A 57671-nucleotide genomic window follows, 5' to 3' on the forward strand; every position below is an offset into this window, starting at 1 on the left:
ACCCCCTCTCCCCCCCCTCCCCCCCCCCCCCCCACCCCCCCCCCCCCCCCCCCCCCCCCCCCCCCCCCCCCCCCCCCCCCCCCCCCCCCCCCCCCCCCTGTACAAATCCCACCACCCGAGAGGGCTTGAGACGTGATCACACCTTCGAGCGCACAGCACTCTGCCGAAGGACAGCCGAAGCCGCAATGGACCCTGCCCGCCTTCCTCTTCGGCGCGGTTTGCGTTCTGCTCCGTCTCACCGACGTATGGTCATGGTGGGCCTTGCTGTGGACGCCGCTGCTGCTCCTTGCCATAGGCATGACGGTGAGCCAGTGGCGGCTTCCAGCGCGCAATCGGTGGCAGATGGGCATCCTGGAATGGCTGTCGCTCATCGTTGCCCACGTCGGCCTTGTCACCTCCCTGTGTGCCATTTGGCTCCTTGGGTAGCGGATTCTGCATGACGGCCTGGACCAGGAGGTCGTCCCGAAAAGGAAATCGACCGGAACCAGGCCCAGATCATCGAGCTGCTCACCCAGCTCGTGGGACAGCGCCCCGACGCCGGCTGATGTCGCAGACCTGGTGCCCGGGCCCGGACACGACGGTGGCCCCGACCAGGCACTTCTGGCCGGGGCCGTGGTGCGTCAGGGGTCAGTTCCCTGAGAGCAGGTGTTCCTGCCGGGCCCGGACGAGCCGATGCCGCCGGGCGTGGACGGCTTCGGCCCCGTCGATCCATTGCGCGCAGGAGGGGCCGGGCAGCGGCAGGCCGGCCATGTAGTGGGCGATGTCGGCGTAGTCGCCGGCTCGGGCGAGTTCGCGCAGGCGGCCGATGACGGCACGGACCTTGTCCTGCTCGCCGAGGACGGCGTGGTGGAAGGCGAGGGCCAGTTCCAGGACGGCTTCAGCGGCCGTGATGCCGGCGTCGCGGGTCGCCCTCAGGTAGTCGAGCGGCTTGGAGGCCGCGCGGAGTGCCGGCGTCGCGGACGAGCGCGGCGATCTGCACGGTGAGGCTGGTGGCGCGCAGGTCCAGGCTGGTGAGGAGCTGCTCGGCGAGGTGGATCTCGTCGTCCGCGACGGCGGGGTCGGTGAAGGCCGTCACGAGCGCGCGCTGGGCCTGGCTGGTGGCGCGTTCACCGGCGACGCTGTGCTGCTCGGCCTGGTCGCGGGCGGTGGCGTAGGCGGCGGCCGCGCGGTCCATGTCTCCGTGCGGCCAGAGGATGTCGCCTTCGACGCGGTGCTGGCGGCCGTCCCAGCCGAGGGTGAGGGCGGTGTCGTAGGCGGTGGGGAAGTCTCCGGCGAGGCGGGCGAGGTGGGCCAGGCCCCGGCGGGCTGCGGGGGCGAGGCGGCCGCCGCCGTCGGCGACGAGCTGCATCCCGTGGCGGGAGGCGGCGGAGTCGGGAGACAGAGGCAGCGGGGGAGACAGGGGCAACGGGGGAGACAGAGGCAGAGACAGGGCCAACGGCGGAACCGGAGGCACGCTCCAGAACGCTCTCGGAAGCCGGAAAGCGCTCCGCCAGCCCCTCCAGCAGTCGGGCGTACGCCCCGCGCTTCGGCGCGCGCGGCTCACTGCGGCCGGACTCCCAGCCGCTGACCGTCTCGCGCCCGGGTCTGCAGCACGGCGGCGATCTGGTCCTGGCTCAACCCGGCGGCCTCGCGGAGCCGCCTGCGCTCCGCCGGCGGCGGCAGGCGGTCCTGGCCGGCCTGTTCGAGCAGCGCATCAACGGCGCTGAACAGCTCGTTCTCCGTGGTCACAGGGGCTCACCTCCACCGGCACCCTACACACGGCACCCGCGAACCGCACACCGAACCACACGTCGACCGCACACGAACCGCACATCACGGCGACCAGAGCCGACGGGCCCACGGCCCACGGGTCACGGGCCGGGGCGGGCGGACAGCAGGCCCGGCGCCCCGTTATGTTTTCCGCGGTCCTGCAATGGGGCCGCTGGCCTCCGGGCCCGGCATGACTGTTGCCCCCTGTCGAACGGATGACCTGGGGGGTGGTGTCACCGGGTCCGAGGGGTGCCGTCGGAGACGCTGATGAGAGGTCCGACCACCGCGTGGCCGGGCGCAATGCCCGGCCGCTTGCGGGCGGCAGGTCTGCATAACGTGGACGCGCGAGAACGGCCCCGACGCCCAGGCCAGCACGGGTATCGAGCGAGTGGGGGCACGGTGATCGACACCAGCGGCGTAGGCGTCTTCCTCGGCCTGGACGTCGGCAAGAGCACACACCACGGCCACGGGCTGACCCCGGCCGGGAAGAAGGTCTTCGACAAACCGCTGCCCAACAGCGAACTCAAGCTGCGGGCCGTCTTCGACAAGCTGCGAGACAAGTTCGGCACCGTCCTGGTGGTCGTGGACCAGCCCGCCTCCATCGGTGCCCTGCCGCTGACCGTCGCCCGCGACGCAGGCTGCCAGGTCGCCTACCTGCCCGGACTCGCGATGCGGCGGATCGCCGACCTCTACCCCGGTGAGGCGAAAACCGACGCGAAGGACGCGGCGGTGATCGCGGACGCCGCCCGCAGCATGCCCCACACCCTGCGTTCCCTGGAGTTGACCGACGAGATCACCGCCGAGCTCACTGTCCTCGTCGGTTTCGACCAGGACCTCGCCGCCGAGGCCACCCGCACCTCCAACCGGATACGCGGCCTGCTCACCCAGTTCCACCCCAGCCTGGAGCGCGTCCTGGGCCCCCGCCTCGACCACCAGGCCGTCACCTGGCTGCTGGAACGCTACGGATCCCCGGCCGCGCTGCGGAAAGCCGGCCGCCGCAGACTCGTCGAACTGATCCGCCCCAAGGCCCCGCGCATGGCCACCCGGCTCATCGACGACGTCTTCGACGCGCTCGACGAACAGACCGTCGTCGTCCCGGGCACCGGCACCCTGGACGTGGTCGTCCCCTCCCTGGCCCGCTCGCTCGCGGCCGTCCACGAACAACGCCGGGCCTTGGAAGCCCGGATCAACGAGCTGCTGGTGGCCCACCCTCTTTCCCAGGTCCTGACGTCACTGCCCGGCGTCGGCGTCAGGACCGCCGCAGTCCTCCTGGTCACCGTCGGCGACGGCACCAGCTTCCCCACCGCCGCCCACCTCGCCTCCTACGCCGGCCTCGCTCCGGCCACGAAACAGTCGGGCACCTCGATCCACGGCGAACACGCGCCCAGAGGCGGAAACCGGCAGCTCAAACGCGCGATGTTCCTCTCCGCGTTCGCCGCCCTGCACGACCACGCCTCCCGCACCTACTACGACAAATGCCGGGCCCGCGGCAAAACCCACACCCAGGCCCTACTCCGCCTCGCCCGCCACCGCATCAGCGTCCTGTTCGCCATGCTCCGCGACGGCACCTTCTACGAATCACGAGACCCCGAAGCCGCCGCATGACCAGCTCGGGCTTGACGAAAGACATAGAGGCACCCCCCGCACCCGCCTAAGGCGCCGGCGGTGCGTACACGCCGCCGCCCAGGCGGGCGTGGTCCGGCCACTGCGCCTCGTGCCACCGGCGGTGCTCACGGAAGGTCATCCGTGGCGCCGCCACCACCAGCCGCTCGTCCACGTACCGGCGCAGCTCCTGCACCCGCCCGGCCAGCTCCTCGTCGCTGTCCGCCCTCACCAGCAGCAGACCCAGGCTCTGCCCGTGGAACTGGAACGACTCCGGAAGCACACTGCCGAAGGGATGCTCGTACCGTGCGTACTCGACCCCGGGCAGCCCTTCCAGTTCGCCGGCCGGCGGGTAGCCGAGGATCATCCCGGGGCGCCCCACCAGGTGGGTGTGGCCGACCGCCCCCGGCCGAACCTTCACGTTGAGTTCCGGCCGCCTGCCGAGAGCGCAAAGCACCCCGCACTCGGACAGGTCGACGTTGAACTTGTACAGCACCTGCTCCTCGGTGAGGCCTCCGCCGCGCCGCGCCGCGCACTCACCGAAACTCAGCGTCCCCGTGACCGGGTTGTGGAAGAGCTCCATGTGGAAGACGCCCGAGGTCATGCCGAGGGCCTCCAGGGCGCCGCGCACCACCGGAGCCGCCAGGTCGTACGCCCAGCCCTCGGCGTCCGGGTCCATGGCCCGCACCCACAGCGGGCGCTGCTCGCGCATGGCCTCCAGGCAGGGTTCGCCGTACTTGCCCAGCGCGAAGAAGAGCACCTCGCCGTCGAACACCACGCCGTCGGCGATCCACTCCTCTCCTTCCATGTACTCCTCCAGCAGGAAGGTGCGTCGGTCCAGCTGCCCGGCCCGGAACCCGCGGCTGAGCTCCGCCAGCCCCGGGTAGTCGGAGACGGTCGCCGTGTATCCGGTGCCGCCGTAGGAGAGGGGCTTGAGCACGGACCGCGCGAACGGGGTGTCGGCGAGGTGGCCGACGTCGTGGATGTCGTCGATGACGATCGTGGCCGCCGTCGACAGGCCGGCCTCCCGGACCCGGTCCTTCTGCAGGGCCTTGTCCCGAAAGTGCAGGGCGACCACCGGGTCGATGCCGGAACAGCCGAGCTGCCGGGCCAGCAGGCCGGCCGTGACGAGGGCGAACTCCTCACCGCAGTGGACGGCGCTGAACCGGTGCCCGCCCAGGCCCGCCCGGTACAGCGCACCGAGCACGGACTCGGCGTTGCCCGTGTCGTCCGCGCGCAGGATGCGCACCCCCTCCTCGGGCACCGTCGGACCGAAGTCCCAGGGCTCCGGGGCGCACACGGCCACGGTCTGCGCCGCGTGCCGCTGGCAGGCCCGCAGGACGTACCGGTCGACGCCGAGGTTGAGTATCGAGGTGTCTTGACGTTCGGACATGGGGTGGTTCTCCAGACTGTGCTGTGCCGGTTGCGGTGCGGGGGGCAGTACGGGGGGGAGTGGCGCCGTCCGGGCTCACGCGGGGGCCGCGGGACGGCAGACCGGGGTGCGGTGGCTCCCGCGGCGGTGGCGGAACTCGGCGTGCCGGACGCCGTCATGGAACGTGAAGGCGGGGAACAGCTCCAGGAGTGCCGGATCGCAGAAGCAGTCGATGACCAGGTGGACCCGCGGGGTGCCGCCTTCGTCGTACCGGTGGTGGGGACGGCCGAAGTCCGCGTACCGCAGCTCACCGGGCTGCCGGCGCTGCTGGGATTCCTCCTTCACTGCGCGGTGTGATGTGCCGGTGCGGCCTCGGGGTCTGAGGCCGAGGCCGGCGGGGGAGCCGTGCCCGGGTCCGGCGCGAGAACGGCGGCGAGCGCGCTCGCGGTCGGCGTGCGGTACAGCTCCTGCAGCGGCATCGGCGGCAGGCCCTGCTCCCGTACGGCGGCCGCCGCCCGCACCGCCTGCAGCGAGTTGCCGCCCAGCTCGAAGAAGTTGTCGTGCGGTCCGACGGGCACCCCCAGCACCCGCTCCCAGATCCGGGCGAGCGCAGTGGCGAGGTCCGCCGGCGGCTCCTGCTGCGCCGGCTCCCCGTGCGGGTGCAGCCGTACGGGCGCTGCGGCGGAGGCGGGAGGCAGGGCGCGCAGGTCGAGCTTGCCGTTGACGGTGAGGGGCAGGGCGGGCAGCACGGTGACCGCGGCCGGCAGCATGAACTCCGGCAGCGTCCGGGCCGCCCGGCGGCGGACGGCCACCGGATCCGGGTCCGCGCCCTCCGCAGCCACCACGTACGCGTCGATGCGCACCTCGGCGGCGTCGCCGCCGGGCCGATCGCCGGCGAGGACCACGGCGGCCGCGCCGACGGCGGGGTCGTCGAGCAGGACGGCGCGGATCTCGTCCAGCTCGATGCGGAAGCCCCGCACCTTCACCTGGCTGTCGATCCGGCCCAGATGCTCGAGGGTGCCGTCCGGCCGCAGCCGTCCGAGGTCGCCGCTGCGGTACATGCGGCCGCCGTGGAAGGGGTCCGGCACGAAGCGCTGCCCGGTCAGTTGGGGCCGGTTCCAGTAGCCGAGCGCCACACCGGCGCCGGCCACGTGGATCTCGCCGGGCGCCCCGTACGGCAGCGGCCGACCGCGCCCGTCGAGCACGTACACCCGCCAGCCGGGCAGGGGGCGGCCGACCGAGCGGGACCCGTCGAGCGCGTCCGCGCGCCGTACCTCGTGCGCGGTGACGTGGACGGTGGTCTCGGTGATGCCGAACATGTTGACCAGGCGGCACCGGGCCTCGGGGTAGCGGTCGAACCAGCGGGGGAGCGGGGCGGTGTCGAGCGGCTCACCGCCGAAGACGACCAGCCGCACAACCAGTTCGGCATGCTGCTGTCGGCGGTCGGCCTCGGCCAGCTGTCCGAAAGCGGAGGGGGTCTGGCTCAGCACCGTGACCCCTTCCCGCACCAGGAGCGCGTGGAAGTCGTCGGGGGTGCGGGAGACCCAGTAGGGCACGACGACCAGCCGGGCGCCCGTGAGCAGGGCGCCCCAGATCTCCCAGATGGAGAAGTCGAAAGCGCTCGAGTGGAAGAGAGTCCAGACGTCGTCCGGACCCAGCCGGAAATCGGCCCGCGTCGCGTCCAGCAGGGCGGCCACATTGCGGTGGGGTACGGCGACGCCCTTGGGCAGGCCGGTGGAGCCGGAGGTGTAGATGATGTAGGCGGCCGAGTCCGCTCCGCGGGCCGGCGCCGAAGGCGCGGGCCGCTCCGTCCCGGCCCCCGCCAGAACGGCGGGCGGCACGAGCGGCACGTCCTCGGCCCCCGTGATCTCGGAGAGTTCGCTGACGACCAGCCGAAGGCCCGCATCGTGCGCCGTGTGCGCGAGCCGGGCGGCGGGATAGGCCGGATCCAGGGGGACGTACACCGCGTCGGCCAGCAGGACCGCGAGCAGGGTGACGACGAGCTCGGCGGAGCGTTCGAGGCAGACGCCGACGTGGTCGCCGGGGCCGACGCCGTGCGCGGCCAGGCCGGACGCGAGCTGCTCGGCCCGCGCGAGCAGCCCGCCGTACGTGAGGCTCTGGTCCTCGTAGGTCACCGCGACCGCATCGGGCGTGGCCGCGGCGCGTTCCCTGAACAGGGTGTCGATGCGGGCCGGACGCTGCGGTGGGAGCGGCGTCCTGCTGTGCGCCCCGGTCAGCGCAGCGTGCTCTTCGGGATCCACCGGGTGGATGTCCTGGGGGAGCGTGCCGGGCGCGGCCGCGGCGACGGCCGCGTACGCCCGAGCCACGTGCCCGGCGAAGCGCCGGGCGGACTCCCCGTCGACCTCGGCGAGGCGGTGGTGGGTCTCCAGCCACAGGGCGCCGTCGGCGCTGCGGCGGGGCAGCAGGGTGACCGGGAAGGGCGCGCCGTGGCAGGGGACCTGCCCCTCGGCCGCCTCGGGCAGCAGCCCGACCAGGACCCGGCCCCCTGCGGCTGCGGTGAGGGCGGCGTAGCCGTCGGCGTCGCAGCGCCGAGCCGGGTCGCGCAGCTGGCGCCGCACGGAGCCGACGAGGGACGGCACGTCCGCCGGGCCGGTGAGGACGGGGGCGATCAGCGTGGAGAAGTCGTGGGCGCCCAGGGCCCGCGGCAGCCGCCCGGGATCGGGTGCGACCGCTGCCACGACGGGCCGCTCCTGGCCCTGGTAACGGCCGGTCACCAGGGCGGTGGCCACGGCGAGGACGGCCGAGACGGTGGAGGAGTCGGCCGGCCGATCCGCGGCCGGGGCGTCCGCGATCGGCGTCAGCAGGACGGCGGTGCCGGTCGCGCCCCTTCCCCCGTCCCGTGCCTCGGCGCGGGCTTCGGGGTCGGGCATGGCCCATCCGGGACGCTGGGCGAAATCAGCGGAACTCCATGTCTCCCAGGTGTCGGAGCCAGGGCCGACGGGGGGCGGAAGGAACGCTTCCGTTCGCTGGGGCGGACGGGGGCCGGCACCCTTTCCGGTTCCGGCATCCCGGCCGCCGTCGGCGGCTGCGACCAGGGTGTCGGCGATGAGGCGCAGCGAGCGCGGGTCCAGTTCCGAGCGGTGAGCGGACAGGACGAGGTCGCTGCGGCCGTCGGCGTGGCGCAGCAGCACCGCGCGCGGCTGGGTGGCGCCGGGGTCGACGGGTCGGGCCAGCTCGGCCTGCAGGAGGCGGCGGGCCGCGGGTGCGCCCGCGGCATGGGGCACGTCCTCCCGCCAGAGCCCGGCGGGGAGCATTTTGGCCAGTTCGTTCGCATCAGTGTCGCTGGGAAGCGTCACGTGCAATGAGTGGCTGTGGGCGGAGAGGTACTCCCCGTCCAGCAGCAGTTGGGAGCTTCGATGAGCAGGCACGACCGAACTCCAAAGATGATCAAGGCCGGGGCTGGTTGATTATCAGGAGGCCTTCCGGCCGGCGTCAAGCGTTCATATTCGGTCAATTTAAATGTGGCTGGAATGCTCCCCAAAAGGAACCTTAGCTTCCGCCCACTTAGGGTCAATCCGGCGTCCAATCCGGGCAAACCGCCCGGTATGTCTGGTTGTGATCCAGGCCACATTGATCTTTTCGCCGACCTGGGCGCAGGATGAAAGTGCACTTCAGCGGCGTACAGCCGGAAGGTCTGCAGCCCTGGAGTCGGGGTGGAGCATGTATCGGAAGCTGCGAACAGAATGGGAAAAAGATGTCCCTCAATCCCTTTGAAGCTGAGGCTTCGGGGACGTTCCAGGTGCTGGTAAACGACCAGAATCAGCATTCTTTGTGGCCGTCTTGGATTGCCGTTCCGGCCGGATGGAAATCCGTTTCGGAGGGGTCGAGAGAAGACTGCCTCGCCTACATCGAGGCCCACTGGATCGATATGCGGCCGACTGGTCTCGTCCAATCCCAGAACGGCTGACTCCAAGCCGCACCGACGGCCCGGCCGTATTCCAGTTCTTCAGTGCAAACCACCGGCAGGGGGTCGGTTCACCGTGTCCGAAGGCTCATATCTGCCTTCTGTCCCGCTCGATGACTACATCCGCACCATCGCGGCGGATCACCCGCAGCTCCACGGCCTGCTCGATGTCGAGCGGGCCCGCTCGGCGGACACCCTGTCCGTCCTGCTGCCCCTCACCAACGAGTTCGACTCCGACGAGACCGGCCGCGGAGACTCCTACCGACGGGCCCAGCAGGACATGTACGTCCGCTGGACCGGCGCACACCGGCTCCTCACCCTGGCGACCCCCGAGCATGCGGTCGGCGACGTGCTCGTCCTCGACGTGCTCGGCGGAGACGGGACCATCGCCCGGGCCGTTGCGGGCCGCGCCGACAGCAACGTCGCCAAACTGAACATCATCACCGGTGACATCTCGGGCGAGATGGTGGCCCAGGCACTGGCGCACGGCCTGCCCGCCGTCCGCCAGGCCGCGCAGGCACTGCTGCTGAAGGACGGTTGCGTCGACGCGGCCCTCCTGGCCTACGGCACCCACCACATCGCCCCCGAAGACCGCCCCCGCGCCGCCGCCGAGGCCGTCCGGGTCGTCCGTCCCGGCGGCCGGGTCGTGCTGCACGACTTCGACGAGACCAGCCCCATGGCCCGGTTCTTCAACGAGGCCGTCCACCCCCATTCGCCGACCGGCCACGATTACCGCCACTTCACGCGGCCCGAGTTGACCGAGCACTTCACCGGTCTGCCGGTATCGGTCCGGGTGGTGGACGTCTACGACCCACTGGTCGTGCGGGGTGCCACAGCCGAGGACGCACGCGACCGCATGTGTGACTACATCGCGGACATGTACGGAATCCGGACCCTTTTCTCTGCCCAGCGGACTTTCGCCGAGGTCTGGAATCTGCTCACCGACTTCTTCGACCACACGTCCTATCTCGAAGGGCTTTCCTCGCCCCTCGAGTGCCCGGTGCGCCCGGTGATCCGTGAAGCCGACGGCGGATTCGAGGCAGAGGTGCCGCGGATCGCGATCGCGGCCGTCGCAGAAAAGGCGGTCTGACATGGCGTCGACCCTGGTACCCGACCTGCTGGCGACGGCCGACGGTCCGTACGCCGACAGCCCGGCCGTACTCGGCTCCGACGGCGAGCTGTCCTACCGCGAACTGTGGGAGCGCGTCACCGCGGTGGCGGTCCAGCTGCACACGGCCGGGATCCGCACCGGCGATCACGTGGCACTGCACCTGCCCCGGTCGGCCGCCTACGTCAGCGCGCTCATCGCGACGATGGCCATCGGCGCCGTCGCGATCCCCGTCGACCCCGAGTTCCCCGCGGAGCGGCGCCTGCAGGTCGTCTCCGCAGCCCGCCCCCGCGTGATCCTGCACGACGGCTCCGGCGCCCCCGAGCTGCGCGGGACCGCCGGCGCCGACACTGCTCTGTGGCTGGTTCCCGACGCCCGGCCCGTCCCGGTGGCCGAGCTCGAAGCGCTGCGCGCCCGCACCGCCGAGGCCGCCGAGCTGACCGCGATGATCCTGTTCACGTCCGGCTCGACCGGCCGGCCCAAGGGCGTCCGTCTGCACCACGCGGGCCTGGTCAACCGGCTCCAGTGGGGACACCGCCGCTACGGCTTCGACCCGACCGACCGGGTCCTGCACAAGGCGTCCTCCGCCTTCGACGCCGCGATCCACGAGATCTTCTCCCCGCTCATCTCCGGGGGCACCCTCGTCATCGCCCCGCCCGGGCTCCAGTTCGACAGCCTGGGCCTGGTGCGGCTCATCCAGGAGACGGAAGTCACCACAGCCCACTTCGTTCCCTCCGTCCTGCGCTACGTCATCGACGAGGAGGAGCTCGCCTGGTGCACCTCCCTGCGCCGGGTGTTCTGCGGCGGCGAAGCCCTGGACATGACCCTGGTGCGGCGGTTCCGCGCCCTGCTGCCCGCCTCCCTCTACAACCAGTACGGCCCCACCGAGACCTCGGTGAACGCCACCTACTGGGACTGCGACGAACCGTTCGACGGAGACATCGCCCCCATCGGTCGGCCCATCGACGGCGTCGACTGCCACGTCCTCGACGAGGCGATGCAGCCCGTGCCCGCCGGCGGGACCGGCGAACTGTGGATCGGCGGGGTCGCCGTCGGCGGCGGCTACCTCGACGACGAGCCCCTCACCGCCGAGCGGTTTCGGCCCGACCCGTTCACCGGAACGGGCCGCCTCTACCGCACCGGCGACCTCGTCCGCCTCCTCGACACCGGCAGCCTGGAGTTCCGGGGCCGCATGGACGACCAGGTCAAGGTGCGCGGAGTCCGCGTCGAACCCGGCGAGGTCGACAGCGTCCTGCGCAGCCACCCGATGGTCCAGGACGCCTCCGTGATCGCCGCCCCCGACGAGGCCGACGGCGTGCGGCTCGTCGCGTACATCGCGGCCAAGCGCGCCCACGCACCCGTCGTCGACGGCCTCCAGCGGATCCAGCTGCCCCACGGCATCGCAGTGGCCACCGGCTCCCCGGACGAGGCGCTCTTCCTCCACCGGCAGATCTTCGAGCAGGACGAGTACGCGCGCTTCGGGGTGCGCCTCGGCAAGGACGACGTGGTCGTCGACGTCGGAGCGAACATCGGGCTGTTCGGCCTGTGGGCGCACCGCCAGGCCCCGGGGATCCGCCTGGTCGCGGTCGAGCCCAACCCGGACACCCTTCCCTACCTGCGCGTCAACCTCGAACTGGGCGGCGTGGCCGCGGACGTCGTCCCCGTGGCCGTCACGGACCGCGTCGGAGCCGAGACCCTGACCTCTTTCCCCCGGCTCAGCTACCTGTCCGGGCTTGGGAAGGACCGCCAGGACGAGGCGGTGGAGCTGGTCCAGTCCCACTACCGTCAGTCGGGCGGCGAGGGAGCCGGCACCGAGGAGGAGATCGCCGGCCTGCTCCACGACGCCGAGGACCGGCTCCGGGCCACCCTCCACGAGGTGGAGACGACGGACCTGTCCACCCTGCTGGACCGGATGGACATCGACCGGGTCGACCTCCTCAAGATCAACACCGAGGGTGCCGAGCTCAGCGTCCTGCGCGGCATCCGCCCCGACCACTGGAAGAGCATCCGCCAGGTCTGCCTCGAGGTCGAGCGCAGCAGCGTCGTCGGCACGGAGATCCGCAGCATCCTCGAAGGCGCGGGCTTCACCGTGTACTGCGTCGACGACTGGAGCGTCGGCACCGAGGCCGACGTCACCTACATGTACGCCACCCGCGACACCGCCCCGGCCGGTGAGCCGGAGACCGCCCCGGACGCCGAGCCCGCCGAGCACGCCGAGCACGCGAGGACCCTGCTGACTGCCCGCGAACTGCGCCGGCACGCCGGCGAGCGGCTGCCCGCCGCCATGCAGCCCAGCCAGTTCGTCTTCGTGGAGGAACTGCCGCGGCTGCCCAACGGCAAGCTGGCCCGCCGCGAGCTGCCTCCGCCGCCGACCACGGCGGGAACGGCCGCCGGCACCGCGGACGGCGACCGCGCCGACACCACCGTCGAACAGCTGCGCGAGATCTGGCGGCAGGTCCTCGCCGTCGACGAGGTCATGGACGACGACGACTTCGTCAGCCTCGGAGGCCACTCGCTGCTGGCCCTGCGCGTGAGCGCCCGGGCCCGCAGGCTCACCGGCACCGAGCTCTCGCCCGGCTCCTGCCTGCGCGCGCCGAGCTTCGCGGCCTGGTTCGCCGCGATCCCGCAGCCCGACGCGGCCGCCGGAAGGGGATAGCCGGCCATGGACCCCCTCCTGCCCCTCTCCGACATGCAGCAGTCCATGCTCGTCCACGAGGCGCTCGGCGACCGGCCCATGTACGCCATGCCGCTCTGCTTCCGCATCACGGGGGAGCTCGACACCGCACGGCTGGAGCAGGCTCTGCACCACGTCGTCCGGCGCCACCCGGTGCTGTGCGCCACGTACGACGGCGCCCACGCCGTGCCGCTCCCGCCGACCGCACCGCTGCCGGCGCTGCGCACCGCGACGGACGGCGGCGGCCGCCCCGGAGACGCACACCCGCCGGCAGGGCTCACCGACCTCTGGGAGGTCCCCTTCGACCTGTGCGAGGAACCTCCCGTGCGGGCGGGTGTCATCTCCTGCTCCGCCACCGAGCACTGGTTCGCGCTGGCCGTGCACCACGTCGCGGGAGACAGCTGGTCGCTGTCCCTCATGGCGCGGGAAATCGGCCTCGCCTACGCCGCGCTCACCCGGGGCGGCCCGGCCGAGCCCGCCGGCGCGGCCCCGGACTTCTTTGCCGACGCCGCGGCCGAACAGGCCCGCGACCACAACCGCGACGACGCCTGGTGGCGCAGCCGGCTCGCCGGAGTACAGCCGCAGCCCTACCCGCGCCGCACCCCGCCCGGCGAAGCGGAACGCGGAGCGTTCCTGGCGCTCCCCCTGGGTCTCGGCGCCGCCGAGACCCAGGGGATCCGCGCACTCGCCCGCTCCGCCCGGGTTTCCCCGGCCGTGGTGCTGTTCACCGCGGTGAGCGCCGCCGTGGCCGCCGGCGGGCCGCCGTACGACACCACGGTCGGCATGCCCGCCGCCCGCCGCGACACCGAGGACCTCCAGGCCACCATGGGCCCCCTCCTCAACACCCTCCCGGTGCGCACCGCGTGGACCGACCGGCTGACCCCCGAGGACGTGGTGCTCCGCCACGCCGACGCGATCGAGGAGAGCCTGGCGCACAAGGAGCTGCCGTACTCGCGGATCCTGCGCGCAGCCGGACTCCAGCGGCTCCCCGGCGGCGACCCGCTCTTCCTCCACCTCGTCAACATCGACACCGAGGTCCCGCGGCTGCCGCTGCCGGGCCTGCGGACCTCGCCGGTGCCCATCCCGCCGCGTTGGGCCAACTTCCCGGCGCTGTGGGAGTTCGGCTGGGGGAGCGTCGGCAACATCCACGGCACCCTGCGGGCCTCTGCCGACGCCTTCACCGAGGCGGACGCCCAGCAGCTCCGGCAAGCCTTCCACGACACCCTGCGCCGGCTCCTGGACGTCGACCGCACCTGATCCAAGACAGCACCACCACACGCTTTTCGCACTGTTCGCGACGAAGGGGATTCCTGTGTCTTCCTCAGCCTCCACGGGCTCCGCGCCCCGCACCCCGCGGGAAGAGATCCTGTGCGGCCTGTTCGCCGAGGTCCTGGGCGTACCGAGGATCGGCGTCGACGGAAACTTCTTCGAGGAGGGCGGCGACTCGCTCATGGCGATGCGGCTGATCAGCCGCATCCGGGCCGTCTTCGGAGTCCGCATCCACATCCGCAAGCTGTTCGAGAGCCCCACCGCCGCGGGCCTGGCCCGCACCCTGGAACAGGCCGACCAGCCCGCCGCCGCAGCCACGCCCGCCACGCCCCTGCAAGAGGTGGCCGTCCCCGACCGGATCCCGCTGTCGCCCGCCCAGCGGCGGCTGTGGCTCATCACCCAGGTCGAAGGCCCCAACCCGCGCTACAACATGCCGCTCGGCGTCTGCCTGCACGGCACGGTCGACCCCGCAGCCCTGGAGGCGGCCCTCGCCGACGTGGTGTCCCGCCACGAACCCCTGCGCACCGTCTTCCCCGAGGACGACGGCGTCCCGTACCAGCACGTGCTGGACCCGGCCGACGCCCGGCCGGCCCTCACCACGGCCACCGTCCGCCGCGAGGGCCTGGACCGGGCCCTGTCCGAGGCGGCCGTCAGCGTCTCCTTCGACATCACCAGCGACGCCCCGCTGCGCGCCTGGCTCTTCACCGCCGAGGAGTCCGGCGGCACCGAGCACGTACTGCTGATCCTCATGCACCACATCGCCGGCGACGGATGGTCCCTGCGCCCCCTGCTGCGCGACCTCGCCCAGGCCTACGAGGCCCGCCTGGCCGGGACAGAACCCCGCTTCGCGCCCCTCGCCGTGCGCTACGCCCAGTACAGCGTGCAGCAGCACGACGCCGCCGAAGCCACCGGCGGAACCGGCGCGGACGCCACCCCCGACACCCAGCTGGAGTTCTGGCGCCGGACCCTCGCCGGCGCCCCCGAGCAGCTGCCGCTGCCCTTCGACCGGCCGCGCCCCGCCACCCGCTCGTTCCGCGGCGCAGGCGTCGACTTCGCCATCGACGCCGACCTGCACGCCCGGCTCACCGGCCTGGCCCGCGCAACCGGCAGCACCCTCTTCATGGTGCTCCAGGCCGCCCTGGCCACCGTACTGACCCGGTACGGCGCCGGCGAGGACATCCCCATCGGCACCCCCGTCGCGGGCCGCGCCGAAGAGAGCCTCGACGACGTCGTCGGCTTCTTCGTCAACACCCTGGTGCTGCGCACCGACACCTCCGGGGACCCGGCCTTCACCGAACTGCTCGACCGGGTGCGGGCCGGCGCCCTCGCCGCGTACGCCCACCAGGACGTGCTCTTCGACCGGGTGGTCGAAGCGCTCAACCCCGAACGCTCGCTCGCCTGGAGCCCCCTGTTCCAGGTGTCCCTCGCCTTCAACGGCAGCGCCGTCGCCGCCGGCGACCTGCCCTCCCTGCCCGGCGCCCGCATCCACGAGGTCCCCACCTCGGTCTCCAAGTTCGAGCTGGGCTTCAACATCCGGGAACTGGAAGCGGCCGAAGGCGAACCGCAGGGCCTCGCCGGCTTCGCCGAGTACGCCACCGACCTGTTCGACCGGTCCACCGTGGAGCGGCTCGTCGCCTCGCTGCTGCGGGTCCTGGAACAGCTGCCCGACAGCTTTGGCCTGCGCCTGAGCGAACTCGAACTGCTGCCCGCCGGCACCTCGGACTCCCTGCCCGAACGCGCCGTGGGCGCCCCTGCCGCCCCGGCCGCACCCTCCGTGCCGGAGCTGTTCGCCCGCCAGGCCGCAGCGACCCCGGACGCGGTCGCCCTGGTCTGCGGCCGGCGCGAGGTCACCTACCGCGAGCTCGACGCGCGCGCCGACGCCCTGGCCGCCCGCCTCGTCGGCCAGGACGGGATCGCCGCGGAAGCCCCCGTGGCGATCCTGATGGACCGCTCCGTCGAACTCGTCGTCGCCGAACTGGCCGTGCTCAAGGCCGGCGGAGCCTACGTGCCCCTCGACCGCCGCTACCCGCCCTCGCGGATCGAGGCGATCACCACCGCGACCGGTGCCCGGGTCCTGCTGACCGACCGCGACGACGCCGCCGGGCTCGGCCTCGGCCCCGGCGTCCGCGTGGTCCGCGCCGACGCCGCCGACGGACCGGTCCCCGTCCCGGACGGGCCCCTCCCCGCGGTGACCGCGCACGCCGACCGGCTCGCGTACATCATGTTCACCTCCGGCTCCACCGGTACGCCCAAGGGCGTCATGGCCACCCACGCCGGCATCACCGCGCTCGCCGCCGACAGCGCCTTCGCCGCAGCGGCCCACCGGAGGGTCCTGCTCCACTCCTCGCCGGCCTTCGACGCCGCCACCTACGAGCTGTGGGTCCCGCTGCTGAACGGCGGCTGCTGCGTCCTCGCACCCCCCGGAGACCTCGACACCGAAACGCTCGCCGCCGCCATCACCCACCACCGGGTCGAAGCCGCCTGGCTGACCGCCGCCCTCTTCCACCACATGGTCGAAGCGGCCCCCGACGCCCTCGGCTCGCTCACCGAGATCTGGGCGGGCGGCGAGGCGGTCTCCGCCACCGCCGTGCGTCGCCTCCGCGACGCCCACCCCGGCGTGCGGGCCGTCAACGGCTACGGCCCGACCGAGACCACGACCTTCGCGACCTGGTTCGCGGTACCCGCCGACAGCCCCGTGCCCGAGCCCCTGCCCATCGGCGGCCCGCTCGACGGCATGCGCGCCATGGTCCTGGACTCCCGCCTCAAGCCGGTGCCCCACGGCGCAACCGGCGAACTGTACCTGGCGGGCCCCGGCCTGGCCCGCGGCTACCTCAACATGCCCGCCGCCACCGCCGAGCGGTTCGTCGCCGACCCCTACGGCCCGCCCGGCAGCCGCATGTACCGCACCGGCGACCTCGCCCGCTGGAACACGGCGGGAGCACTCGAATTCGCGGGACGCGCCGACGACCAGGTCAAGATCCGCGGCCTGCGCATCGAACCCGGCGAGGTCCGGGCCGTACTGGCCGAGCACCCCTCGGTCGCCGAAGCCGCCGCCGTCATCCGCGAGGACCGCCCCGGGGACAAGCGCCTCGTCGCCTACGTCGTCCCCGCGGACCCCGGCCGGGGCATCGACACCGCCGCCCTCACCGACCTCGCCCGGCGCACCCTGCCGGACTACATGGTGCCCTCGTCCGTCATCGCGCTGGACTCCCTCCCCCTGACCGTCAACGGCAAACTCGACCGCAAGGCCCTGCCCGCACCGCACGCCGCCGCCGCCTCCGCCGGCACACCCCGCACCGCCCGCGAGGAAATCCTGTGCGCGCTGTTCGCCGAGGTCCTGGGGCTGCCCCGGGTCGGTGTCGACGACGACTTCTTCGCCCTCGGCGGCCACTCCATGCTCGCCATGCGACTGGTATCGCGGGCCCGCACGGCCCTCGGAGTCCGCATCGGCATCGGCGACCTCTTCCAGGCGCCCACCGCCTCCGCGCTGGCCGCGGTCCTCGCCGCGGACGACGGCACCGCCGCCCCCGCCGGCCCCCCCACGGCCGCCACCGACCGGCCGGAGCGCATCCCCCTGTCCTACGCACAGCAGCGGCTGTGGTTCCTCGGCCAGGTCGACGGACCCAGCCCCACCTACAACATCCCCCTCGCGCTGCGCCTGACCGGCCGCGTCGACGCCACCGCACTGCGGGCCGCACTCGGCGACGTACTCGCCCGCCACGAGGCCCTGCGCACCCTCTTCCCCGCACCCGACGGCGAGCCCTACCAGCTGATCCTGCCCGCCGCCCAGGCCGAGCCCTCCCTGACCGAACTGCGGGTGCCCGCAGCCGCGCTCGACGAGGAAATCGCCAGGGCCGCCCGCCACAGCTTCGACGTGACCGCCGAGATCCCGCTGCGAGCCTGGCTGTTCGAGGCCGCCGACACCCCTGCGCAGGACGGCACGGGCGAGTACGTGCTGCTCGTCCTGCTCCACCACATCGCCGGCGACGGCCTGTCGATGCGCCCGCTCCTGCGCGACCTCACCGACGCCTACGAGGCCCGGCTGGCCGGCGCCGCCCCCGCGTTCACCCCGCTGCCCGTCCAGTACGCCGACTACGCCCTGTGGCAGCGGCGCACCCAGGAGGGGCCGGGCCGTGAGGCCCACGAGCGCTCGCTCGCCCACTGGCGCCGGACCCTGGACGGGCTGCCCCAGCAGATCGAGCTGCCGCTGGACCGCCCCCGCCCGGCGGTCGCCGGACACCTGGGTGCCACCGTCGAGCTCACCCTGCCCGCAGACCTCCACCAGCAGGTCCTGGACCTAACCCGAACCACCGGATCCACCCTCTTCATGGTCCTCCAGGCCGCCGTCGCCGCCGTCCTGACCCGCTCGGGCGCCGGCGAGGACATCCCGCTCGGCACCGTCGTCGCCGGACGAGCCGAGGAGAGCCTCGACGACGTCGTCGGGTTCTTCGTCAACACCCTCGTCCTGCGCACCGACACCTCCGGCAACCCCGGCTTCGCCGACCTGCTGGCGCGCGTCCGCGAAGCCGACCTGGCCGCCTACGCGCACCAGGACGTCTCCTTCGACCGCCTGGTGGAGGAACTCAACCCCGAGCGCTCGCTGGCCTGGCACCCGCTGTTCCAGGTACTGGTGGCCCTCGACGACGGCTTCATCGGCCAAGACCTCCGCTTCCCCGGCGCCCGCGTGCGGATGCCGCCCCTGGGCACCGACACCGCCAAGTTCGACCTCTCCGTGGACTTCGAGGACCGGCGCGACGGCACCGGCCGCCCCGCCGGGCTGCGCACCGTACTCGAATACGCCACCGAACTGTTCGACCACGCCACGGTCGTCGCCCTCGGACAGCGCCTGGTCCGCCTGCTCGAGGCAGCCGTCGCCGACCCGCACCGCCCGATCGGCGAACTGGACCTGCTGTCCGCCCAGGAACGGCAGCGCCTGCTGACCGACTGGAACGGGCCCGCCGTCGCCGAAAGCCCCATCGACCTGCCCGCCCGCATCCGGACCCTGGCCGCCGAGCGGCCGGACGCGCCCGCCGTCTCCGATGCGCACGGCAGCAGCAGCTACGCCGAATTGGCCCGCGACGCCGCCGCCGTGACATCGGCCCTGATCGCCGCGGGCGCCGGACCGGACGAGCTCACCGCGGTCCTGTCCGAGCGCAGCCCCTGGTTCGTCACCGCAGTGGTCGGCGCCCTGGGCACCGCAGGCGGCTACATGCCGCTCGACCCGGGAACGCCCGTCCCCCGCGCCGCCCAGATGCTCGCCGACGCCGAGGTGCGCTACCTGCTCGCCGCACCCGCCCTCGCCGACCGCGCCCGGGACATCGCAGCCGCGTGCACCGGAGCCCCGGTCACCGTGGTCCTGCCCGACACGGAGGCGGCGCCGGCTGCCGCGCCCGCCGCCCCGGCCCCGTCCCCCGAGGCCATCGCCTACTCGGTGTTCACCTCCGGCTCCACCGGCCGCCCCAAGGGCGTACTGGTCCCGCACCGCGGCCTGTCCAACCACCTGTGCGCGGTCATCGACCTCTACGGACTCGACGAAACCGACACCATCGCCTTCAACGCCCCGCTGACCTTCGACGTCTCCATCTGGCAGACGCTCACCCTGCTCCTCGCCGGCGGCCGCGTGCACGTCTTCGACGAGGAGACCGCCCGCGACCCCCAGGCCATGGTGGAAGCGGTGGCGGCCCACCGCGTGACCGTCATCCAGATCGTGCCCGCCGTCCTGCGAGCCCTCCTCGACCTGTGGGACGCCGACGACCGCAGCGCCGAGCACTGCGCCGGCCTGCGCTGGATGCTCGTCCACGGCGAGGAACTCCCGCCGGACCTCGTCACCCGCTGGTACAAGCGGTTCCCCGACATCCCCCTCGCCAACGTCTACGGCCCCGCCGAGTGCTCCGACGACGTGTCCATCTCGGTCATCCGGCCCGAATCCCTGCCCTCCGGCGGCCGCGCCCCCATCGGCAGGCTCCTGTGGAACACACGGGCGTACGTACTGGACGCACGGCTGCAGACCGTCCCCATCGGCGTCCCCGGCGAGCTGTACGTCGCCGGAGCGGGCCTCGCCCGCGGCTACGCCCAGCGGCCCGCTCTGACGGCGGAACGCTTCGTCGCGGATCCCTACGGGGCGCCGGGCACGCGCATGTACCGCACCGGCGACCTGGCCCGCTGGAACGCCGCCGGAGAACTGGAGTTCCTCGGCCGCGTCGACCACCAGACGAAGATCCGCGGCTTCCGCGTGGAACCGGGCGAGGTCCAGGCCGTGATCGAGGCCCACGACACTGTGGGACAGGCCGCCGTCCTCGTACGCGAGGACAGGCCCGGCGACAAGCGGCTCGTGGCCTACGTCGTACCCGACGGCCCGGCCGCCGGCGCCGACCCGACGGCCCTGCGCGCCCACGTGGCCGCTGCGCTCCCCGAGTACATGGTCCCCTCCTCCTTTGTCGTCCTGGACGAGATGCCGCTCACCGTCAACGGCAAGCTCGACCGCAAGGCCCTGCCCGCCCCGCTGGCCGCCACCACCGCGGCCGACGCGCCGCGCGCCCCCCGCGAAGAGGCCCTGTGCGCCCTGTTCGCCGAGGTGCTGGGGCTGCCCGAGGTCGGGGTCGACGACGACTTCTTCGCCCTCGGCGGCCACTCCATGCTCGCCATGCGGCTGGTCTCCCGGGTCCGCGCAGAACTCGGCACCCGCCTCGCCGTGAGCGACCTGTTCCGCCACCCCACCCCGGCCCGGCTCCTCCACGCCCAAGGCGGCGAGGCGTCCGACTACGAGGTACTGCTGCCGCTGCACACCCCGGCCCCCGCCACGAGCGACGGCCAACGCCCGCTGTTCTGCGTGCACCCCGCGACCGGACTGGCATGGAGCTACGCGCCGCTCGCCCGGGAACTGCCCGGCGAACTGCCCGTGTACGGCATCCAGGCACCCGGGCTCACCGCCGGCGCGCCCCTGCCGGAGGACTTCGCCGCGCTCATCGACCTGATCGCCCGGCAGATCCGCACCGTGCAGCCCGAAGGCCCCTACCGGCTGCTCGGCTGGTCGCTGGGCGGCAACATCGCCCAGGCCCTCGCCGCCCGCTTCCGGGCAGCCGGCGAGACGGTCGAACTGCTCGCACTCGTCGACTCCTACCCGGGGCAGACCTGGCCCTACCCGGACTACGCCGACGAGGCCCAGTGGGACGAATACGCCCTGCTGGCCACCCTCGCCGGGGAACCCCTGGACCCGGCCGGCCACAGCGCCGACTTCGGCAGCTGGCTCGCAGCCCTGCGCGCCGACGCCGTACGCCGCCTGCCGATGCCCCGCGAGCAGTTCGACCGCATGGTCGACGCCGGCGTCAGCAGCAGCAGGCTCGCAGCCGCCTGGCACCCCGAGACCTTCGACGGGACGGCCGTGTTCTTCACCGCCACCGAAGGCCGCGACGCCGACGGCCCCACCCCCGAGGCATGGCTGCCGTACGTCTCCTCGCTGGCCGTCACCCCTCTGGCGTGCGCCCACGAGGAGGCCATGGCCGAGCAGCCCCGCGCGGTCATCGCCCGCACCCTCACCGAGATTCTCAAGGCCGCCGCCCCCGCACCCAGGGACGCCGCAGCGGACACGCAAGGAGCCCAGTGACACCCATGCACACCGACAACCCGACCACGCCACTGCCCGCCCACTGGCTGTCCCCCCAAGACCCCGGATACGACGAGGCCCGCCGCATCTGGAACGGCATGCACGACCGCCGCCCGGCCCTGATCGCCCGCTGCCGCGACACCGCCGAGGTCTCCCTCGCCCTGCGGCACGCAGCTGCCGCCGGCCTGGAGGTCACCGTCCGCGGCGGCGGCCACAACGTGGCGGGGACCTCCCTCGCGGACGGCGCCCTGCTCATCGACCTCTCCCCGCTCGCGGACGTGGCCGTCGACCCCGAGGCCCGGATCGCACGCGCCGGCGGCGGCGCACTGCTGCGCGACGTGGACGCGGCCACCACGCCGCACGCACTGGCCTGCCCCGCGGGCGTCGTCTCGCACACCGGCCTGGGCGGGCTCGCCCTCGGCGGAGGCTACGGCTGGCTCGCCCGCAAATGGGGGCTGACCTGCGACCACATCATCGCCGCCGAAGTCGTCCTCGCCGACGGGTCCGTGGTCGAGACCGACGAGGACCACCACCCCGAACTGCTGTGGGCCCTGCGCGGCGGCGGCGGGAACTTCGGCATCGTCACCCGCTTCACCCTCCGGTTGCGGCCGGTCGGCCCCGTCCACCACCACGTCGGCGTGTACCCGCTGGAACAGGCACCCGCCGCACTCGCCGCCTACCGCACCTTCGCCGAGCAGCAGGACACCGACCTGCACGCCGTCGGCTGCCTGAAGTTCGCCGGCGACCAGGAGTGGATCCCGGCCGCCCTGCGCGGCGAGCGCGCCCTGTTCCTGACCGCGGCCTGGTTCGGCGACCCGGAGCAGGGCCCGGCGAACACCGCCCCCCTGTTCGAGAAGGTGCGGCCCGCAGCCGAACTCACCCGCCTGCTCTCCTACGCGGAGCTCCAGGCCCTCGGCGACCACGGCGAGCCGCACGGCAACCGGTACTTCACCAAGTCCTGCTACCTCGGCGAGCTCTCCCAGCAGGAGGCGGACGCGTTCGTGGCCATCGCCCGCGACATGCCCTCCTGGCTGTCCTCCGTCGACTTCGAGTACCTGCGCGGAGCCATCACGGACGTGCCCGACGAGGACTCCGCCTTCCCCAGCCGACACGCCCCCTACATCTGCACGGTCTCCTCCCAGTGGACCGACCCGGACCAGGACGCCGAGAACACCGGCTGGCCCCGGCGCAGCATCGAGCGGCTCGCCCCCCTCAGCACCGGCGGCGCCTACGTCAACTACCTCCAGGACGAGCGCGAAGGCCGGGTCCGCGAGATCTACGGCGCCGCCCGCCACGAGCGCCTCGCCGCAGTCAAGAAGACCTACGACCCCGGCAACGTCCTGCACCGCAACCAGAACATCCCGCCCCTCGCGGACGAACAGCGCAACCGCAGCAAGGAGTCCTGAACCATGTCGATCCTGCAGCCGCCGTCCCTCTACGGCAGCAACGAGCCGGACGCCTTCCTGCAGGCGCTGCGCTCCCCCTGGTACGCCCTGGTCGCGGACCTGTTCCACACGGTCCGCACCGCCACCGACCACTACGCGCACGGCCGGGGCCTGCGCAACCTCCCGTTCCCCCTCACCACCCGGACGGTGACCTGCCCGACCGCGCTCGGCAGCGACTCCGAGCCCGTCCCGGTCTCCGTCCTCGGCGTCGACACCTACCTGCCGGACTCCATGCAGTTCGCGCTCGAATACGGCTGCCGGCTCGCACCCGGCGGCTGCTACGACATCCAGCCGTCCTACCGCGGGGAAACCCCCGACGAAACCCACCTCAACCAGTACACCCACAGCGAGGCCGAGATCCCCGGCGGCCTCGAAGAGCTCATCGACTACGTCGACGGCTACGTCAAGGCCCTGGCCGGCGCAGTCCTCGACCAGCACGGCGACCGGCTGGCCACCGCCCGCGGAGACATCTCCCACCTGGAGCGCATGGCCGGCCACAGCGCCCCGTTCGAACGGCTCACCTTCGCCGAAGCCGTAAGGATCGTCGGCGACACCGACGGATGCGTCCAGGACGCCGGCTCCTGGCGCAGCCTCACCCGCAAGGGCGAACGGCTGCTGATGGAGCGCGTCAGCGAGTTCGTGTGGGTGCACCACTTCGACTCCCTTGCCGTGCCCTTCTACCAGGCTTTCGGCGACGACAACGGACAGACCGCGCGCAACGCCGACCTGTTCTTCGGGCTCGGCGAGATCGTCGGCGGCGGAGAGCGCCACGCGGACGCCGAACTCCTGCGCAAATCCATGGCCATGCACGACGTCAAGGAACAGGAATACGCCTGGTACGTGCGCATGCGCGAGGAGCTCCCCATGCGCACCGCCGGCTTCGGCATGGGCCTGGAGCGCTTCCTGATGTGGGTCCTCGGCCACGGCGACATCCGCGACATCCCCCTGATCGACCGGATCAACGAGACCCCCGCCTTCCCGGCCGCAGTCACCCGCCCCTAAGGACGCCGGACACGCCCTCATGAACACGACATCGCGCGGCTCGGTGCTGCGCCAACGGGACTACCGACTGCTGTGGTCCGGCGAAACGGCCAGGACCCTCGGAAACAGCGTCACCTCCGTGACCCTGCCCTTGATCGCCGTGACCGTACTGGACACGGGCGCCACCGCGGTCGGCGTCCTGGCAGCCGCGGTCTGGCTGCCCTGGCTCCTCGTCGGCCTGCCCGCCGGAGCCTGGGTGGACCGGATGCGCCGGCGCCCCGTGATGATCGTCTGCAACCTGGTGTCCGCGGCGCTCTGCGCCAGCGTCCCGCTCGCCGCCTGGCTGGACGCCCTGACCTTCACCCACCTGCTGGTCGTGGCGCTGGCCGGGGGCACCAGCGCCGTCTTCTTCAACACCGCCAACCACGCCTACCTGCCGACCGTCCTGGCCGAACACGACCTGCTGGAAGGCAATTCCAAACTCCAGGCCAGTGAGTCGGCGACCAACGTCGCCGGCCCCGGCCTCGCCGGCCTCATCACCCAACTCCTCGGCGCCGTCGCCGGCCTCCTCCTCGACGCCGTCACCTTCCTCATCTCCACCCTCTGCCTCACCTCCATCCGCGCCAAGGAACAACCCCCCGCCGCCGACACCCAGGCCGAACCCCTCGGCACCCGCATACGCGAAGGCCTGCGGTTCGTCCTCGGCGACCGCTACCTGCGCCCCATGGTCGCCTACGGCGCCCTGGTCAACCTGGCCCTGCTCGGCTACCAGGCGGTCCAAGTCGTCTTCCTCGTGCGCACCGTCGGCGTCAACTCCGCCACCGTCGGCCTGCTGCTGAGCTCCGGCAGCATCGGCGGCATCGCCGGGGCAATGCTCGCCGAAGCCGTCGGACGGCGCTTCGGCACGGGCCGCGGCATGCTCCTGATGCAGCTCCTCACCAGCCCCTTCGCCCTGCTGATGCCCCTGACCTCCGAAGGGGCCGGCCTGATCTTCTACGCCGCCGGGGCGTTCGTGCTCGGCGCCGGCATCACCGCCTGCAACGTCGTCCTCGGCAGCTTCCGCCAGACCTACTGCCCGCCGCGCCTCCTGGGACGGGTCGTCGCCACCACCATGGTCCTCAACCACAGCACCATCCCCATCGGCTCGCTGCTCGGCGGCTTCCTCGGCGACGCCCTCGGGCCGCGCGCCGCCATGTGGATCATGACCGGGCTCCTGGCGCCCTGCTGGCTCATCCTCGCCTTCGGGCCGATGAGGCGGCAGCGCGACCTCCCCACCAGCTACCGGCCCGCCGCCACCCCGGAAAAGGACAGAACGTGACGACCGCCCACGACACCGCCACCCCCTCCACGGTCCGCTACTACGAGGAGCTCGGCTGCTGGGTGGTATGGGGCCGGCAGGCTGCGCAGGCCGCCCTAGAGGACCCCCGCCTCTCCTCCGAAACCCTCGAGGCGGCCAACCTCAGCTACCTCCCCGCCGACATGCACGAGGAGTGCTCCCACCTCATCGAGACGATGCGCCGGTGGTTCGTCCTCCTCGACGGCAGCCGGCACACCACCGCCCGCCGCGCCGTCCAGCCGCTGTTCTCCCCCCGCCGCATCCGCAAGCTGGAGGAGACCATCGAGGTCATCGTCGAGGAAGAACTCGACGCCTACGCCGCATCGGCGAGCCTCGACGTCATACCCGAACTGGCCGACCGGATCTCGGCCCGCACCATCGGCCTGCTGCTGGGCCTGCCCGGCGGCGACCACACCACCCTGCACCGCTGGGCCAAGGCGCTCACCGACTTCCTCGGCACCTCCTACCGGCGCGACTGCGCCGTCAGCGCCCAGGCCGCCCTCAGCGAGATGGGCGAGTTCATCAAGAACACCCCCGACGAGGACAGCATCTGGAGCCGCGCCAGCGGCGGCGAATGGGACCGCCTCGCCACCTCCTCCATGGTGATGTTCGGCGGCCTGGAGACCACGGTCGGCCTGATCGGCTTCGCCCTCTGGTACATGCTCGGCAACGGCCTCGCCCCGCGGATCGCCGCGGCCGACACCGACGAAGCCGCCAAGGACGTGGTGGAACGCGCCCTGGAGATCTACGCCCCGCTCGGCCACGTCGCCCGCATCGCCAACGCCGACACCGAACTGGGCGGCCACACCATCCCCGAGGGCGACCTCGTCCTCGTCTCCCTCACCGGCCGGGACCTCTTCGACACCCCGCAGCTGCCCACCACCCCGACCCCCCACCCCGAAGGCGCGGACCGCTCCGACCACGTCGCGTTCGGCTTCGGCATGCACTACTGCGTCGGCGCCCCGCTCGCCCGCATCACCGTCACCCAGCTGCTCACCAGGTTCGCCCGGCGGTTCCCCGACGCAGCCGTGAAGGAGATCAGCTGGCGCAAGAACCGCACCTTCCGCGGCTTCGACCGCCTGGTGCTCGACCTCGACGCCGCCCACCACTGACCGGCAGACCCCTACCAGAGGTACCCCATGCAACCCATCGAGCCCACCGTCCTGGTCTGCCTGCCCTTCGCCGGAGCAGGCGCATCCTTCTTCCGCAAGTGGCAGCCCCTCACCCCCGACGGCCTGCGCATCGCGGCCGTCCAGCTGCCCGGCCGCGAGGAGCGCTTCCTCGACGAGGCCCACACCGACGCCTCCGCCGCCATGGACGAGGCCTGGGCCTGGCTGGAGCCCCAGTTCGACGGCGAGGAGCGGATCGCTGTCTTCGGACACAGCCTCGGCGCGGTCCTCGCCTACGAACTGGCGCACCGCATCACCGACCGCGGCGGCCTCCCCGTCCAGCGGCTGCTGGTCAGCGGATCGGCCGGACCGTGGAAGCCCCGGGCCCGCCGGGCCACCGGCCTGAGCGACGAGGAATTCCTCGCCCGGATCCAGGACTTCGCCGGCTACACCCACGACGCCATGCAGGACGAGGAGATGCTCGAACTGCTGGTCCCCCTGCTCCGTGCCGACGTGGAGATGCACGAGAACTACCGCCCCTCCTACCCGGGACCCCTCCCCGCACCCATCACGGCCCTGCGCGGCACCCACGACGACCTGGTCAGCGCGGACGAAGCCGCCCAGTGGGCGCAGGCCACCACCGCCGGCTTCGACCGCGCGGAACTCCCCGGCGGCCACATGTACCTCACCGACAGTGCGGAGGACCTCCTCGGGATCATCGCCGACGCCCTCCGGGAGGGTTCGGTGGCGACGCGATGACCGGCCGCCTGACCGGCAAGACCGCCCTCGTCACCGGCGCGGCCCGCGGTCTGGGCCGGGCCACCGCCCACGCCTTCGCCCGGGAGGGTGCCGACCTCGTCCTGCTGGACGTGGCCCGCGACCTGCCGGGCGTCCCGTACCCCCTGGGATCGGCCAGCCAACTGCACCACACGGCCGACCTGTGCCGCGACCTGGGAGCGGCCGTCCTGGTGCTCGAGGCGGACGTACGGCATACCGCGGAGGTCGAAACCGCCGTCGCAAAGACCCTCGACCGCTACGGCCGCCTCGACGTCCTGGTCAACAACGCCGGCATAGCCGCCCCCTCCGGCCGCCCGGTCCACGAGATCGAAGAGCCGGAATGGCAGCTCATGCTGGACGTGGACCTCACCGGCGCGTGGCGCCTGATCCGCGCAGCAGGCGCCCACATGGTCCGCCGGAAGTCCGGCAGCATCATCAACATCGCCTCCACCGCCGGCCTGGTCGGCTACCGCCACTTCGCCGGATACGTCGCCGCCAAACACGGCCTGGTGGGGCTGACCAAGGCAGCCGCCCTCGACTACGCCCCCCACAAGGTCCGCGTCAACGCAGTCTGCCCGGGCTCCGTCCGCGACGACGACCAGGCGGAAGGACGCATGCTCGCCGAGATCGCCCGCTCCTTGGACGTCCCGGTCGCCGAACACGAGGAAATCTTCGTGCGCTCCCAGCCCATGAACACCCTCATGCAGCCCGAGGACGTCGCCGCGGCAGCCCTCTATCTGGCCACGGACGACTCCCGCCGCGTCACGGGCTCCGTCCTGACGGTGGACGGCGGCTTCACCGCCCACTGACAAAGGAAGCGACACACCCGAACCTCGCGTCCCCCGACCAGCTGCGTCTTCCGCACCGCGGTGGCCTCCGCGCCCCGACTCGACGTAGAGGTACCGCCCTGCCCCGAATAGCCCCCGCTGTTCGACCGGGCCCAGCACCCGGGCGGCGCAGACCGCTGCCGAGCCGCGGCCGCGGGCCCGGACCGCGGCTGCGGGACCTGGTGGGGTACCTCCCGACGAGGCGCCCCCCCGACGGAGTCGAGGAGTCTCTCTCCCCCTGCTGCGCAACGACGGCCCCGTCCGCCGTACTCGCCCCCGCTCGCCCGTCCGGCGGATGTAACCCCTGGCGCGGGGCGCCACAGCCCGGAGGGGATACGGATGTTCTCGACACCGGCACCCCCCGTTATGTTTTTCGCGGTCCTGCAATGGGGCCGCTGGCCTCCGGGCCCGGTATGACTGTGTCCCCTCTGTCGAACGGATGACCTGGGGGGTGGTGTCGCCGGGTCCGTGGGGTGCCGTCGGAGACGCTGATGAGAGACCCGACCACCGCCCGATCCGGCGCAATGCCGGGCAGCCTGCGGGCGGCAGGTCTGCATAACGTGGATGCGCGAGTACGGTGCCATTGCCGAGGCCGGCACGGTCAACACCTCCGGAAGGGCGCGATGTTAGACACCGAAGGCATAGGCGTCTTCCTCGGGATGGACGTCGGCAAGACCGCCCCCCATGGTCACGCATCTTCCCCGACACCGACTGCAGGACCGCACTCCCCGGCCCCGGAGAAAGGGGCGTGCCGCTGAGTCCCGAGCAGAGCGCGGCGGTTCTGCGCGAGCGCTGTCTGGACTTCCTCTTCGGATTCCCGCACCTCCCCATTGCCTTGGACGGGGTGATCTGGCAGTCGAACGGGGAGCTGCCCGTCGACGCGGACTACCTGGCGGGCGTCGACCGGGACATGGACCGTGCCGGACTGCGCCCCTTGGGCTGGTCGCTCGCTGGTCGCCGGCCTCACCCGCACAGGCAGTTGCCCGAGGCCGACCAGCTGAAGGACTCCAGCTTCGTCCAGCGGTACCAGCCCATTGCGGGGCGCCTGCGTTCGACGCTGGACGCTCGCCCCGTCGGAAGGAACTGACCTGCGAGGGCTGGCCCTTCCCGCGACCCGTGGGTCAGCCCTCTGCCGTTCCTCGCCCTCTTGACCGGCTCTCCGCGCCTGCGGGACGGTCGTTGTGCGCAACCATCCGCAACCAGCTCGACAGGGGAGACCATCATGGAGTTACGGTTCGTCGGGATGGACCCGAACACCGGAGGTGAGGGATCACCGACGGTCTGGGTCGAGGAGGAGTCCGCGGACCTGGTCCTGCAGGGCGAGGAGGCCGACGAGCTCCTCACCGCCCTGGTCGGTGGAACGGAGTGGGTGGCCGGCCACAAGAAGGGGATCCCCGCGCACGAGCGGGTGATCCGCATTCCGGGCCGGATGGTTCCGATCCTGAGGGAGGCGTGCGATGCCGCTGAACGCGCTAGCGCTGCGCGACGCGACGTTCGCTGAGCTCCTGGCCGCCACCGAGCGCACGGCCGTCCATCTGGAGATGCGCGACAGCTACGCCGTCGGCGACGAAGCCGACGACTTCGCCACCTTCCTGCGCACCGGTGTCCCGAACCTGGACCCGGGCCGCTCGTTCTGGCCGCAGTGGATGCCGCTGGTGCGGGAGGCGGTGGGCCGCGGGGTGGTGATGCGCCGGGCGCGGATCGTTTCCGAGCCGGTCACCGACTACATCCGCTACGAGCACGCCATCACCGAGCTCAACCTGCAGGCCGGCGAGCAGGTCCGCTGGCTGCCCCGCCGCGAGGCGAGCACCATCGCGCTGCCCGGAAACGACTTCTGGCTCCTGGACGACACGGTGGTGCAGTTCCACCACTTCACCGGCACCGGCGACTGGGCCAAGGACGGCCGCGAACGCACCATTGATCCGGCAGCTGCCGCGCTGTGCCGCACCGCGTTCGAGACCGTGTGGGAGCGCGCCATCCCGCACGTCAAGTACACCCCCTGACTCTTTCACCCCAGGACAGCCCTGTCTCATGCCCGTCTCCCCGTCGTCCAGCGTCCAGGCCGCCCGCGAAGCGCTCGCGGTGCGCCTGGGACACCTCATGCGGGACGCCGGGATCAACGGGCGTGAGCTGTCCCGCCGATGCGGCTGGGACAAGGCCAAGACCTCCCGCATCCTCGGCGCCAAGGCCGCGCCCTCCGACGCCGACATCCGGGCCTGGTGCACCGCCTGCAACGCCGAGGACCAGGCGGCGGACCTGGTGGCCACCGCCCGTGCGGTGGATTCGATGTACATGGAGTGGCGCCGCCAGCACCGCGCCGGGATGCGCCGCGCCCAGGAAGACGTCCTCGCCCGCAACGCCGCCGCCCGCACCTGCCGCGCGTACGTCTCCAACGTCATCCCCGGGTTCTTCCAGACCGCCGACTACGCCGAAGCCCTGATGCGCTCCATCACCGACTTCCAGGGCACCCCCGACGACATCCCCGAGGCCGTCGCCGCACGCCTTGCCCGCTCCCGCTTCCTCTACGAGGGCGACCACCGCTTCGTCGTCCTGATCGAGGAGTGGGTGCTGCGCACCCGGATCGGCACGCCCGCCACGATGGCCGGCCAGCTGCAGCACCTGCTCACCGTGATGCCACTGCCGTCGGTCTCCCTGGGCATCATCCCGCTCGGCGTCCCGCGCAGGGTGTGGCCGCTGGAGGCGTTCTACCTCTACGACGACCGGCACACCGTGGTGGAAACCCTCACCGCCGGCATCAACGTCCGCCAGCCCCGCGAACTCGCCGACTACGCCAAAGCCTTCAAGGGCCTGGCGCAGATGGCCGTCCATGGCGACGCCGCCCGCGCGCTCATCCGGGCCGCCGCCGACGCCCTGGAGTGAATCCGCGCAACTATCCGCAACCTTCTTGAGGCCCGGCCCGCGCCGTCCGTAGCGTCGAAGCACCGACGGGCCACAACCGGAAGGGCGGTGCCTCATGCGCGCACGCACGAACAGCACCACCGCTCCCAAGCCCCGGTACGGCGTTCCGTCCCCTGCGCTGCTCGCCCGCGCCGACCGCGGCTACACCCGCTTCCTCGCCCAGCAGCGCGAGAACCAAGAGCATGACGGCAGCCAGGCCCTGCCCGCCCCCGCCGCACACCCCGCGACCGCCCCAGCGAGGCTTTGATGAGCAGCAGACACCTGGCCCTGCACGACCCCGAAGGGCTCCTCGAAGGTGAACTCCCCCTCGACCGCAGCACCCACGAGCGCTTGGCCAAGGCCGTCCTCGGCTGGACCAGCGAGACCGGGCTACAGCCGGCGGACCTCCACCAGATCGCGCTGCAGCTGACCGGCGCCGCCCGCGCGGTCGCCGCCGACGTCCGCCGCGCCGCCGACCAGCTGCCCGCCGACCACACCGCCCGCGCCCTCGCCGACGTCGTCCTGGACGAAGCCGACCGGCGCCTGTCCGCTGCCCCGGACGGCACGCTGCTGTGTGCGCAGGGCCGTGCCCGTCTCATCCGCGCCCTCTACGAGCGCCTGGACCGCCTCACCGAAGCCGCCGTATCCGCGCCCGCCAGGGCCCTGTGAACCCGCCGCGCACCCGGACGAGACCTGGGGATCCTCGGGTGCGCGGCGTCGAACTGCACGACGGCCGGCCCGGCCGGGCCGGGCGAGCACCACTCGACACCGAGAGGGGCACCATCGTGACCACCGCAACCATCGAGCTGCGCCGCTTCCTGACCATCACCGGCCAGCGCTTCAAGGACGGCCAGTCCGCGCCCGAGATGTTCTCCCCGGCCGTGGACGCCGCCTGGCACGACATGCTCGGCACCCCCGCCTACGACGTCCTGTGCCAGGAGACCGCTGGCCAGCCGATTCGCCACGTCGCGAACAACGGCCGCGGCCCGATCGCCTGGGTCGCCGCCTACGAGGCCGCGTACGGGCCGCTGCCGGACATCTGGTTCACCGACGCCCACGGCACCGTCGACCAGGGCGCCGTCGCCCGCTACCGCGAGACCGGCACCGTGGTCGCCGAGTGGGACTGCGGCCCCGCCGGCGGCGACGGCGACGACGTCGTGCCCGACCAGCCGGAGACCGCCCGCCGGTGACCGGCCACACCACGCCAGCGCCCCGGCCCACGACCGGGGCGCTGCGCCTTGTCGAAGCCAGCACCCCCGCCCCGACCCTCATCGACATCAGCGCGTACGTGCGGCAGATGACCGCCCACTGCCCGTACCTGGCTCCGTCCCTCCAGCAGGGCCTGACGACCTGGACGGTGTATCGGGCCCATGGCGAGCCGGCTGCGGTCGAGGCAGAGCTGTTCCACGCTGGTGTCCAGGCCGCGGAGTGGCTGCGCCCTCTGCTGAGCCGGCCGCACGGCGGCCTGCGGTGCGAGAACATCGTCCTCCTGGGCGAGGTCCCCGGGGCCCGGCATCGTGACCTGCTGGCCTGGCCGCACTGGGTTCTGAAGAACCTCTACGGCCCCGTCGGGATCATGTTCGGCAAGTTCCACGCGGGCGAGGAGGAAACCACCCGGGCCGGCGACCGGATCCCGGCTGCCCCTGTCTCGTTCCTCCCGGTGAGGGCCGCTGTACGCCGCCGCGACCCCCGCTTCCTGGCCGCGACCCCGGACCTGGCGGCCGCGCTCGCCGGAGCCGAGGACGACGGCCGCGACCTCCTCGAGCACGTCCCCGACCAGTGGAAGGAGATCAAGACATGGGCCACACGCTTCCTCCCCCCGGCCAAGCCCTCACCCGCCTCACCGAGCACCTCGGCGAACCCCTCACCGCAAGCCTCCTGAGTGACCGGCGCGGCTCCCGGGCCTGGAAGATCCAGGGGACTCGGGGAGCTGTGGCCGTGAAGGCGAACAGTCCCGACGAGGCGACCGCCCGGGACAAGGCCGCCGAGATGGCCCAGGAGGACGAGCACCTCCTCCGCCTCACCGCGGCCGGGGCGATCCGGCCCGGCTACCGCGTCGACGCCGGCCCTTGGAACGGTGGCCGGTGGCTCGCGGTCCGCTGGGTCGACGGCGTCCCGCTGTGGCGGGCGCTCGCCCTGGCCCGCGGCCCCGAAGGCGACCGGCCCTCGGTCAGGCCCTGGCTCCAGCAGATCGCCCGTACCTGGGCCGAGCACCTGGCCGGCATGCACGCCGCCGGATGGGCACATGCCGACGTCCAGCCCACCAACACCCTCATCACTCCAGGCGGCCGCGCCGAGGTCATCGACTACGCCCTCGCCTGCGGCCCCGAACCCGATGGGCGCCTGCCGTACCGCGGGGCCCTGACCCACACCACCGCCCCCGAGATCGCCGCCGCCGTCCTCGCGACCCCGCCGGACGCACACGTTCAGGCGGAACCGGCCGCTGACGTGTGGAGCCTGGGCGCCTCCTTGTTCTGGTGCTGGACCGGCCACCGCCCCGTCCCCTACAACGACAGCCTCGACCGCCTCGACAAGCTGGCCGTCATCGCCACCGGCCGCACCACCCCGCTGGCCGACGTACACCCCTGGCTCTTCCCTGACTTCGAAGCCATTATCACCGCCTGCCTGGCCCCCAACCCCGCCGACCGCCCTACCGCCAAGGAATTGATCGCAGCATGGTGACCCTGCGCGCCCTGACCCTCGACGACGCCCCCGCCCTCACCCGCATCCACAGGCGGCGCATCCGTCCGCTACACCACCGGCAGGACCCTCCCACTCGACCAGGCCCAGGAGAAGATCCTCATCGCCCTTGCCCGGGCGGCCGAGACGCCGAGGGCGCAGTGGAGCTGGGGCATCCTCGCCGCCGACGAGATGATCGGCCTCATCGCCCTGCGACGACGCTCGCCCGTCATGGGAACCATCAGCTACATCCTGCGCGAGGACACCTGAGGCCGCGGCTACGCCACCGACGCCGCCCAGCAGGTCGTCGTCTTCGCCTTCACCACCGCCGGCCTGGACCGGGTGGAAGCCATGCACCACCCCGACAACCCGGCCTCCGGCCGCGTCCTGGCCAAGGCCGGCTTCACCCGCACAGGCACCACCGACCAACCTGCCGCCGACGGCACGGCCGTGCCATACGAGACGTACGCTGCCCGGCCCATCGGCCCGGCCCGCAGGTGAGCACGGTCCAGCCCACACGATGAGCGGATGCCGGAGAGTGCGACCATCGTCGGATGCGAGGCATCGATGAGCTGGTCAATGTGGACGATCCGGCGTGGCCGGAGCTGCAGGGGGTTCTCAGGGCGAGCTCCGTGCCGGTTCAAGTGCTGCCCGGAGATATCAACGAGGGCCGCCGATGCCTTCTGCAGATGCAGGTCACCGGGCGATCGCTGCTGGGTGCACTGGCGCTGCACACCGGCGGATTGCTCGTGGACAACGGGTGGCTGAGAATGTACGGCGGAGGTTTTTGTTCGGCCGCGGATGCGCGGCTCCCGAGTCTGGGGCAGGTCAACCGCTTCCCCAAGGAATTCGATCCTGGTTGGCAGCCCGCGACCGGTCTTGTCGTCGGCCACGACATTGTCGGAGGCGTCTTCGCGTTGAATGGTGGCGATCCCGCGGCCGCGGGGCGTCCTGGGGATCCTGGCCAGATGACGTACTTCGCTCCCGACACTCTGGAGTGGGAGGCGATGGAGATGGGCCACTCCGGGTGGGTCTCCTGGCTGCTCTCGGGCAGGCTGGAGACGTTCTATGACGGAATGCGCTGGCCCGGCTGGCGTGAGGAGGCCGCGGCCCTGGCTTTCGAGCAGGGTCTTTCGGTGTATCCGTTCCTGTGGTCCGAGGAAGCTCACGCCGATCTCGCGGCCACGAGCCGGCGACCTGTGCCGATGCGCGAGGTGCTCGGAGTCGCAGCGGACTTCGCCCGGCAGATGGGGCCGTCCGAGCCTGGCTTCTTGGGCGACGTGTGACTCCTGGTGTGTCAGCGAGGTCCAGGGCCGGGGGACGGACGAGCTTCAACGGACGCGATGGGCCGGCGAACACCCCACGGCTTGACGGCTAACCTACACCCGCAGCTCCCTGGAAGGGGGCCTCGCCTGCACCCTGTCGAAAGATCACGGCCCCGGGCAGCACTGTCTCTGTCGACGGCGCTCCCACGGAAACGACAGCGGCGCACCACACCTCCGCCGCCCGCGCAGCCGGTGTCACCCCGTCATACGCCACCACCTGGCTCAGCGCCCTTGTCGACACGGAACCCGAGCGCCCGTGTCGCGGCCACGGAGATGCCCAGCAGCCGCTCGTAGTCCGGGGCAGGTACGGAGAATCCGTTCCCGGCGGCGAAGGAAACGAACTCCCGCGGTAGCTCGACAGTGTAGGAGTCGACGTACCGGGCCAGATCGACGCGCCATACGAACCGGCCGTCGGACAGCAGCGAGGACCCGCCGGGTACCGTGAACGATCCTTCGAGGACATCCCGCGTCGCTTCCATGACGTCGAAGATGGGATGCCCCGATTCGAGGTACCTCGTGACCTCCGTCTTCGGATACCCGGCGCTGCTCCTCACGTGGTCCCGGAGGGACTCGCTGAAAACGTCCCGGGGTTCGGGCTGCATTTCGCGGTAGAAGCCAATCAATTCCATCGGGGTCACCCTTCAAGCATCGGGAGGAACACCCTCCAGTAGCCGCCGTTGTCCACCACAGGGGTCTGTCCCGGCTCCAGCAGCGGGCTGGTTCCAGCCCTGTCTGTGGGCGCCCGCACCGTGGTTCCCGGTTCGTTGGCAATTCTCTGTGCTGTCCAGGCGGTGTCGGATCCTGAGTGGCACACCATGAGCCGCAGAGGCCCCCCTTGTAGGGGGGTTGTTCCTGACGGCGTCCACGATCTGACCGGCGTTGACGTTGCCGCCGGGCATCTCCAGCCATCCGTCCCTACTACCGTGGGCCACGACATCGTGCTCGCCGGCATTCAGTACGTTCTGGAAGTTGCGCGTGCTCGCCCCGTCGGACCCGATCAGTGTCGCCGTGGGGCCGTGAGTGACCGGGTGCCCAGCCGGGATCGCGTTGTCCTCCATGTAGTCCATGGGGTTCCGGGCGTCCGTGCACGAGAACAGCCCCATCGGGTCCGCCAGCCTGTGCGGATTGCTGACGTACGCCGCAGGATTCGGCGCTGGTGACAGCCCCAGCGGGTCCAAGGACGCATAACGGCCCGATTCGGGGTTGTAGTAGCGGAAGCGGTTGTAGTGAAGGCCTGTCTCCGGGTCGAAGTGCTGTCCGGGGAAGCGGATCGGCGTGTAGGCGGTGCTCGAAGCCGCCCACGTCGTCGTGCCCCACACCGTGCTGCGCGTGTACCAGGCCAGCCGGCCCGCCTCGTCGACGCGCTCCCTCGGCCGTCCCTGGTAGAGGATCGCGTTCACGATCTCCCGCATGTCGTAGGCGCTCTGGTGGCTGCTGACCGAGCGGTGCCGGTTCGTCCACGCGGTGATCACCGGCTCGATCAACGACCACCGCTCGTCCGATAAGTCACTCGGATACGGCTTGCGTTCACCCACCCGGTCGCATCACCAGATCAACAACCGCGGACCGGCAGATTCCGCCCCGCCGCCACACCATCAGGCGATAGCAGATCCACTCAAAGACTCACGAACCGCCCACTAAGAATCAGCCGCCTGATTGTCTTCCCTGGGCACGCCGTGTCGTCCTCCGGCACGGCGGACGGCTCGGCCCTGCAGCAGGGCGGAGCTGTCCGGGTCAGTGGATCGGCTGGCGGGTTTCTGCCCGTACCTTCAGGGTGGTTTCCGCGATGCGGGTGAGGTCGACGGAGTCGGGGGCTTGCTGGGAGATTTCGGCGGTGGCCACCCCGATGGAGGCGGCGGTGTTCTCGTCGGCCCAGGCGCACATCGGCAGGATGGTCTCGGCTCCGCCCTGGCGTGTGGTCAGCACCTGGCAGGACAGTGTGGTGTCGGAGCCGGGAGGCGTGACGTCCCTGGCGGGAACCGCCACTTTTGCGCTCTCGCTCTTTGCCGCGCCGGCCATCATCTTCTTTCGCGACGCTGCGGGGTCCTTGAGCTGGCCGTAGATTCCGGAGATGACGAGGACGCCGGGCTGTGTCGGTGAGTCTGCCGTATACCGGGCCGCGACGGCCTGGGGGTTGCGGGTCTTGGGGTCGTAGGTGCCGTCGATCACCTGCTTGCCCGCCGTCTGAGACAGATCCTCGTCCAGCTGGTACTGGCCGTTCAGCAGGGTGCCGGGAATAGTGATCTTGTGCTTGGCCTCCGGGAACCCGGCCCCACTTGCGTGATTTGCGGCCTGGGAAGCGTGCTTCAGCACGAATAGACCCGCCAGGACCGCCACGGCCGTGGACAGGCCTATCCATACGGGCTTGCCGGACCGGCGGGCTTGCGGCTGCATCCCGATCGGAGGCTGCCCCCAGGCTGCCTGTGCGGGGTAGGGCTGCTGCTGTGTGTAGGGCAGGGGAGGCTGACCGTAGGACTGCTGACCGTACGGATGGGGCTGCTGCGGGGGGCCGTACGGGCCGGAGGAAAAAGGAGGAGGTGACGTGCTCATGCAGCGAACGCTACGTCAGTTCTGGACCAGAATTGAGCCGACAGCGACGAATGGCTCGACTCCCGAGCGTGTTGTTTAACGTCGGCGCGAGATGAGCCGGGCGAGTGCTTCTGTGGGCCAGCAGAGCCATGCAAGAAGCGGGCTCGTGACCACGAACCAGTGGACACTGATTCGGCCCTGCTCTTTGTCCAGGGTCGCTGGGGCCTCCTCTCGGTAGACGTAGCGGAGGTATCGGCGGCGGACCGGTCCTCCGGCTATGAGCAGCACGGGTGAGGCGAGGAGGACGGCCACCGGGACCAGGACTCTCGCGGCGGTGAGCTTCGCCTTCTCCTCGTATCGCATGAGCTCAGCCTGTCGTCTAACCTCGATTCCCTGAAGGGGTGGGTATGGATCAGGCGGTCTTCGAGTCCATCAGGTACTCAGCTGGGTGTCAGGACTGCGGTGCAGAGTTGGAGTGTCGGGGCGTCCAAGCCCTGGTCCACGGCTCCTTGCGCTGGGACACGGAGTCCAGGTGTTCAGCCTGCGGGTTTGCGATGGCTGACTGCGGCGGTGATCTGCCTTCCGAACTACGAGGTCGGCTGCTCTCCGAGCGGGGACCAGCCCGCCTTCAGGTGGATCCATCAGCGGGGAACGCTGCGATCATGCGGGTTCTGCGGGCAGAACTTGGCATGGGCCTGGCGGAAGTCAAGACCCTACTGAGGGAGGTCTTGGCGGGAGCCCACTCAGGCACCATGCCCGAGATGGAGTTCCTGGCCCGCAAGCTGCGGGAGTCTGGCGTCGATGCTGTTGCCGCTCGGCCGTAGAAGCCCTGACCTGGCTAGTCAGCCGGTTCTCCGCGGTTTGGCCGACCTTGTGATGTGCTGGGCGGGTGTATGCCTCGTGGGTGGCAAGGACGCGTCCGATAGCGGGTGGCGGGCCGTCGGTTCTTCGAGCCGAGTGGGCGGCCCCGATCGAGGAGGCTCGGGCGGTGATGGACATCGTGGCCACGTACGCCACAGCCAAGGAGGCGGCAGCCGCCGAGGGCTGGTCGGAGTCTTGGATCAGCCACCGCAAGAACCTGCTCAAGATCCACCCGGATCTGCGTCAGGCTGTGCGGGCCAAGGCCCGGGGAGCTGACGGGCTCGCTATCCGGGACGCACGCCATCTGGGGTCGGTCAAGGGCATCGAAGGCATGACCCTCGCTGAGCAGCGCGAGGCACTGGCGGACCTGCTCCGCGACGACCAGGCCAAGGCCGTAACCCGAAAGGCACAGCCCACGCCGCCGAAGGCCGCGGCACCCACCCGGAGAGGGCCGGCCGAAGCCGGAGAATTTTCCGCGGAAAATTCCAGTGGCCCGTCTCTTCCCGGAACAGCGTCCCGAGTCGGCTGCGCCGACGTGGATCATGCCCCCCGATGCGGTCGCCGAGTTCTCTGCCACATTCGTCGCGGAGGCTGCCGCTACCGGCACCACTCCGGAAACCGTGATGCTGGCTGCCCTGGATGCGATCCGTCCCGCCCGGAAGCCGCGGAGACGGGGAGGTAATCGAGCGGCCGCGAGAAAGCCGTGGGCCCCCGGTCAGTGACCGGGGGCCCAAAGTCGTTTGGTCGGCTGTACGCCGCCCCGGCCGTCTAGGGTCTGTCCGGCGGATCATGTGACTTCTCGCGCTCCGGCTCGTTGACATGTCCATGGGGCGGGGAGATCTCACAAACGAGGAATGGGCCCGACTGAAGCCGCATCTACCCAAGACCGGGCAGCGAGGTGGGCGTTGGGCCAGTCACCGCAAGATCGTCAACGGGATCCTGTATCGGAACCGGACTGGGGTGCCGTGGCGGGATCTGCCTGCGCGGTTCGGCAAGTGGAAGACCGTGTACGAGCGGCACAGACGCTGGTCGGCGGACGGCACCTAGGACAAGATCTATGCGGCCGTCCTGGCCGACGCGGACGCCGAGGGTCGCATCGACTGGTCGATGGTGAGCGTGGACTCCACTACCTGCCGGGCCCACCAGCACGCCGCCGGAGCACGCAAGAAACCACCGCGGATGCCGGGAAAAGACGCACGCCCCGGCAGCACCGCCCCGACGAGGGACTCGGACGCTCCCGGGGCGGCCTCACTTGCAAGATTCACCTCGCCGGGGAAGGTGGGCGCCGCCCTCTGGCCTTGCTGATCACTCCGGCCAGTGGGGCGACGCCCCGCAACTCATTCCGGTGATGGAACGCATCCGGGTCGGCCGGCCCGGCGGCGGACGCCCCCGCACCCGACCGGATCAGCTCGGCGGCGACAAGGCCTATTCCTCCCGGCGTAACCGCCGCTACCTGCGCAGACGGCAGATCAAGCACACCATCCCCGAGCCGAAGAACCAGCGGGCCAACCGTCAACGCCGCGGCAGCAAGGGCGGACGACCCACCGGCTTCGACAAGACGATCTACAAGCGCAGAAACGAAGTCGAGCGGACGATCAACGCCCTCAAGAACTCCGGGGCCGTGGCCACGAGGTTCGACAAACGTGGCTATGTCTTCCAGGGCACCGTGACCGTCGCAGCAATCCGGCTCTGGCTCCGGGGGTAGATCCATTATCCCGATGCGGGGAGGCGCCTGTCACCGTTCTCCGGAATGATCTTTACACCCGATTTGCACCTCTAGGCTTGCGGGCGGATACAAAGCACCGATCTGACCTGGGAGTTGAGAGTGGCGCACGACGTTGCCGCGCTGGCGGTGGAACTCACGGACATGGCTACGGCAGATCACCAGTCCGCAGCCCGCGCGAACAGCGATGACCCCGACGAGCAGCTGGCGTGGCGGCGGCTGACCGCCCGGCACGGTGACCGGCTCAGCGAGATCATGGACAAGTACGGCTGGCCAACGGCAGAGCTGGTCGGCGAGGAGGCCGCACGCGCGGCATGGCTGATCGCTCAGCACGCCGACCGACAGCTCGACGTTCAGCGTCGTGCCCTCCAGCTGATGCAGCAGGCGGTGTCGGCCGGGTCGACCAGCCCGCGTGAGCTGGCCTTCCTGCGCGACCGCACGCTGGTCAATGAGGGCCGCAAGCAGGTCTACGGCACTCAGATCGTCGGCGTGAAGGACGGGGCGCCGGTTCCGTGGCCCTGTGAAGAACCCGAGCGCATGGACGAACTCCGTGCGGAAGTCGGCATCGAGCCCTTCGACGACTACGTCGCCAAGTTCTCCATGGCCTGACGCCCCGTTCCCAGTCGCGTCGGGTGGATCACTACCCGGGCTCACGTGCCGCGGGCAATGATCCGCCGGACAGGCCCTAGGAACCCGCTGTCGGTCCGGCGGACTGGACGGCGGCGGAGCCGCCTGGTACGCGAGGCGGCGGCTGCGTTGTCCCGCTCCGGCCGTGCCGTGGGTGCGGGCGATGTGGCCGCGCTCGGCGACCTCCTGGTGGCCGCGGCCGCGCACGCCCCGGCAGCCGTTCGCAACCGGATCGCGGCGGCGGCGGACGCCTTCGAGCAAGCCGGCCCGGCGCCGGGCGAGCGGTCGTTGCAGGGCAGGGCGCGCGCGGGATGGCGGGCGCGCGTTGGAGCGGGCCCCGCGCACCGCTCGGGGCGGCGGCGCGATGGTGGTCCTGACCCTCCTCGTGGCGCTGGTGGAGGCGGTGGAGGCCTCCCGCCTGTGGCACGAGGCACAGCAGCATCGCCCGCAGGCGAAGGCCGCAGCCGAGGCCGCACTGCTGCTGCGCGAGGCCGCCGCCGCGGCCGGCGCACCCCCGAAGCTGCCAGGTCCGGCGCGTACCGCGAGGACGTCACCAGCGGCGGACCGTGGCCCGACCCCGCCCGGCGCCGTTACCGGCGTGCCGCCCCGTACTCCCGGCCCGCCGAAGCCGGGCGACGCCCGCTGGCAGGCGGTACAGCTGACAGACTGGGGAGCCACGAAGGACTCCCACCAGCACCTGTGCGACACCTGCAAGCGCGGGGCCGTCGCCTACGCCCACGAGGCCGGCCGGCAGGAGCGCCCGGAGCCGCTTCCCGACCGGGCGCAGCGGAAGCATTTCCTGCGCTACGCCCGTCGCCCCCACTGCACCGTGTGCAGGGCGGCGTTCACGGGCGAGCGGTGGCAGGCGGTGGAGCGCACCGGCTGGGACGCCCTTCCTCAGGAACGCCGCCCGATCGCAGGGGCTGCGACCAGCGGCATGAGATCGGCCTGGGAGCAAACCTGGGCGGGCGATCCGATCCGCCGGGACCACGAGGGCCAGGCCGTGCCCGAGCAGAAGACCACCGGCCAGCGCCACACCGCTGCTGTTCGACGGCGATGGCAGCCGTCTGGTGACGCGCAACGCCGACGGCTTCCTGTACCAGTGGGACCTACCGGGAAGGCCGAGCCGGCCGCCCGGCCCACCGGCGTCGTCGACCTCATGGCCGGGAAGCCCAGCGGGGCCCGTCAGCGCGACCGTGAAAGGCGGCACCTGATCAGGGACGCCGGCGGTGTCGATGGTGTTGCGGTGGGTCGCCTGCAGGGTGCTGGTCTGCAGGGCCCCGCAAGGACGGAGGTGGAACTCTGCGGGGAAGTTCCTGCCGGGCGAGATGCCGGACGTCTCCCACTGGTTCAACAGCGCTTCCATCACCACGCGGACGGGTCTTCGTTGGCGGCGGTGACGTCCAGGACCACGAGGCCGGGTTCACCGGTGTGCTGTTCGTCAATGCGCATGTTCCTTCCGGCGACGCCGTGCCCTGTGGTTCGCCGGTGGCCGAGTGACCGGCCGGACGAGTGATCGCTGTAGGCGCGCTGCCCGCTGCCGGTAGCGTGGGCGTGAGGCGGCCCGTAGAGAGAGGTCATAAGCGAGGAGAAGGTGTCGTGGCACCCGGGGGAGATCGTGCCGGCCAGTGGGATCTACGAGTGTGACTGCGGCGGTGAGCACCACTGGAGCACTGACGTCAAGGGGCACCGTTTCCCGCCGCTGTCGTCGGGCTGCTCGGGTGAGTTCTGGACGCTGCAGAAGCCGACGCAGCCCGGGACCACTCCGGCTGCCGGAGCACCCCAGCAGCACCGCGAACGGCTTCTGGCGCGAAACGAGCTCGGCGCGCTGGGCCGCGTCGTGGGTTCGGTGCTGCGGTGCTCCTGTCACGAAGTGCCGGTTGCCATCCAGTAGCACTTCGAGCGCTTGCGCGGTGTGTGGCTGGATGTAGCGGCGCCCGGCGGGACATGTGACCTGGCCGGGCGCCGTCGGTGTGTGGCGTGTTATCCGATGGTGAGGAAGGTGTTCCAGCCGTCTTCGTCTCTGCCGGCTGCGGCGCCGAGGGTGGTGGTTCCGCCTTGGTAGAGCCATTGGTTGCCGAGGGTGTCCACAGCCCAGATGTCGGGGATGCCGTCGCCGGTGGCGTCGGGTGTGCCGAGGATCATGGGGATGGTGGCGCGGCCCCACCCGGTGGTGGCGTAGGTGTAGTCCTGTCCGCCTTCTGCGTTGGCTGCGGAGGATAGGGAGGTGAGGTCGACTCCGCCGTTGGTGCCTGCCTTGCCCTTGCGCAGGACGAGGCCGCGGCTGGTGTTGGCGTTGTCGCGGAAGAGCAGGTCGGGGATCTTGTCTCCGGAGACGTCGCGGACGCCGATGAGGTCTCGGGGATCCCAGACGGTGCCAGCCATCTTCCTGTGTTTGGTGAAGCTGGAGCCGGTGTATCCGGAGAAGGCCCAGAGGCCTTCGGGGTTGAGCGCGAACATGTCGGCGAAGCCATCGCCGTCGATGTCTTCAGTGACGACGATCTGGCGGAAGGTCGCCGGGTCGGGTGCGCCTGTGGGCAGGAGGATTTCCATGCGGTGGCCGATGTCGAACTGTCCGGTGCCGATCCCCGGGTACAGGTACAGCTTGCCGTCGGGCATGCGGGCGATGAGGTCGGTCAGGCCGTCGCCGGGGAACCAGTCGGTGGAGTGGCCGATGAGGGCGGTTTTGCCGGCGTTGGGCTTCCAGTATCCGGGGACGGACTTGCCGTCCATGAGTGTGGCGGGGAGGTAGGCGTCGGTGTCGCCGTTCGCGTCGCCGGCGTAGGTGCGGAGGTTTCCTTCCTTGTCGATGGCGAAGAGGTCGGGGTAGCCGTCGCCGGTGGCATCACCGGCCTTGTCCAGTCCGGGCCTGGGCTGGACGAGGAACAGGTAGGTCTGCTGGTCGGAGATGTTGCCGTACTTGCTGACGGTGCGGGCGTAGAGGATGTTGGGTCCCGCGGTATTGACCCGCAGGGTGATTGAGGCCTGGTCGCCGGCGGACGGGGTGGCCTTGTTGTCGAAGAGGGGCTTGTTGAGGCTCCACTGGTACTCGCGGATGTCCTCGGCCTTGGCGCCGTTGCCGCTGAGGGTGATGACCTGACCGGGCGTGCCGGCCGGCTTGAGACTCCATTCGCTGGCGTTCTCGCCGGGTGCGGGGAAGTCGGCGGAGGAGACGGCAGGGCTTGGGGGAACCGTGTGGTTCACGGTGAAGGTGCACCAGCCCCCGCCTCCGGACTCGTTCGGTCCTGCGCCTGATCCCGCACCGCCCTGGTCGAGGACGCGGGAGAGCCAGTGGTACGTCTTCCCGCTCGTGAAGGTTTCGGAGGAAAGCTCTTTGGTGATGACGCCGTCGCTGTTGGGCGCGTGCCAGTCGTTGTAGACCTGGGCTCCGGTGGCGGCGTCCCAGATTTCGATCTGGACCTTGTCGAGGGTTTCAGGGCCGTCGCGATCGGTGGCCTTTACCTGGAAGGCCACGTTCGTCTTGCCGATGCCTGTGCCCGGGCTGGTGGTCAAACAGGGGCCGCCGGGGAAGGTCTGCATGTTCGCGGCGGTCGGGGTGTCGGGCCGGTTGTTGTAGAGGATCTCGATGTACGGGGCGGTTTCGCCGTTGGCGAGGAGCTTCTTCCAGTAGTAGGGGTCCGACTCGTTCGGCGCGGCGAATCCGAGGGACAGGGCGCCCCAGCCGCTGTTTGCCGCGTCGGTCACGAGGCCTTTGATGTCGGTCGCGATCCAGTTGTCCGGGCAGGAGCTGTTGTATCCGTAGCCGGCGTACTCGGTGGCGACCCTTCTGCCCCAGTAGGTCGCGTTGTTGGTGTTGTTCCAGGTACTGGAGGAGGTAACGAACGGGGTCGAGTAGATGTCCATCGCCTTCCTGTCACACGACCACGAGTACGTCTGCAGGGCCCGCACACTTGCGGAGAGGATGCTCGAGCCGTGGAGCTCGCTGCCGAAGTAGAAGTTGAAGATGGACCGGGACGTGCCTCCGGTGGTGGACTCATAGCCGACGCGGGCTTCGTTGGTGCCGCTCGCGTTGTAGTTCTGCCCGTTGTAGAAGCTGGAGTTGCCTTCGGTCTTGTAGAGCAGTGACCAGGAGTGCTTGTGTCCCTTGAACGAGGGGTCGATGAACACCGGGTACACCGTCTCCGAGGCGTTCAGCAGGGCGTGGTCCGGCGTGATGGAGAGTGTGCTGTCCGTCAGGGCGGCCTTGGCGGGCTTCAGGCGTGCGCCTTCCGCGCCGGCCAGGCCGGACAGGGCGAGGGTGGGGTGCTGGCGGGCGATGTCGGTGGGCTTCCACGCCGGTTCGTCGTCGGTGGTGGCAACCTTGCCGCTGGAGTCCCACATCATCGGCGTCGGAGAGCCGGCTACTTCCGTGTCCTGGGCGTTGCGGGCGCTGACGGCACCCGATTCCGGGTCCAGGCGGAAAGTCAGGGCAGGTGAGGCGAGTCGGTATGTGAGCTGGCCGAGCAGCGGGTCGGCTGCAGCCTGCCGGTCTTTGACGACGAGCAGGTGAGAGTAGCCGCCGTCCTGGGCGGTCATCACCAGGTCGATCCCGGGCCGGACGTTCTCGTACAGCGCGCGCGGGCCGTCGATGACCGGTTGGGGCAGGGGGCCGGGCCAGCTGACGACGATGTCGTGGCCGTCGGTGTTCAGGCGGACCAGCTCGGTCCACGCCTCAGCGGGTGTGTCCTGCGGCAGGGCCGTCCGGGTGACGGAGCGCGAAGACCGCTCTCGGCTGCCCTCGGCGGCCGGCTGTTGTGTTCCGCCGCTGAACACGACGCGGCCGTTCACGGCCTTGGCCGCATACCCACCTTCCGCTGGTTCGAGGGTTGTGTCGACCGGCTTCCACCGTCCGTTCACGTGGGCGCGTACGGCGGAGCTGAAGATGTGCTTGCGGTACGTTCCGTCAGGTTGCGCCCATGTGGTGGTGTTCGCGCCGCGCGCCGCGGTGACCTCGACCTCCTTGCCCGACTCGATGGCAAGGCGCCGTGCTTCGGGCTCGGCGATGGGTGCTTCCTCGGATTGCCGGGTCTGCGGCTTCTCGCCCCCTGCCACCCACACTCCGGCCGGCACCGCAACTGCTACCGCCAGGACAGCGGCGAGGCCTCCCAGGGTCTTGCGGCGCTGGTACCAGCGGGTCGTGGAGCTGGCAACTCCCTTTTTCGAGGGGGTAATTGGCGGGCTCTCGTCCACGGATTCTCTGACAGACACGGGTGTACTTCTCCCCCCTGGGGCACACATTTCGGTAGCCCTAGGTACTCACAGATGACTCGGCCACCGGCCAGAAAGATGTGAAAGGCGCATTCTTTGCCTGCCTTTCGCAGTCACGAAGTGCAAGCCGAGCATGAACCCTCCCGCCGACATCTTCACCTCTCGCGCCAACCCTCTGACCAGCCACTTACTGCCGGTTCGCGCGGATTGCCCCAGGATGTACTCGAGGAAGTGATAAAGCCCACACCGATTATCGGAACCGTAGGTTTTCCGGCTCATCGGCCGCAGAATCAGCTGGCTCATTGTCAGTTTCCTGCCGACGCGTGCTATCGCCGCGGAGGCAGAGCGTGGGGGGTCACATGTCGCCGCTCTCGGCGAATTTCCGCCTGCCCGGAACCAGAAAGGCACGCGCGAGACGCGCGCGCCTCGCCGGGCGCACCGGCATCACACTTTCCGTGGTGCTGGTCGCATCTCTCCTGCCCGTCCAGGCCTGGGCGGCGCCACCGGGCGACCGCACCGGCGTCACCTTGCCCGGGCTCCAGAAGGACCTGAAGGCAGAACCCGACCAGGTCGCCGCCGCCCAACTCGACGGGTGGGGCGGAGACGCGCCGGAGGTGCTTGACCGGTATCGGCCGTCCGCGGTGATGCCGCCGGCCGGCGCCTCTGACAGCGTCACTCTGCCCCCTCCAGCCGGTGCCGAGTTCCTGCAGGTCGGTGCGCTTCCCGTCAGCATCGGCAAGACTGCGGGGACCGGCACTGCACCCTCAGGAACGTGGTCGGCCGTTATTGCGGACCGTACGGCGACCGAGGCAGCCAGCATCGACGGTGCCCTCATCAAGATCACACCGCCGGCCGACGCTGTGAATCCGGTCGACGTCGCACTGGACTACTCGAAGTTCGAAGACCTGTACGGCACGGAGTGGGCGTCGCGTCTGAAGCTGAGACAGTTCCCCGCCTGCTTCCTCGACACCCCACATCTTCCCGAGTGTTCTGTCTCCAAGGACGTTCCCAGCTCGAACCTTCCTGCTGACAAGAAGGTCATCGCGACCGTCGACCCGACGGTGACCCTCGCTCAGGGCGTGCAGACGATGACCGGTGGCGGTGGTCCGGTGGTGCTGGCCGCCTCAGACGGCGCGGCGGGCGCGGGCGGCACATACAAGGCCACGTCCCTCTCGCCCTCGGGCTCCTGGACCGCCGGCGGTAGTGGGGGCGGGTTCTCCTGGACGCACCCGCTGACGGTGCCGCCGGCCCCGGCCGGTCCCACCCCCTCCATCGCGTTCTCGTATTCCTCCCAGGCGGTCGACGGCAAGACATCTGTGACCAACGGGCAGGCGTCCTGGGTCGGTGACGGATGGGACTACAACCCGGGCTTCGTCGAACGCCGCTACCGGACCTGCTCCGACGACCTGAAGCCCACGCCCAGCAAGCCCAACAACGACAACGCCACCGACAAGAAGAAGGGCGACCTGTGCTGGGCCGGTGACAGCGTAGTCCTCTCCTTCGGTGGCGCCACGACCGAGCTCGTTCGTGACGCCGGCAGCGGGAAGTGGATCCCCGCATCCGACGACGGCTCCAGGGTCGAGCTCAAGACAGGCGCAGAGAACGGGGCCCGGGACGGCGAGTACTGGGTCGTCACCACCCGCGACGGCATGCGCTACCACTACGGGCGCCACAACGTGGGTACCCACGGAGACGGCACGTCGCCGCAGACCGTCACCGACTCCGTCTTCACCGTTCCGGTCTTCGGCAACCATCCCGGCGAGCCCTGCTACCAGACCGCCTACGCGAACTCCTCCTGCACCCAGGCCTGGCGATGGAACCTCGACTACGTCGAGGACGTCCACGGCAACGCCATGGTCATCGACTGGGCGAAGGAAGAGAACCGCTACGCCAAGAACGAGCAGTTCAAGGAGAAGGACCGCGCCAAGGTCGGATACATCCGCGGCGGCTACCCGGTCCGCATCCTCTACGGCCTGCGCGCCGACAACCTCGCCGGAGCCCCCGCGGGCCGCGTCGAGTTCAAGGCGGAGCAGCGGTGCTTCCCGGACAAGGACACCAACTGCGACGACGCCAAGTTCGGTACCAAGAACGCCACCGGATGGTGGGACACCCCCAGCTCCCTGCACTGCAAGATGGACGCCGGAGACTGCTACGTCTCCTCGCCGACCTTCTGGTCGCGTATGCGCCTGGACGCGGTCACAACCTACGGGCAGCGCACCGGGGGCTCCACAGTCCTCACCAAGGTCGACCAGTGGGCCCTGAAGCAGTCACTGCCCAAGCACCGCACCGACACCAGCCCACCCCTGTGGCTGGAGTCCATCACCCGTACCGGCTACGGCCCCGTGGACAGCACCGTCGGCGTCCAGCTGCCCGCGGTCTCCTTCAAGCCCAACGCAACCGACATGCCCAACCGTGTCGCCCGCCTGCCCAAGGACGGGAAGGAAGACGCAACACCGGACTTCGACCGGTTGCGAGTGGAATCGATCCTCACCGAGACCGGCGGAGAGATCCACGTCAACTACTCAGCCCCGTGCCCGACGGGCTCCAGCGTTCCCGATCCCGCGAAGAACACCACGCGCTGCTTCCCTGTCCGCTGGTCCGCTGATCCGGATCTGGCGCCGGAGAAGACGCCGATCGAGTACTTCAACAAGTACGTCGTCGACAGCGTGGTCGAGAAGGACCGCGTGGCACAGCAACCCGATGTGGCCACCGTCTACACCTACGAAGGCGCACCGGCCTGGGCCAAGGACGAGGACGAGTTCACCAAGCCGGAACTGCGTACCTACAGCCAGTGGCACGGCTACGCCAGCGTCCTCACCACGACCGGCGAAACAGCGAACGTGGGCACGCCCACCGCGACCGAGCAGTCCCAGACCCGCACCCGCTACTTCCGCGGGATGTCCACCCCCACGGCGAAGATCACCGTCAAGGACTCCACCGGAACCGAGGAGCTCGGCGAGGACCTGCGCCAATACCAGGGTCAGACCGCCGAGACCATCACCTACGCAAGAGCTGCCGGCACCGTCGACAACCGCCACCTGGTCTGGCCGTCGAGTACGGAGACGGGCAAGCGCACCAGAGCCGACGGCACCGAGCTGAAGGCATATCGCAAGGGCGTCGCGCGCACCGACGAGATCCAGTCGGTCAGCGGCGGCAAGTCCCGCATGGTGCGAACCCACAACACCTACGAAAGCACCCACGGCCTGCTCAAGTCCACGCAGACCGATGTCATGGAGAACAAGGGCACCGGCTGGGCCACCGTCGAGCAGTCCTGTACGAAGCCCACCTACGTCCACAACACCGCGAGCAACCTGATCGGCCTGCCGGCGGAAGTCCGCAAGACAACCGGTGACTGCACCGATGCCGGCACCGCGGCCGGTATCCTCCTCAGCGCGGCCCGCACGTCCTTCGACGCGGTGGACGCCTTCGGCACGGCGCCCACCAAGGGCCTCCCCTACCAGGTCGAAAGCCTCGACGCCGCGGGCACGGGCTGGACGCCCTCCGGCCGCACCGAGTACGACACTCTGGGCCGGGCGGTCAAGTCCTACGACGCGGCAGGCAACCCGTCGACCACCACCTTCGCCCCCGCCACCGGGCCGGCATTCACCGTCACCACGACCAACGCACTCGGCCACACGGTGACCACCAAGGTGGACCCTGCCCGCGGCAGCGTCCTGGAGGCCACCGATGCCAACGGCCGCAAGGTCACCACGGCGTACGACGAACTCGGCCGCAGCACCAAGGTCTGGACGCCCTCGCAGAAGCCCACCGACAAGCCGGCCTACACCTTCGAATACCAGATCGCCGAACTCAAGACCCCGGCCGTCACCACCCGTGCCCTGAAGGACAACGGCACCTACAGCACCTCCATCGCGATCTACGACGGTCTGCTGCGACCCCGCCAGACCCAGGCAGAGGGACTCGGCGGCGTACGCGTCATCACCGACACCCTGCACTCCGCGAACGGCACCGTCAGCCAGACCAACAACGGCTACCTCGCCGAAGGCGACCTGAGCACAGCCATCTTCGTCCCGGCATCGGTGACCGAGGTCCCCAACGCCACCCAGACGGCATACGACGGCCTCGGCCGCCCCGTACGCACCACCACTCTGGAGAAGGGCACCCCCCGGCAGTCCGACATCACGCAGTACGGCGGCGACTGGACCCTCACCCGCAGCGCCATCTCCCCCACCGGAAACAACCCGCTGCCCGGCAGCCGCGCAGTCAAGACCACCACTGACGCCCTGACTCGCACTACAGAGGTGGAGCACTACACCACCACCGACCTCAACCCCGCCACCAATCCCAACATCACGTCGAACAAGACCAGCTACAGCTACGACGCACGCGGAAAGCTCGCCAAGGTCACCGACCAAGCCGGCAACACCTGGACCTACACCTACGACTCCCGCGGCCGAATGACCTCATCCGACGACCCCGACATGGGCAAGTCGACCTTCACCTACAACAACCTCGACCAGCAGGTCTCGAGCACCGATTCCCGCGGCCTCGCCCAGTACACCAAGTACGACGTCCTGGGCCGCAAGACCGCGCTGCACGACGACTCCGAAACCGGACCGATCGTCGCCACGTGGACCTACGACACCCTGCCCGGAGCCAAGGGCCAGCCCGTCTCCTCCACCCGCAACTGGGGCACCGGCTCATACACCACGGAGGTCACCGGCTACGACAGCGAATACCGGCCCACCGGCACCAGGATCACCATCCCCGACCTGCCCAGCACCAAGGGCCTGGCCGGCAGCTACGCCTACAGCACCACCTACACCCCCACCGGCAAGGTCCAGTCGACCACGCTCCCCGCAACCGTCGGCGGCCTCGCCGCCGAGAAGCTGATCACCCGCTACAACGCCGACGGCATGGTGCAGACCATGTCCGGCCTGACCTGGTACACCGCCGACACCATCTACAGCCCCTTCGGCGAAGTGCTGCGCACCGCCAGCGGCAACGCACCCCACCGTGTGTGGAACACCAAGACGTACAACCCCCACACCGGCCGCATCACCAACGCCAGCAGCCACCGCGAGACGTACGACCCGAAAACGGCCACCCACCTCGTCTCCGCTCTCGCCTACACCTACGACACGGTCGGCAACCCGACTTCCATCACCGAAACCTACCCGGCAGTCAGCTCCCAACCGGTGCTCGAGACCGACCTGCGTACCGATCGCCAGTGCTTCACCTACGACGCTCTAGGACAGCTGACCAGAGCCTGGACGGGCAAGAGCGCAGGCTGCCCGACCAGCACCGCCGGACCGGCTCTCACCGAGGTGGGATCAGGGACGCCAGGCGACGCCTACTGGCAGGACTACCAGTTCGACGCGATCGGCAACCGCACCAAGCGCATCGACCACGACCTGACGAACTCCTCGCTCGACGACGAGACCACCTACACCTACGGCGTGCCGCTCGCCGGCGGGGCCCAGCCGGCCGTCACCAAGCAGCCCCATGCCCTGGCCCAGGTCAACAAGACCACCAGGACCCCCGCCTCCACCGTCAACTCACTGTCCACGTACACCTACGACGCAGCCGGCAACACCAAGACCCGGCGCATCGACGGCGACACCCAGACCCTGGATTGGGATCGCCGCAACAAGCTCACCTCCGCCACCAGCCCCGGCATCGGTGCCGCGGCGGTCACCGGGCTCGCCGGCAAGTGCCTCGACGTCGAGAACGGCAACACGGCAGAGGGCACTCCGGTCCAGCTCTTGTCCTGCACGGAGACCAAGCCCCAGCAGTGGCGCATCACCGGTGGCACCGTCCAGGCACTCGGCAAGTGCCTCACCGCCGAAGGAGGAGAAGCGCGCCTGAGAACCTGCGACGGCAGGCCCGAGCAGAAGTTCACCTACAACGCGTCCAACAAGGCCCTCTACACCGGTATCAACGGCTGCGTCACCGTCCCCAACGACAACGCCGCCGAGGGCAACGACCTCGACATCTACACCTGCGCCAGCCCTGCCCCGACCCCTGCCCAGCAGTGGAGCTTCAGCAACACCACCAACTACCTCTACGACGCATCCGGCAACCGGGTGATAGAGGAGACCGGCAGCGCCCGCACCCTCTACCTCGGCGAAACCGAGATCACCGTGAACACCGCGGGCCAGGCCATCGACGCCGTCCGCTACTACAGCAGCGCCGGCAGCCCGACCACCGTCCGCCGCACCAACGGCAAGACGACCGGCCACAGCCTCTCGGTCCTCTTGACCGACCACCACAACACGGCCACCACCAGCGTCGAGCAGGCCCCGGGCCAGCAGGACACCCGCCGCAAGTTCGACCCGTACGGCAACCCGCGCGGAGCCCAACCCTCCAACTGGCCGGACGACCGCACGTTCCTCGGCACGGGTGTGGACGACAACACCACCGCCCTCACCCACATCGGCGCCCGCGAATACGAGCCCTCGACCGGCCGTTTCATCTCCGTCGATCCGATCATCGACATCACCGACCCGCTCCAGATGAACGGCTACACCTACTCCGGCGGCAACCCCATCACCGGGTCGGACCCCTCAGGCCTGCGCAGCGAGGAATGCGGCACCCTCTACAACTGCAACGGCAACACCGTGATTACGGCGAAGAACTCGAGCCAGATCACCTACGTCAACGAACGCCGTCAACGCCGCTACTACCAGACCCTCACCCGCTACACCCACAAATCCACATGGCGCGAACTGCAGATTCGCAAGAACCAGGTTCGAGCCAAGCAGGACGAAGAAAGAAACAGGCGCGATCACAAACCCAGCGTTATTAATTTCGCAACGGGTGTTGGTCGTGGCATGGCGAGCGCGGACGCCATGCTCCCGCACGGCCCCCTAACAACCGCCCTCGGCATATCCGGCAGGGATCAATACAATTGGTCCCTCGGGCAGTTCGGAATCGAGGATGATGAGAATGCTCCGGAGTCGATAGCCGGCGAACTTCTCAGCCCCTCGCCATTCGGCGGCAAGATCGCAAGGGGAATCAAGGCCCTGCGCAGTGCGCTCAAAGGCTGCAACAGCTTCGTAGCCGGCACAGAGGTCCAACTGGCAAACGGCACCAGCAAGCCCATTGAGGAAGTGGTACAGGGAGACGAAGTCCTCGCCACGGACCCCGAAACAGGCGAAACAAAGCCCAAGAACGTAACGGCCACTATCTACACAAAGGATGACAAGAAGTACGTTGACGTCAGCGTCCAGACCGAGGACGGCGTCAAGACCATCACCACAACCGACCACCACCAGTTCTGGTCCGAGTCGGACCACGCGTGGAAGAACGCAGGAGACCTCAAGCCAGGCACAACTCTACGCACGGACGACGCCAAGTCCGCGGCCATCGTCCAGACGCGTACCTACCAGACCGTCAACGAGACCTACGACCTCACGGTCGCCGACTTCCACACGTACTATGTGCTGGCGGGATCCACGCCGGTCTTGGTTCACAATTGCAACAAGAATCAAGGCGTCTATATATTCGACGATAAGTCGAAGCCTGGCCACGTGTATATCGGCAAGACCAACAACTTTAACGTTCGACTGAACAAGCATGCAGACTTGGGCAGGCGAGACAAGGATGGGCCTGTCATTTGCATTCATGTGTGCGGAGATGACACGGCTCTGAGGATCCGAGAGCACATCATGAAGGTTCAGTTCGAAAAAATGGGCTTTAAGCTCAGTAGCGGCATTGAGGGGTTTGGTCGAAACCTCTACAACAAGCGCCAGGCGACTCAGCCTGAGCTCCCGTTCGAGTAGGGCGATATGGGGAAATGGGGATACGGGCCATTCGATAACGATGGCGCCGCGGACTTTGCTGGCGATTTGGATGCCACTCCGCCGTCTAGGCGAATTCGGGCGATCCGAGCTGCCCTTGCCTCGGTGGCGGGCGACGGCAGCCCGCATATCGATGGCGGTAGAGCAGAGCTGGCAATCGCTGCCGCTGCGTTGACAGTCCGAGGGGTTGAGGGCGGCGATGAATTTCAATCTGCGACGTGGGGGCCGAATGCGGAGATTCCGCAGATTCCGAAAGAGCTGGTACCCCTGGCGCTCGAAGCGATTTCTCGCCTGCTCACCACAAGCAATGACTTGCGGGATGACTGGAGCGTGGAGGAGGAAGGTGCTGAATGGCTTGCAATGCTCCGAAGGCTGAAAGCAGTGCTTGACAGAGAAAGTACTGCAGGGGTTCCCCTCTCCGCTCCAGGCGCCGAAGGTCAAAAGCAAGGCCCACAGAGAGCTAGACGAGCTGCGCATGAGGATGAATCCATCCAAGAAGGTCTTTGGTAATACCTTCAAGGTGGCTATCTGAAGGCGTGAGCCGTGACTTCGTCACGTCGTCTGATCATGGAGAATTCGATAGCCCGGCAAATGCGAGGGTCCCCTCCGCGCTTCTGCGCGGAGGGGACCCTCGGGTCGTTTGACGGCAACGGTGACGGCAACGTCAGCGGACGACGGCTGTGGCGGGTGGGTCGTCGGGGTCGTTGCCGGTGAGGCTGAGCGCGTTGCTGAGGGCGTCGATGGCTTGGCGCTGGAGTCCGAGTCGGACGTGGGCGTAGACGCCGGAAGTGACGCCGATGTGGGCGTGATCCCACAACTCCTTGATCACGACGAGGTCGATGCCCTGTTCGAGGAGCAGGGTGGCGGTCGAGTGGCGGAGGTCGTGGAAGCGGATGCGTCGGAGTCCGGCCCGGTTGAGGAAGCTGCGGAAGCGGCGGGTGAGGTTGGCAGGGTCGAGAGGCCGTCCGGTGGGCGTGGTGAATACGAGCCCGCTGTCGCTCCAGTGTGCTCCTGCTGTCTCTCGCTCCTGGTCTGCCATCCTCTGTGCTCCTTGAGGGAGTGGAGGCATTCGGTCGGGAGGGCGATGCGGCGTTCGGATGCCCGGGTCTTGGTGGGGAGATGTGTGAGGCCGCCCGTGCGGGTGCGCTGGAGTGAGCGGCGGATGCTGGCTGTTCCTGCGTTGAGGTCGAGGTCTTCCCAGCGGAGCCCGAGGAGTTCGCCTTTGCGGAGGCCGGTGCGGCGGGCGAGTTCGTAGAGTGCGTGGAGCCGGTCGGTGCGGGCTACGTCGAGGAACTGACGGGCCTCTGCCGTAGTGAGCGGATGGAAGCGCCTGGGCTGGTGCGTGGTGGTCTTGACGTTTCGGGCGACGTTGCGGGGCAGCTCGTCTTTAGGCGGCGGCGAGCTGACTTGAGCACCGAGTCACGGTCAAAGCGGAGAGCCGCTTCTGGCAGCACTCGCCGACCGCGCAGCACTTCTTCCGTTCGGTGTCCAGCCCCTGGGTGTAGCACTGGCAGGTGGTGCGGAGTCGGTCGAGGAAGGTACGGACGTCCTTGGCGGTGAGCCGGGAGAGGAAGGCCCCGGCACGAGGGACAGAAGACGAGAGCGCGTCCCATCCAGCGGGAGAGATCGGGGCGGGTCGTCAGGGCTCTGCTGTGAGCGAGCTGCTCGTCGCGAGAGGATGGGGCGGTGATCCGCCACGACCCCGAGATACATCTGTCTCGGCCGGACGGCCGCAGACCGTGGCGAAGAGGCATCATGGAGCGCCCCGCCTTCAGCTGCCGGCGGGATGTCATCCGGCGTATGGACCGTGGTCGGGGCTGCCTGCCCACACCGTCTGCGCGTGCTCTGTGACGGTCATCCCGAAGTCCCACTGCAGCGGGCGTCCACGCTCGCGCCACAGCCGGTACCCGGGGCGCAGGGCGTCCCACAGACCCTGCCCGTCGCCGAGGACGCAGATCAGGCCGCCGTGCGCCGGCTCGGCGCGCGCTGAGCGGCCGGCCGCGTCCCGCAGCTCCACGTGCGGCCCGGCACCGTTGCGGTCGACGGTCACGACGATGTGCGGGTGGGACACGCGCAGCGCGAACAGCAGGTGCCCGTCGAGGAGGTCGACGAACAGCTCTTCGTCGGTGGCCGCATCGTTGGCGTCGTCGAGGATGGATGCGGCCGGTGCCGGAGCGGCCTTGCGTGCGTTGCGGTCCTCCATGAACAGCGCCAGGCCCTGGAGCCAGCCGGTCGCGGACTGCCCGTCGTCGGCGACAGTGAGGGCGAAGTGCCCCATCCGCCCCCACGGAACCACCAGCCGCCCTCCGGGGCGCACCTGCTCGATCCACGCCCACGGCACGGTCTCGACCGCGTAGGTCGCGATCAGCCGGTCGTACGGGCCGGCATCCGGTACTCCGGCCGACCCGTCACCGGTGCGGACATCCACGTGAAGACCGGCCTGCTCCAGGCGCCGCGCGGCGGCCTCCGCCAGGCCCGCGTCGGCCTCCACCGACACCACCCGGCCGCCCGGTCCAGCACGGTGGGCGAGCAGGGCCGCGTTCCAGCCCGCCCCCGTGCCGAGCTCAAGCACCCTGTGCCCGGGCTCGACCACCAGCGAGTCCAGCATGTCGGCGACCACCGACGCGCACGACAGGCTCGAGGTGGCCAGGCCGCCGGTGACCTGGGTGACGGTCGACTCCTCCGGCCCGGGGTAGACGAGATCGGCCCAGCGCCCGGGCTGTGCCGACCGGTCGACCGGCACCCATCCGTGGCCGTCCCAGAACCACACGGTCTCCGGGGCGAACCGGTGCCGAGGCAGCTCCGTCATGGCGCGGCGAACCCAGGGGCTGTCCGCGTCCGGCCACAGGCCCCGCTTCTCCATGGTCTCGTCCATCCGGTCCAGACCGGATTCCAGCGCGCCGCCGCTCATGATCATTTCCGGCGCTTGCCGGATCCCGACCCCGGGTTTGGGACCTGGCCGTCGCTGTTTCCGGGCGGTGGCGTCCCGCCGGACAGCGGCGGGTCCTCCCGGCGATGCTGCCCGGACCCGCCGCCCTCGCTCTTGCCGTCCTTGCCCGCCATGCCGGTCCCCTCGTCGATCCGCGCTGGTGCCCGCAGACCGTAGCGGGGATGCACCATGCCAGCCAGGGCGCGATCCGGCCTGTCAGGAGGCTGGATCCAGCCGGGCCGCAAAGGAGTGCGTACCCCAACCCGACAGGGGAACGTCCGTCGGCGCGCGCACTGGTGTAAGCGCCCGCGCCTGGATCGGGGTTGCCGACCAATCAAGGGCCTCCCCTCCTCGACGCCGCACGCTAGGAGCCGTACTCGGCGTCCTCCCCCTCATAGGGTTCGTGGACCGGGAACTCGTGGCGCCGCCGCCGCTGCTCGTCACCGCTCAGAGCCACGATCCGGTGAACGGGCACCCGGAGGGGCGGGTGGGACCCGAGCGGCGAGAACACCAGCCGCTGCTCCTCGCTGTCCCATGCCCGCACCGTCCCGTACAGGGTGTGCAGGCTGAGGTCCGTCCTGGGCCCGCATTCGACATCGAGAAGGAGCGTCCACTCGGTCAGATCGATTCCGGCAAGGTCGACGATGGCTGCTTCGGCCGTACCGCCGGCGGTGTCGTCCGGTACCCAGCTCCACCGGCCGGACACCAGCGCGTTGTACCGGGCGTAGGAGTCCCCCCGCTCGCGGCCGCCCGGATCGGGCAGACGCCGGGCCGCGCGAGCGGCCCGGACCGCTGCCGACGGCTCGGGATGGTCCCCGTCGTCCGCCGTGTCCGGCTCGAGATACGGGAAGGCCGCACGCAGGAGCCCCTGGACTTCACCACCAACGGACGCTCCCTCGGCGCCCTCCGGGCCGACCACGACCCGTCCCCGGCTGCCGCGGGTGTGCTCCTCCGCGTGACGCGCGGCGAACGTGGGGACTGCCAGCACCACGGCATACTGCGGGCCGATCTGCTGACCGTACTCGCTGCGCTGCGCGCCGTTGGGCACAGCCTGACCCAGCTGCTCGTATTGGGACAGGTACGCGAGTTCGGCATCACGCTGGGACGTCAGAGGCCAGCCCGTCACCATCAGAAGCCGCCGCTCCTGCCCTGCCTCGCGATCACCGCGCGCCGAGGCCAGCGCCCGCCCGAGACGTTCGCAGCAGTCGGCAGCGTACTGCCGCCACAGGTACCGGAACGCGGCATCAGCCCAGTCCGCGGGGGAGCCGAAGCCGGACGCCGAGGTGTGCGCGGGTGCCCGCAGCAGGGAAACGTCCCGTACCCGGGCCTTCCCCCACTCCTTGTCCAGACAG

37 protein-coding genes and 4 pseudogenes (1 of these 41 only partly in view) are annotated in these 57671 nt (G+C 70.4%); 28 read left to right on the plus strand and 13 right to left on the minus strand.

The window, feature by feature from the left end; genetic code table 11:
• The first annotated feature begins 132 nt into the window (after positions 1 to 132).
• Entirely contained in the window at positions 133 to 426 is a 294-nt protein-coding gene (locus ACZ462_RS15690) for a hypothetical protein (protein WP_467807684.1), read from the plus strand.
• A gap of 451 nt (positions 427 to 877) precedes the next feature.
• Here ACZ462_RS15690 and ACZ462_RS15695 read toward each other — a convergent pair whose 3' ends face one another.
• Together ACZ462_RS15695 and ACZ462_RS15700 are read right to left on the minus strand one after the other, a co-directional pair.
• A complete protein-coding gene (locus ACZ462_RS15695) occupies positions 878 to 1405 on the minus strand; it encodes a hypothetical protein (RefSeq protein ID WP_467807685.1) in 528 nt (175 codons plus the stop codon).
• A gap of 134 nt (positions 1406 to 1539) precedes the next feature.
• Positions 1540 to 1728 (minus strand): hypothetical protein, encoded by a 189-nt coding sequence (locus ACZ462_RS15700; RefSeq protein WP_467807686.1) that lies wholly within the window; start codon positions 1726 to 1728, stop codon positions 1540 to 1542.
• Positions 1729 to 2148: 420 nt separating this feature from the next.
• On the opposite strand from ACZ462_RS15700, the gene ACZ462_RS15705 reads away from it, so the two are divergent.
• Entirely contained in the window at positions 2149 to 3354 is a 1206-nt protein-coding gene (locus ACZ462_RS15705; protein WP_467807687.1) for an IS110 family RNA-guided transposase, read from the plus strand.
• A gap of 46 nt (positions 3355 to 3400) precedes the next feature.
• Here ACZ462_RS15705 and ACZ462_RS15710 read toward each other — a convergent pair whose 3' ends face one another.
• The 3 genes from ACZ462_RS15710 to ACZ462_RS15720 form a co-directional block, all read right to left on the minus strand.
• A complete protein-coding gene (locus ACZ462_RS15710) occupies positions 3401 to 4744 on the minus strand; it encodes an ATP-grasp domain-containing protein (protein WP_467807688.1) in 1344 nt (447 codons plus the stop codon).
• Between the two features lie 75 nt (positions 4745 to 4819).
• Positions 4820 to 5068: a hypothetical protein gene (locus ACZ462_RS15715; RefSeq protein ID WP_467807689.1), complete on the minus strand. Its 249-nt coding sequence runs from the start codon at positions 5066 to 5068 to the stop codon at positions 4820 to 4822.
• Complete coding sequence (locus tag ACZ462_RS15720; protein ID WP_467807690.1) at positions 5065 to 8112, minus strand: amino acid adenylation domain-containing protein; 3048 nt, start codon at positions 8110 to 8112, stop codon at positions 5065 to 5067. Before ACZ462_RS15720 ends, ACZ462_RS15715 begins: the two co-directional genes overlap by 4 nt.
• A 326-nt stretch (positions 8113 to 8438) precedes the next feature.
• Between ACZ462_RS15720 and ACZ462_RS15725 the strand changes: the two genes are divergently transcribed.
• The 22 genes and pseudogenes from ACZ462_RS15725 (at position 8439) to ACZ462_RS15830 (ending at position 34640) form a co-directional block, all read left to right on the plus strand.
• Positions 8439 to 8651, plus strand: a complete 213-nt coding sequence (locus ACZ462_RS15725) for an MbtH family protein (RefSeq protein WP_467807692.1) — start codon at positions 8439 to 8441, stop codon at positions 8649 to 8651.
• Positions 8652 to 8724: 73 nt separating this feature from the next.
• Positions 8725 to 9738, plus strand: a complete 1014-nt coding sequence (locus tag ACZ462_RS15730; protein ID WP_467807693.1) for a class I SAM-dependent methyltransferase — start codon at positions 8725 to 8727, stop codon at positions 9736 to 9738.
• Position 9739: 1 nt separating this feature from the next.
• Positions 9740 to 12412 carry an amino acid adenylation domain-containing protein gene (locus ACZ462_RS15735; protein ID WP_467807694.1) on the plus strand — a complete coding sequence of 891 codons (2673 nt, stop codon included), beginning with the start codon at positions 9740 to 9742 and terminating at the stop codon, positions 12410 to 12412.
• Positions 12413 to 12418: 6 nt separating this feature from the next.
• Entirely contained in the window at positions 12419 to 13687 is a 1269-nt protein-coding gene (locus ACZ462_RS15740; RefSeq protein ID WP_467807696.1) for a condensation domain-containing protein, read from the plus strand.
• An 82-nt stretch (positions 13688 to 13769) separates the two neighbouring features.
• A pseudogene (locus ACZ462_RS15745) lies at positions 13770 to 21302 on the plus strand (amino acid adenylation domain-containing protein); the annotation flags it as partial.
• A 5-nt stretch (positions 21303 to 21307) separates the two neighbouring features.
• Positions 21308 to 22708 carry an FAD-binding oxidoreductase gene (locus tag ACZ462_RS15750; RefSeq protein ID WP_467807697.1) on the plus strand — a complete coding sequence of 467 codons (1401 nt, stop codon included), beginning with the start codon at positions 21308 to 21310 and terminating at the stop codon, positions 22706 to 22708.
• A gap of 3 nt (positions 22709 to 22711) precedes the next feature.
• Positions 22712 to 23749: an amino acid--tRNA ligase-related protein gene (locus ACZ462_RS15755; RefSeq protein WP_467807699.1), complete on the plus strand. Its 1038-nt coding sequence runs from the start codon at positions 22712 to 22714 to the stop codon at positions 23747 to 23749.
• Between the two features lie 19 nt (positions 23750 to 23768).
• The gene (locus ACZ462_RS15760; RefSeq protein ID WP_467807700.1) at positions 23769 to 25046 is read left to right on the plus strand and encodes an MFS transporter; all 1278 of its coding nucleotides are present in this window, start codon (positions 23769 to 23771) and stop codon (positions 25044 to 25046) included.
• Entirely contained in the window at positions 25043 to 26176 is a 1134-nt protein-coding gene (locus tag ACZ462_RS15765; protein WP_467807701.1) for a cytochrome P450, read from the plus strand. The genes ACZ462_RS15760 and ACZ462_RS15765 overlap by 4 nt, the downstream gene beginning before the upstream one ends.
• A 27-nt stretch (positions 26177 to 26203) precedes the next feature.
• Positions 26204 to 26932 carry a thioesterase II family protein gene (locus ACZ462_RS15770; protein WP_467807702.1) on the plus strand — a complete coding sequence of 243 codons (729 nt, stop codon included), beginning with the start codon at positions 26204 to 26206 and terminating at the stop codon, positions 26930 to 26932.
• On the plus strand, positions 26929 to 27759 hold the full coding sequence (locus ACZ462_RS15775; RefSeq protein ID WP_467807703.1) for an SDR family oxidoreductase: 831 nt from the start codon (positions 26929 to 26931) through the stop codon (positions 27757 to 27759). Before ACZ462_RS15770 ends, ACZ462_RS15775 begins: the two co-directional genes overlap by 4 nt.
• Before the next feature lie 766 nt (positions 27760 to 28525).
• Positions 28526 to 28864, plus strand: a complete 339-nt coding sequence (locus ACZ462_RS15780; RefSeq protein ID WP_467807704.1) for a hypothetical protein — start codon at positions 28526 to 28528, stop codon at positions 28862 to 28864.
• A 135-nt stretch (positions 28865 to 28999) separates the two neighbouring features.
• Positions 29000 to 29278, plus strand: coding sequence for a hypothetical protein (locus ACZ462_RS15785; RefSeq protein ID WP_467807706.1), 279 nt, complete (start codon positions 29000 to 29002; stop codon positions 29276 to 29278).
• The gene (locus ACZ462_RS15790; RefSeq protein WP_467807707.1) at positions 29235 to 29780 is read left to right on the plus strand and encodes a DUF6879 family protein; all 546 of its coding nucleotides are present in this window, start codon (positions 29235 to 29237) and stop codon (positions 29778 to 29780) included. The genes ACZ462_RS15785 and ACZ462_RS15790 overlap by 44 nt, the downstream gene beginning before the upstream one ends.
• Positions 29781 to 29808: 28 nt before the next feature.
• The gene (locus ACZ462_RS15795; protein WP_467807708.1) at positions 29809 to 30657 is read left to right on the plus strand and encodes a helix-turn-helix domain-containing protein; all 849 of its coding nucleotides are present in this window, start codon (positions 29809 to 29811) and stop codon (positions 30655 to 30657) included.
• A gap of 94 nt (positions 30658 to 30751) precedes the next feature.
• Complete coding sequence (locus ACZ462_RS15800) at positions 30752 to 30943, plus strand: hypothetical protein (protein ID WP_467807709.1); 192 nt, start codon at positions 30752 to 30754, stop codon at positions 30941 to 30943.
• Positions 30943 to 31344: a DUF6415 family natural product biosynthesis protein gene (locus ACZ462_RS15805; protein ID WP_467807710.1), complete on the plus strand. Its 402-nt coding sequence runs from the start codon at positions 30943 to 30945 to the stop codon at positions 31342 to 31344. Before ACZ462_RS15800 ends, ACZ462_RS15805 begins: the two co-directional genes overlap by 1 nt.
• Before the next feature lie 116 nt (positions 31345 to 31460).
• The gene (locus ACZ462_RS15810; protein WP_467807712.1) at positions 31461 to 31865 is read left to right on the plus strand and encodes a hypothetical protein; all 405 of its coding nucleotides are present in this window, start codon (positions 31461 to 31463) and stop codon (positions 31863 to 31865) included.
• Positions 31862 to 32557 (plus strand): DUF6875 domain-containing protein, encoded by a 696-nt coding sequence (locus ACZ462_RS15815; RefSeq protein WP_467807713.1) that lies wholly within the window; start codon positions 31862 to 31864, stop codon positions 32555 to 32557. Before ACZ462_RS15810 ends, ACZ462_RS15815 begins: the two co-directional genes overlap by 4 nt.
• On the plus strand, positions 32473 to 33357 hold the full coding sequence (locus ACZ462_RS15820) for a protein kinase domain-containing protein (RefSeq protein ID WP_467807714.1): 885 nt from the start codon (positions 32473 to 32475) through the stop codon (positions 33355 to 33357). The genes ACZ462_RS15815 and ACZ462_RS15820 overlap by 85 nt, the downstream gene beginning before the upstream one ends.
• 348 nt (positions 33358 to 33705) lie before the next feature.
• Entirely contained in the window at positions 33706 to 33855 is a 150-nt protein-coding gene (locus tag ACZ462_RS15825) for a hypothetical protein (RefSeq protein WP_467807715.1), read from the plus strand.
• Positions 33856 to 33908: 53 nt separating this feature from the next.
• Positions 33909 to 34640 (plus strand): DUF2625 domain-containing protein, encoded by a 732-nt coding sequence (locus tag ACZ462_RS15830; RefSeq protein ID WP_467807716.1) that lies wholly within the window; start codon positions 33909 to 33911, stop codon positions 34638 to 34640.
• Between the two features lie 242 nt (positions 34641 to 34882).
• On the opposite strand, the gene ACZ462_RS15835 is transcribed toward ACZ462_RS15830, so the two are convergent.
• From ACZ462_RS15835 to ACZ462_RS15845, 3 genes and pseudogenes are all read right to left on the minus strand, one after another.
• The gene (locus ACZ462_RS15835) at positions 34883 to 35317 is read right to left on the minus strand and encodes a hypothetical protein (RefSeq protein ID WP_467807717.1); all 435 of its coding nucleotides are present in this window, start codon (positions 35315 to 35317) and stop codon (positions 34883 to 34885) included.
• Between the two features lie 446 nt (positions 35318 to 35763).
• Positions 35764 to 36058, minus strand: a pseudogene (locus tag ACZ462_RS15840) (RHS repeat-associated core domain-containing protein); the annotation flags it as partial.
• A gap of 355 nt (positions 36059 to 36413) precedes the next feature.
• Positions 36414 to 37229, minus strand: coding sequence for a hypothetical protein (locus ACZ462_RS15845; RefSeq protein ID WP_467807718.1), 816 nt, complete (start codon positions 37227 to 37229; stop codon positions 36414 to 36416).
• Positions 37230 to 38894: 1665 nt separating this feature from the next.
• Between ACZ462_RS15845 and ACZ462_RS15850 the strand changes: the two are divergent.
• Together ACZ462_RS15850 and ACZ462_RS15855 are read left to right on the plus strand one after the other, a co-directional pair.
• A pseudogene (locus tag ACZ462_RS15850) lies at positions 38895 to 39774 on the plus strand (IS5 family transposase).
• 120 nt (positions 39775 to 39894) lie between these two features.
• Complete coding sequence (locus tag ACZ462_RS15855) at positions 39895 to 40401, plus strand: DUF6624 domain-containing protein (RefSeq protein WP_467807719.1); 507 nt, start codon at positions 39895 to 39897, stop codon at positions 40399 to 40401.
• A gap of 568 nt (positions 40402 to 40969) precedes the next feature.
• On the opposite strand, the gene ACZ462_RS15860 is transcribed toward ACZ462_RS15855, so the two are convergent.
• Positions 40970 to 41785, minus strand: a complete 816-nt coding sequence (locus tag ACZ462_RS15860; RefSeq protein WP_467807738.1) for a DUF6004 family protein — start codon at positions 41783 to 41785, stop codon at positions 40970 to 40972.
• 617 nt (positions 41786 to 42402) lie between these two features.
• Positions 42403 to 45471 carry an FG-GAP-like repeat-containing protein gene (locus ACZ462_RS15865; RefSeq protein WP_467807720.1) on the minus strand — a complete coding sequence of 1023 codons (3069 nt, stop codon included), beginning with the start codon at positions 45469 to 45471 and terminating at the stop codon, positions 42403 to 42405.
• A 515-nt stretch (positions 45472 to 45986) separates the two neighbouring features.
• Between ACZ462_RS15865 and ACZ462_RS15870 the strand changes: the two genes are divergently transcribed.
• Together ACZ462_RS15870 and ACZ462_RS15875 are read left to right on the plus strand one after the other, a co-directional pair.
• On the plus strand, positions 45987 to 53372 hold the full coding sequence (locus tag ACZ462_RS15870) for a ricin-type beta-trefoil lectin domain protein (RefSeq protein ID WP_467807721.1): 7386 nt from the start codon (positions 45987 to 45989) through the stop codon (positions 53370 to 53372).
• A 6-nt stretch (positions 53373 to 53378) separates the two neighbouring features.
• Entirely contained in the window at positions 53379 to 53900 is a 522-nt protein-coding gene (locus ACZ462_RS15875; RefSeq protein ID WP_467807722.1) for a DUF4259 domain-containing protein, read from the plus strand.
• Positions 53901 to 54054: 154 nt separating this feature from the next.
• On the opposite strand, the pseudogene ACZ462_RS15880 reads toward ACZ462_RS15875, so the two are convergent.
• The 3 genes and pseudogenes from ACZ462_RS15880 to ACZ462_RS15890 form a co-directional block, all read right to left on the minus strand.
• Positions 54055 to 54960: pseudogene (locus ACZ462_RS15880) on the minus strand (tyrosine-type recombinase/integrase); the annotation flags it as partial.
• Positions 54961 to 55179: 219 nt separating this feature from the next.
• Positions 55180 to 56301, minus strand: coding sequence for a methyltransferase domain-containing protein (locus tag ACZ462_RS15885; RefSeq protein ID WP_467807723.1), 1122 nt, complete (start codon positions 56299 to 56301; stop codon positions 55180 to 55182).
• Between the two features lie 382 nt (positions 56302 to 56683).
• Positions 56684 to 57671 carry the 3' portion of a hypothetical protein gene (locus ACZ462_RS15890; RefSeq protein WP_467807724.1) on the minus strand. Its footprint extends 704 nt past the window's final position, so the window shows 988 of its 1692 coding nt (coding positions 705-1692); its start codon lies off the right edge, out of view; the stop codon is at positions 56684 to 56686.

The sequence above is a fragment of the Streptomyces sp. NPDC031121 genome (assembly GCF_055570615.1).

Excerpts from the sequence above, each read along its gene's own strand:
- ACZ462_RS15710 (WP_467807688.1), bottom strand. The coding sequence starts at position 4,744 with ATGTCCGAACGTCAAGACACCTCGATACTCAACCTCGGCGTCGACCGG.
- ACZ462_RS15725 (WP_467807692.1), top strand. The coding sequence starts at position 8,439 with ATGTCCCTCAATCCCTTTGAAGCTGAGGCTTCGGGGACGTTCCAGGTG.
- ACZ462_RS15735 (WP_467807694.1), top strand. The coding sequence starts at position 9,740 with ATGGCGTCGACCCTGGTACCCGACCTGCTGGCGACGGCCGACGGTCCG.
- ACZ462_RS15740 (WP_467807696.1), top strand. The coding sequence starts at position 12,419 with ATGGACCCCCTCCTGCCCCTCTCCGACATGCAGCAGTCCATGCTCGTC.
- ACZ462_RS15750 (WP_467807697.1), top strand. The coding sequence starts at position 21,308 with ATGCACACCGACAACCCGACCACGCCACTGCCCGCCCACTGGCTGTCC.
- ACZ462_RS15755 (WP_467807699.1), top strand. The coding sequence starts at position 22,712 with ATGTCGATCCTGCAGCCGCCGTCCCTCTACGGCAGCAACGAGCCGGAC.
- ACZ462_RS15760 (WP_467807700.1), top strand. The coding sequence starts at position 23,769 with ATGAACACGACATCGCGCGGCTCGGTGCTGCGCCAACGGGACTACCGA.
- ACZ462_RS15770 (WP_467807702.1), top strand. The coding sequence starts at position 26,204 with ATGCAACCCATCGAGCCCACCGTCCTGGTCTGCCTGCCCTTCGCCGGA.
- ACZ462_RS15775 (WP_467807703.1), top strand. The coding sequence starts at position 26,929 with ATGACCGGCCGCCTGACCGGCAAGACCGCCCTCGTCACCGGCGCGGCC.
- ACZ462_RS15785 (WP_467807706.1), top strand. The coding sequence starts at position 29,000 with ATGGAGTTACGGTTCGTCGGGATGGACCCGAACACCGGAGGTGAGGGA.
- ACZ462_RS15790 (WP_467807707.1), top strand. The coding sequence starts at position 29,235 with ATGCCGCTGAACGCGCTAGCGCTGCGCGACGCGACGTTCGCTGAGCTC.
- ACZ462_RS15795 (WP_467807708.1), top strand. The coding sequence starts at position 29,809 with ATGCCCGTCTCCCCGTCGTCCAGCGTCCAGGCCGCCCGCGAAGCGCTC.
- ACZ462_RS15800 (WP_467807709.1), top strand. The coding sequence starts at position 30,752 with ATGCGCGCACGCACGAACAGCACCACCGCTCCCAAGCCCCGGTACGGC.
- ACZ462_RS15805 (WP_467807710.1), top strand. The coding sequence starts at position 30,943 with ATGAGCAGCAGACACCTGGCCCTGCACGACCCCGAAGGGCTCCTCGAA.
- ACZ462_RS15820 (WP_467807714.1), top strand. The coding sequence starts at position 32,473 with ATGGGCCACACGCTTCCTCCCCCCGGCCAAGCCCTCACCCGCCTCACC.
- ACZ462_RS15825 (WP_467807715.1), top strand. The coding sequence starts at position 33,706 with ATGCACCACCCCGACAACCCGGCCTCCGGCCGCGTCCTGGCCAAGGCC.
- ACZ462_RS15830 (WP_467807716.1), top strand. The coding sequence starts at position 33,909 with ATGCGAGGCATCGATGAGCTGGTCAATGTGGACGATCCGGCGTGGCCG.
- ACZ462_RS15845 (WP_467807718.1), bottom strand. The coding sequence starts at position 37,229 with ATGAGCACGTCACCTCCTCCTTTTTCCTCCGGCCCGTACGGCCCCCCG.
- ACZ462_RS15860 (WP_467807738.1), bottom strand. The coding sequence starts at position 41,785 with ATGGAAGCGCTGTTGAACCAGTGGGAGACGTCCGGCATCTCGCCCGGC.
- ACZ462_RS15870 (WP_467807721.1), top strand. The coding sequence starts at position 45,987 with ATGTCGCCGCTCTCGGCGAATTTCCGCCTGCCCGGAACCAGAAAGGCA.
- ACZ462_RS15875 (WP_467807722.1), top strand. The coding sequence starts at position 53,379 with ATGGGGAAATGGGGATACGGGCCATTCGATAACGATGGCGCCGCGGAC.
- ACZ462_RS15885 (WP_467807723.1), bottom strand. The coding sequence starts at position 56,301 with ATGAGCGGCGGCGCGCTGGAATCCGGTCTGGACCGGATGGACGAGACC.